This is a genomic window from Streptomyces sp. NPDC023481 (assembly GCF_055560195.1).
In genome coordinates, this window is record NZ_JBVHJE010000003.1 from 169095 (window position 1) to 224030 (window position 54936).

The 54936-nt window shown below is 72.2% G+C and carries 55 protein-coding genes and 2 pseudogenes (2 of these 57 running past the window's edge); 32 read left to right on the forward strand and 25 right to left on the reverse strand.

Features of this window, described 5'->3' with window-relative positions:
- The 10 genes from ACZ3ZD_RS08235 to ACZ3ZD_RS08280 form a co-directional block, all read left to right on the forward strand.
- Positions 1-407, forward strand: partial view of a glycosyltransferase gene (locus tag ACZ3ZD_RS08235; protein ID WP_467394846.1) — the 3' portion only. It extends 826 nt beyond the left edge of the window; the window shows 407 of its 1233 coding nt (coding positions 827-1233); the start codon falls outside the window, past its left edge; the stop codon is at positions 405-407.
- Complete coding sequence (locus ACZ3ZD_RS08240; RefSeq protein WP_467394848.1) at positions 404-1117, forward strand: D-sedoheptulose-7-phosphate isomerase; 714 nt, start codon at positions 404-406, stop codon at positions 1115-1117. The genes ACZ3ZD_RS08235 and ACZ3ZD_RS08240 overlap by 4 nt, the downstream gene beginning before the upstream one ends.
- Positions 1114-2535 (forward strand): PfkB family carbohydrate kinase, encoded by a 1422-nt coding sequence (locus ACZ3ZD_RS08245; RefSeq protein ID WP_467394850.1) that lies wholly within the window; start codon positions 1114-1116, stop codon positions 2533-2535. Before ACZ3ZD_RS08240 ends, ACZ3ZD_RS08245 begins: the two co-directional genes overlap by 4 nt.
- The gene (locus tag ACZ3ZD_RS08250) at positions 2532-3551 is read left to right on the forward strand and encodes a glycosyltransferase family 9 protein (RefSeq protein ID WP_467394852.1); all 1020 of its coding nucleotides are present in this window, start codon (positions 2532-2534) and stop codon (positions 3549-3551) included. Before ACZ3ZD_RS08245 ends, ACZ3ZD_RS08250 begins: the two co-directional genes overlap by 4 nt.
- Before the next feature lie 152 nt (positions 3552-3703).
- The gene (locus ACZ3ZD_RS08255; RefSeq protein ID WP_467394854.1) at positions 3704-4645 is read left to right on the forward strand and encodes a glycosyltransferase family 2 protein; all 942 of its coding nucleotides are present in this window, start codon (positions 3704-3706) and stop codon (positions 4643-4645) included.
- The gene (locus tag ACZ3ZD_RS08260; RefSeq protein ID WP_467394856.1) at positions 4642-5574 is read left to right on the forward strand and encodes a glycosyltransferase family 2 protein; all 933 of its coding nucleotides are present in this window, start codon (positions 4642-4644) and stop codon (positions 5572-5574) included. Before ACZ3ZD_RS08255 ends, ACZ3ZD_RS08260 begins: the two co-directional genes overlap by 4 nt.
- Positions 5575-5701: 127 nt before the next feature.
- Positions 5702-6139 carry an STAS domain-containing protein gene (locus ACZ3ZD_RS08265; RefSeq protein WP_467394858.1) on the forward strand — a complete coding sequence of 146 codons (438 nt, stop codon included), beginning with the start codon at positions 5702-5704 and terminating at the stop codon, positions 6137-6139.
- A 111-nt stretch (positions 6140-6250) separates the two neighbouring features.
- Complete coding sequence (locus ACZ3ZD_RS08270) at positions 6251-7501, forward strand: ANTAR domain-containing protein (protein ID WP_467394859.1); 1251 nt, start codon at positions 6251-6253, stop codon at positions 7499-7501.
- Positions 7502-7589: 88 nt separating this feature from the next.
- On the forward strand, positions 7590-7784 hold the full coding sequence (locus ACZ3ZD_RS08275) for a hypothetical protein (RefSeq protein ID WP_467394861.1): 195 nt from the start codon (positions 7590-7592) through the stop codon (positions 7782-7784).
- A gap of 417 nt (positions 7785-8201) precedes the next feature.
- The gene (locus ACZ3ZD_RS08280) at positions 8202-8657 is read left to right on the forward strand and encodes an RpiB/LacA/LacB family sugar-phosphate isomerase (RefSeq protein WP_467394863.1); all 456 of its coding nucleotides are present in this window, start codon (positions 8202-8204) and stop codon (positions 8655-8657) included.
- 3 nt (positions 8658-8660) lie between these two features.
- Here ACZ3ZD_RS08280 and ACZ3ZD_RS08285 read toward each other — a convergent pair whose 3' ends face one another.
- Entirely contained in the window at positions 8661-9026 is a 366-nt protein-coding gene (locus ACZ3ZD_RS08285) for a DUF6479 family protein (protein WP_467394865.1), read from the reverse strand.
- Between the two features lie 115 nt (positions 9027-9141).
- On the opposite strand from ACZ3ZD_RS08285, the gene ACZ3ZD_RS08290 reads away from it, so the two are divergent.
- The 3 genes from ACZ3ZD_RS08290 to ACZ3ZD_RS08300 all read left to right on the forward strand — a co-directional run bounded on the left by ACZ3ZD_RS08290 (position 9142) and on the right by ACZ3ZD_RS08300 (position 11962).
- A complete protein-coding gene (locus tag ACZ3ZD_RS08290) occupies positions 9142-9516 on the forward strand; it encodes a four-helix bundle copper-binding protein (protein WP_467394867.1) in 375 nt (124 codons plus the stop codon).
- 102 nt (positions 9517-9618) lie between these two features.
- Positions 9619-10797 carry an acyl-CoA dehydrogenase family protein gene (locus tag ACZ3ZD_RS08295; protein ID WP_467394869.1) on the forward strand — a complete coding sequence of 393 codons (1179 nt, stop codon included), beginning with the start codon at positions 9619-9621 and terminating at the stop codon, positions 10795-10797.
- Positions 10798-11431: 634 nt separating this feature from the next.
- The gene (locus tag ACZ3ZD_RS08300) at positions 11432-11962 is read left to right on the forward strand and encodes a TspO/MBR family protein (RefSeq protein ID WP_467394871.1); all 531 of its coding nucleotides are present in this window, start codon (positions 11432-11434) and stop codon (positions 11960-11962) included.
- Positions 11963-12045: 83 nt separating this feature from the next.
- Here the strand turns inward: ACZ3ZD_RS08300 and ACZ3ZD_RS08305 are convergent, their stop codons facing one another.
- Together ACZ3ZD_RS08305 and ACZ3ZD_RS08310 are read right to left on the reverse strand one after the other, a co-directional pair.
- The gene (locus tag ACZ3ZD_RS08305) at positions 12046-12729 is read right to left on the reverse strand and encodes an ABC transporter ATP-binding protein (RefSeq protein ID WP_467394873.1); all 684 of its coding nucleotides are present in this window, start codon (positions 12727-12729) and stop codon (positions 12046-12048) included.
- On the reverse strand, positions 12726-13814 hold the full coding sequence (locus ACZ3ZD_RS08310; protein WP_467394875.1) for an ABC transporter permease: 1089 nt from the start codon (positions 13812-13814) through the stop codon (positions 12726-12728). The genes ACZ3ZD_RS08305 and ACZ3ZD_RS08310 overlap by 4 nt, the downstream gene beginning before the upstream one ends.
- Positions 13815-13992: 178 nt before the next feature.
- Here ACZ3ZD_RS08310 and ACZ3ZD_RS08315 point away from each other — a divergent pair, with 178 nt between their 5' ends.
- Together ACZ3ZD_RS08315 and ACZ3ZD_RS08320 are read left to right on the forward strand one after the other, a co-directional pair.
- Complete coding sequence (locus tag ACZ3ZD_RS08315) at positions 13993-15213, forward strand: sensor histidine kinase (protein ID WP_467394877.1); 1221 nt, start codon at positions 13993-13995, stop codon at positions 15211-15213.
- Entirely contained in the window at positions 15210-15848 is a 639-nt protein-coding gene (locus ACZ3ZD_RS08320; protein WP_356157456.1) for a response regulator transcription factor, read from the forward strand. Before ACZ3ZD_RS08315 ends, ACZ3ZD_RS08320 begins: the two co-directional genes overlap by 4 nt.
- A 163-nt stretch (positions 15849-16011) precedes the next feature.
- On the opposite strand, the gene ACZ3ZD_RS08325 is transcribed toward ACZ3ZD_RS08320, so the two are convergent.
- Both ACZ3ZD_RS08325 and ACZ3ZD_RS08330 read right to left on the reverse strand, forming a co-directional pair.
- Positions 16012-18441 (reverse strand): glycoside hydrolase family 65 protein, encoded by a 2430-nt coding sequence (locus tag ACZ3ZD_RS08325; protein ID WP_467394880.1) that lies wholly within the window; start codon positions 18439-18441, stop codon positions 16012-16014.
- Positions 18442-18498: 57 nt separating this feature from the next.
- Entirely contained in the window at positions 18499-19374 is an 876-nt protein-coding gene (locus tag ACZ3ZD_RS08330) for a universal stress protein (protein ID WP_467394881.1), read from the reverse strand.
- A gap of 190 nt (positions 19375-19564) precedes the next feature.
- Between ACZ3ZD_RS08330 and ACZ3ZD_RS08335 the strand changes: the two genes are divergently transcribed.
- Positions 19565-20245 carry a CBS domain-containing protein gene (locus tag ACZ3ZD_RS08335; protein ID WP_467394883.1) on the forward strand — a complete coding sequence of 227 codons (681 nt, stop codon included), beginning with the start codon at positions 19565-19567 and terminating at the stop codon, positions 20243-20245.
- Positions 20246-20296: 51 nt separating this feature from the next.
- On the opposite strand, the gene ACZ3ZD_RS08340 is transcribed toward ACZ3ZD_RS08335, so the two are convergent.
- Entirely contained in the window at positions 20297-21217 is a 921-nt protein-coding gene (locus tag ACZ3ZD_RS08340) for a DUF1918 domain-containing protein (protein ID WP_467394885.1), read from the reverse strand.
- Between the two features lie 119 nt (positions 21218-21336).
- Between ACZ3ZD_RS08340 and ACZ3ZD_RS08345 the strand changes: the two genes are divergently transcribed.
- Positions 21337-22011, forward strand: coding sequence for a CBS domain-containing protein (locus ACZ3ZD_RS08345; protein WP_467394887.1), 675 nt, complete (start codon positions 21337-21339; stop codon positions 22009-22011).
- 250 nt (positions 22012-22261) lie between these two features.
- On the opposite strand, the gene ACZ3ZD_RS08350 is transcribed toward ACZ3ZD_RS08345, so the two are convergent.
- Positions 22262-23080: a universal stress protein gene (locus ACZ3ZD_RS08350; RefSeq protein WP_467394889.1), complete on the reverse strand. Its 819-nt coding sequence runs from the start codon at positions 23078-23080 to the stop codon at positions 22262-22264.
- A 418-nt stretch (positions 23081-23498) separates the two neighbouring features.
- Here ACZ3ZD_RS08350 and ACZ3ZD_RS08355 point away from each other — a divergent pair, with 418 nt between their 5' ends.
- The 7 genes and pseudogenes from ACZ3ZD_RS08355 to ACZ3ZD_RS08385 all read left to right on the forward strand — a co-directional run bounded on the left by ACZ3ZD_RS08355 (position 23499) and on the right by ACZ3ZD_RS08385 (position 30399).
- Complete coding sequence (locus ACZ3ZD_RS08355; RefSeq protein ID WP_467395321.1) at positions 23499-24974, forward strand: bifunctional aminoglycoside phosphotransferase/ATP-binding protein; 1476 nt, start codon at positions 23499-23501, stop codon at positions 24972-24974.
- Positions 24975-25049: 75 nt separating this feature from the next.
- Positions 25050-26087, forward strand: a complete 1038-nt coding sequence (locus ACZ3ZD_RS08360) for an alcohol dehydrogenase catalytic domain-containing protein (RefSeq protein WP_467394891.1) — start codon at positions 25050-25052, stop codon at positions 26085-26087.
- A gap of 231 nt (positions 26088-26318) precedes the next feature.
- Positions 26319-26624: a hypothetical protein gene (locus ACZ3ZD_RS08365; RefSeq protein ID WP_467394893.1), complete on the forward strand. Its 306-nt coding sequence runs from the start codon at positions 26319-26321 to the stop codon at positions 26622-26624.
- A 159-nt stretch (positions 26625-26783) separates the two neighbouring features.
- Positions 26784-27017, forward strand: a pseudogene (locus ACZ3ZD_RS08370) (DUF202 domain-containing protein); the annotation flags it as partial.
- A gap of 192 nt (positions 27018-27209) precedes the next feature.
- Entirely contained in the window at positions 27210-27893 is a 684-nt protein-coding gene (locus tag ACZ3ZD_RS08375; protein ID WP_467395322.1) for an HdeD family acid-resistance protein, read from the forward strand.
- Between the two features lie 412 nt (positions 27894-28305).
- Positions 28306-29565: a cation:proton antiporter domain-containing protein gene (locus tag ACZ3ZD_RS08380; protein WP_467394895.1), complete on the forward strand. Its 1260-nt coding sequence runs from the start codon at positions 28306-28308 to the stop codon at positions 29563-29565.
- A gap of 474 nt (positions 29566-30039) precedes the next feature.
- Positions 30040-30399 (forward strand): DUF2254 family protein, encoded by a 360-nt coding sequence (locus tag ACZ3ZD_RS08385; protein ID WP_467394897.1) that lies wholly within the window; start codon positions 30040-30042, stop codon positions 30397-30399.
- 174 nt (positions 30400-30573) lie between these two features.
- Here ACZ3ZD_RS08385 and ACZ3ZD_RS08390 read toward each other — a convergent pair whose 3' ends face one another.
- Positions 30574-30750 (reverse strand): hypothetical protein, encoded by a 177-nt coding sequence (locus ACZ3ZD_RS08390; RefSeq protein ID WP_467394899.1) that lies wholly within the window; start codon positions 30748-30750, stop codon positions 30574-30576.
- A 1374-nt stretch (positions 30751-32124) separates the two neighbouring features.
- On the opposite strand from ACZ3ZD_RS08390, the gene ACZ3ZD_RS08395 reads away from it, so the two are divergent.
- The 7 genes from ACZ3ZD_RS08395 to ACZ3ZD_RS08425 all read left to right on the forward strand — a co-directional run bounded on the left by ACZ3ZD_RS08395 (position 32125) and on the right by ACZ3ZD_RS08425 (position 38560).
- On the forward strand, positions 32125-33294 hold the full coding sequence (locus ACZ3ZD_RS08395; RefSeq protein ID WP_467394901.1) for a 4Fe-4S dicluster domain-containing protein: 1170 nt from the start codon (positions 32125-32127) through the stop codon (positions 33292-33294).
- Positions 33291-34109 (forward strand): FAD/NAD(P)-binding protein, encoded by an 819-nt coding sequence (locus tag ACZ3ZD_RS08400; protein WP_467394903.1) that lies wholly within the window; start codon positions 33291-33293, stop codon positions 34107-34109. Before ACZ3ZD_RS08395 ends, ACZ3ZD_RS08400 begins: the two co-directional genes overlap by 4 nt.
- A 1-nt stretch (position 34110) precedes the next feature.
- Complete coding sequence (locus ACZ3ZD_RS08405) at positions 34111-34959, forward strand: NADH-quinone oxidoreductase subunit B family protein (RefSeq protein WP_467394905.1); 849 nt, start codon at positions 34111-34113, stop codon at positions 34957-34959.
- A gap of 24 nt (positions 34960-34983) precedes the next feature.
- Positions 34984-36330 carry a Ni/Fe hydrogenase subunit alpha gene (locus ACZ3ZD_RS08410; protein ID WP_467394907.1) on the forward strand — a complete coding sequence of 449 codons (1347 nt, stop codon included), beginning with the start codon at positions 34984-34986 and terminating at the stop codon, positions 36328-36330.
- Positions 36327-36806, forward strand: coding sequence for a hydrogenase maturation protease (locus tag ACZ3ZD_RS08415; RefSeq protein ID WP_467394909.1), 480 nt, complete (start codon positions 36327-36329; stop codon positions 36804-36806). The genes ACZ3ZD_RS08410 and ACZ3ZD_RS08415 overlap by 4 nt, the downstream gene beginning before the upstream one ends.
- 124 nt (positions 36807-36930) lie before the next feature.
- A complete protein-coding gene (locus tag ACZ3ZD_RS08420; RefSeq protein ID WP_467394911.1) occupies positions 36931-37806 on the forward strand; it encodes a universal stress protein in 876 nt (291 codons plus the stop codon).
- Positions 37807-38116: 310 nt separating this feature from the next.
- On the forward strand, positions 38117-38560 hold the full coding sequence (locus ACZ3ZD_RS08425; RefSeq protein ID WP_467394913.1) for a universal stress protein: 444 nt from the start codon (positions 38117-38119) through the stop codon (positions 38558-38560).
- Positions 38561-38588: 28 nt separating this feature from the next.
- On the opposite strand, the gene ACZ3ZD_RS08430 is transcribed toward ACZ3ZD_RS08425, so the two are convergent.
- From ACZ3ZD_RS08430 to ACZ3ZD_RS08465, 8 genes and pseudogenes are all read right to left on the reverse strand, one after another.
- Complete coding sequence (locus ACZ3ZD_RS08430; RefSeq protein WP_467394915.1) at positions 38589-39245, reverse strand: potassium channel family protein; 657 nt, start codon at positions 39243-39245, stop codon at positions 38589-38591.
- On the reverse strand, positions 39242-39901 hold the full coding sequence (locus ACZ3ZD_RS08435) for a potassium channel family protein (protein WP_467394917.1): 660 nt from the start codon (positions 39899-39901) through the stop codon (positions 39242-39244). The genes ACZ3ZD_RS08430 and ACZ3ZD_RS08435 overlap by 4 nt, the downstream gene beginning before the upstream one ends.
- Complete coding sequence (locus ACZ3ZD_RS08440) at positions 39898-42744, reverse strand: cation-translocating P-type ATPase (RefSeq protein WP_467394919.1); 2847 nt, start codon at positions 42742-42744, stop codon at positions 39898-39900. The genes ACZ3ZD_RS08435 and ACZ3ZD_RS08440 overlap by 4 nt, the downstream gene beginning before the upstream one ends.
- A complete protein-coding gene (locus ACZ3ZD_RS08445; RefSeq protein WP_467394921.1) occupies positions 42734-43192 on the reverse strand; it encodes a CBS domain-containing protein in 459 nt (152 codons plus the stop codon). Before ACZ3ZD_RS08445 ends, ACZ3ZD_RS08440 begins: the two co-directional genes overlap by 11 nt.
- Before the next feature lie 32 nt (positions 43193-43224).
- Entirely contained in the window at positions 43225-44214 is a 990-nt protein-coding gene (locus ACZ3ZD_RS08450) for an Acg family FMN-binding oxidoreductase (protein ID WP_467394923.1), read from the reverse strand.
- Between the two features lie 30 nt (positions 44215-44244).
- A complete protein-coding gene (locus ACZ3ZD_RS08455) occupies positions 44245-45123 on the reverse strand; it encodes a universal stress protein (RefSeq protein ID WP_467394925.1) in 879 nt (292 codons plus the stop codon).
- A 16-nt stretch (positions 45124-45139) separates the two neighbouring features.
- A pseudogene (locus tag ACZ3ZD_RS08460) lies at positions 45140-45364 on the reverse strand (DUF1918 domain-containing protein); the annotation flags it as partial.
- A gap of 155 nt (positions 45365-45519) precedes the next feature.
- Positions 45520-46914, reverse strand: a complete 1395-nt coding sequence (locus ACZ3ZD_RS08465; RefSeq protein WP_467394927.1) for a nicotinate phosphoribosyltransferase — start codon at positions 46912-46914, stop codon at positions 45520-45522.
- 172 nt (positions 46915-47086) lie between these two features.
- On the opposite strand from ACZ3ZD_RS08465, the gene ACZ3ZD_RS08470 reads away from it, so the two are divergent.
- Positions 47087-47509: an Hsp20/alpha crystallin family protein gene (locus ACZ3ZD_RS08470; protein WP_467394929.1), complete on the forward strand. Its 423-nt coding sequence runs from the start codon at positions 47087-47089 to the stop codon at positions 47507-47509.
- Positions 47510-47573: 64 nt separating this feature from the next.
- Here the strand turns inward: ACZ3ZD_RS08470 and ACZ3ZD_RS08475 are convergent, their stop codons facing one another.
- The 9 genes in view from ACZ3ZD_RS08475 to ACZ3ZD_RS08515 are tightly spaced (at most 11 nt apart) and all read right to left on the reverse strand, a layout consistent with a single transcriptional unit that may run on beyond the window.
- Complete coding sequence (locus ACZ3ZD_RS08475) at positions 47574-48194, reverse strand: V-type ATP synthase subunit D (RefSeq protein ID WP_467394931.1); 621 nt, start codon at positions 48192-48194, stop codon at positions 47574-47576.
- Positions 48191-49585: a V-type ATP synthase subunit B gene (locus ACZ3ZD_RS08480; RefSeq protein ID WP_467394933.1), complete on the reverse strand. Its 1395-nt coding sequence runs from the start codon at positions 49583-49585 to the stop codon at positions 48191-48193. Before ACZ3ZD_RS08480 ends, ACZ3ZD_RS08475 begins: the two co-directional genes overlap by 4 nt.
- Positions 49582-51381: a V-type ATP synthase subunit A gene (locus tag ACZ3ZD_RS08485; RefSeq protein ID WP_467394935.1), complete on the reverse strand. Its 1800-nt coding sequence runs from the start codon at positions 51379-51381 to the stop codon at positions 49582-49584. Before ACZ3ZD_RS08485 ends, ACZ3ZD_RS08480 begins: the two co-directional genes overlap by 4 nt.
- Entirely contained in the window at positions 51378-51875 is a 498-nt protein-coding gene (locus ACZ3ZD_RS08490) for a hypothetical protein (RefSeq protein WP_467394937.1), read from the reverse strand. The genes ACZ3ZD_RS08485 and ACZ3ZD_RS08490 overlap by 4 nt, the downstream gene beginning before the upstream one ends.
- Positions 51876-51886: 11 nt before the next feature.
- Entirely contained in the window at positions 51887-52111 is a 225-nt protein-coding gene (locus ACZ3ZD_RS08495) for a V-type ATP synthase subunit F (RefSeq protein ID WP_467394939.1), read from the reverse strand.
- 2 nt (positions 52112-52113) lie between these two features.
- Positions 52114-52527, reverse strand: coding sequence for an ATP synthase subunit C (locus tag ACZ3ZD_RS08500; protein WP_467394941.1), 414 nt, complete (start codon positions 52525-52527; stop codon positions 52114-52116).
- Entirely contained in the window at positions 52512-53954 is a 1443-nt protein-coding gene (locus tag ACZ3ZD_RS08505; protein ID WP_467394943.1) for a V-type ATPase 116kDa subunit family protein, read from the reverse strand. The genes ACZ3ZD_RS08500 and ACZ3ZD_RS08505 overlap by 16 nt, the downstream gene beginning before the upstream one ends.
- A complete protein-coding gene (locus ACZ3ZD_RS08510) occupies positions 53941-54873 on the reverse strand; it encodes a hypothetical protein (protein ID WP_467394944.1) in 933 nt (310 codons plus the stop codon). Before ACZ3ZD_RS08510 ends, ACZ3ZD_RS08505 begins: the two co-directional genes overlap by 14 nt.
- Positions 54870-54936 carry the final stretch of a hypothetical protein gene (locus ACZ3ZD_RS08515; RefSeq protein WP_467394946.1) on the reverse strand. It continues 371 nt past the right edge of the window, so only the last 67 of its 438 coding nucleotides appear in the window; the start codon falls outside the window, past its right edge — the gene reads right to left on this strand; the stop codon is at positions 54870-54872. Before ACZ3ZD_RS08515 ends, ACZ3ZD_RS08510 begins: the two co-directional genes overlap by 4 nt.

Here is a 54936-nt window from a genome sequence, read left to right on the forward strand (position 1 = left end):
GCGTCGCGGACCGGGTCACCCTGCTCGGCGGGGTCGGCCGGGCCCGCATGCCCCGCCTGATGTCCAGCGCCGACCTGGTGCTGTCGCTGCCCCGCTACGAGCCCTTCGGCATCGTCCCGCTGGAGGCCATGGCCTGTGCCACGCCCGTCGTCGCCACCGCCGTCGGCGGCCAGCTCGACACCGTCGTGGACGGCACCACGGGCGTCCTGGTCCCGGCCGACGACGACCACGACCTCGGCGCGGTCGTCCGCGCCCTCCTCGCCGACCCCGACCGGCTCGCCCGGTACGGCGCCGCCGGCCGCGCCCGGGTGCTCGGCCACTACACCTGGGACCGGGTGGCCGACGGCGTGGCCGGGGTGTACGGCGCCGTGTCCTCGATCCGCTCGCTCTCGGGAGTCGTCCGATGAACACCGTCACCGACACCGCGCACTGCGACGACCTCGCCAAGGCCCTGGAGGCGTTCCGCGACCACGCCCCGCTCATCGAGCGCTGGGGCACCGAACTCGCCCGGCGACTGGCCTCCGGCGCCCGGCTGCTCGTCGCCGGCAACGGCGGCAGCGCCGCCCAGGCGCAGCACCTCACCGCCGAACTCGTCGGCCGCTACCGCGACGACCGCCCGCCGTTCTCCGCGGTCGCCCTGCACGCCGACACCTCCTCCACCACCGCGATCGCCAACGACTACGGCGTGCAGGAGGTGTTCGCCCGGCAGACCGCCGCCCACGGCCGCCCCGAAGACGTGCTCCTGCTGCTGTCCACCAGCGGCGCCAGCGCCAACCTGCTCGCCGCCGCCGACCGCGCGCACCGGCTCGGCATGACCGTGTGGGCGCTGACCGGCCGCGCCCCCAACCCGCTGCAACTCGGCGCGGACGAGACGCTGTGCGTCGACGCCCCCGTCAGCGCCACCGTGCAGGAACTCCACCTGGTCGCCGTACACATGCTCTGCGAGGCCTTCGACCAGGCGGTCGAGCGCGGCGAGAGCGGCCAACGGGCCTACGCGTGCACCAAACCGGGCGCCGACGGCAAGCCCGGAGTCGTCGGCCGGCTCGTCGGCCGGGCCCGCACGGTCGGCCGTTCCGCGGCCGGCGCGCCCGTCTCCCCGAGGAAGGGGCACACATGACCGCCGCGCCAACGCCCCTCGTCGTCGTGGGCGACGCCCTGCTCGACCACGACCTGTGCGGCCGGGCCGAACGCCTCGCCCCGGACGCGCCCGTGCCCGTCGTGCACGGCGCCCGGCGCAGCTCCCGCCCCGGCGGCGCCGCCCTCGCCGCCTGCCTCGCGGCCGCCGACGGACGCCCCGTCACCCTGGTCACCGCCCTGGGATCCGACACCGCCAGCGACACCCTGCGGGAGCTGCTGGCCGGCCGGGTCGGTCTGGTCGAGGTGCCGCTGGAGGGCACCCTCAGCAGCAAGACCCGGGTACTGGCCGGCGACCGGCCACTGCTCCGCCTCGACGACGGTGAGGGCCGCGCCCGCGAGGCGACCCGGGCGGCGGTGTCCACGATCGCGGCGGCCGACGGCGTCCTCGTCGCCGACTACGGCCGCGGCACCGCCGACGTCCTGCGGTACGCCCTGGCCCACGCGACCGCGCCCGTGGTCTGGGACCCGCACGTGCGCGGCCGGCCCCCCGTCCCCGGGGTCCGCCTGGCCACCCCCTCCGCCCAGGAGGCCCGCGCCTTCGCCCGGCGGCTGGACCAGGCCGACTCCGGCGAGGCGGCCGGCCTGCGCACCGCCGCCCGGGACGCCCGCACCCTCGTCGGAGCCTGGCAGGCCCAGGCCGTCGCGGTCACCCTCGGCGAACGCGGCGCCCTGCTCTCGCACGGCGAGACCCCGCTGCTCGTGCCCACCCCGGCCGCCGCCACCGGCGACCCCTGCGGCGCCGGCGACCGGTTCGCCGCCGCAGCCGCCGGCCTGCTCGCCGACGGCGCCCTCACCGAGGCCGCCGTCCAGGCCGCCGTACACGCCGCCACCCGGTACGTCGCCGAGGGCGGCGCCCGCGCGGTCGCCGTCCCGGACCGGCCGGAGACCGCCGAGGAACCGCCGGCCGACGGCGACACCACCGCCGACGCCGTGCGCACCGCCGCCCGGGTGCGGGCCGCCGGCGGCACCGTCGTCGCCGCGGGCGGCTGCTTCGACCTGCTGCACGCCGGGCATGTCACCCTGCTCCAGGCCGCCCGCCGGGCCGGCGACTGCCTCGTCGTGTGCGTCAACTCCGACGACTCGGTACGCCGCCGCAAGGGCGAGGGCCGCCCCCTCGTCCCGGCCGCCGACCGGGTACGGGTGCTGCGCGCCCTGGAGTGCGTGGACGCCGTCGCCGTGTTCGACGAGGACACCCCCGAACGCATCCTCGGCGAACTCCGCCCGCACATCTGGGCCAAGGGCGGCGACTACGCCCGCACCCCGCTGCCCGAACAGCCCCTGGTGGAGAGCTGGGGCGGCCAGGTCCTGCTGCTGCCCTACCTGGACGGCCGCTCCACCACCGGCCTCGCCCGGCGGGCGGCCCTGGCCCCCGCTCCGACCCGAGGACGCACCGGATGACCCGTCCCGACCGGCACCGGGACGGCCACGCGGCCACCGGGCACCCCCCGCACGTCCTGGTCCTGCGCGCGCTCGGCCTCGGCGACCTGCTGGCCGGCGTGCCCGCGCTGCGCGGTGTCCGCCGGGCCTTCCCCGGCCACCGGATCGTCCTCGCCCAGCCGCCGGGCCTCGCCGAACCCGCCCTGGCCACCGGTGCGGTGGACGCCGTGTTCCCGGCCGAGGCACCCGGCCGCGCGGTGCCGGACCTCACCCACTGGCCCGGCCCGCCCCCCGACGTGGCGATCGACCTGCACGGCAACGGCCCCGAGAGCCGCGACGCCCTGGCCGCGCTGCGCCCGCGCCGGCTGCTCGCCCATGCCGGACCGGACGGCCCGCCGTGGCAGGGGCACGCCAACGAACGCAACCGCTGGTGCGCCTTCCTGCACGCCTACGGCATCCCCGCCGACCCCCTGGACCTGCGGCTGCCCCCGCCCGCCACGCCGTCGCCGGCCCCCGGCGCGGTCGTCGTGCACCCCGGCGCGGCCTCGGGTTCCCGCCGCTGGCCGGGGGAGCGGTACGCCGCCGTCGTACGGTGCCTGCGCGCCACCGGGCACCGCGTGGTCCTCACCGGCGGCCCCGGAGAGGACGCCCTGGTCCGCTCCGTCGCCGAACGCAGCGGCCAGCGCGGCGGCGACGTCCTGGCCGGCGGCCTGCCGTTCGGGCGGCTGTCCGCGCTGGTCGCCGGGGCGTCCCTGGTGCTGAGCGGCGACACCGGCCTCGCCCACCTCGCGGTGGCCCACGGCACCCGCTCCGTCACCCTGTTCGGGCCGGTCTCCCCGCGCCTGTGGGGGCCGCCGCCCGGCCCCCGCCACCTCGCCCTGTGGAAACCGGGCCCGCCCGGCGACCCGCACGGCCGCACCCCCGACGCCCGCCTGCTCCGCCTCGGCACCGGCGAGGTCGCCGCGGCCTGCCTGATCCTGCTGCGGGATGTCCGCGGCCGGCGGCACACCGGACCGGAGGTGGCGCATGCCCACTGACCGCACCGGAGGCGGGGCATGCGGGGCACGTCCACTGAGCACGCCCCGGGCCGTGTCCGCCGGCCCACGGCACCGGGCGATGTCCCCCGCGCCGGGCGATCCCCGTGTCACCGTGGCCGTCAGTCCGCTGTCCGCGGGACCGGAGGTGGGGCATGTCCACTGAACACGCCCCGGGCCGCGCCCGCCGGCCCACCGCGCCGGGCGATCCCCGTGTCACCGTCGCCGTCATCACCCGGGACCGCAGCGCCAGCCTGCTGCGCACCCTGGACGCGCTGGCCGCCCTGCCCGAGCGGCCGCCGGTCATCGTGGTCGACAACTCCCGCGACGACACCACCTGCCGGGCCGTGGCCGGCCACCCCGCGCTCACCCGGCTGCTGCGGCCCGCCGCAAACACCGGCGCCCTCGGCCGGAACCTGGCCGTCCGGCACGCCCGCACCCCCTACGTCGCGTTCAGCGACGACGACTCCTGGTGGGAGCCCGGCAGCCTCGCCCGGGCCGCGGACCTCCTCGACCGGCACCCCCGGCTCGGCCTGCTCGCCGCCCGCACCCTGGTCGGCGAGCAGGCCGCCGAGGACCCCCTCAACGCCGTACTCGCCACCTCCCCGCTGCGCCCCGAACCCGACCTGCCCGGCCGGCCGGTGCTCGGCTTCCTCGGCTGCGCCTGCGTGGTCCGCCGGGAGGCCTTCCTGAGCGCCGGCGGCTACCACCCGCTGCTCTTCTTCGGCGGCGAGGAGACCCTGCTCGCCTACGACCTCGCCGCCGCCGGCTGGGGCGTCGCCTACGAGCCCTCGCTGCGTGCCTGCCACCACCCCGAGGACCACGGCCGCACCGGCCGTTCCTTCCTCGTGAGGCGCAACCACGTGCTCACCACCTGCCTGCGCCGCCCCTGGCCGGTCGCCCTGCGCGCCTTCGCCGCCCTCGCGCTGGCCGCCGCGGCCGGCCGGCCAGGCGCGCGCCGCGCCCTGAGGGAGACCGTGGCCCGGTTCCCGGCCGCCGTCGCCCGTCGCCGGACCCTGCCCCCGCACGTCGAGGACGCCGCCCGCCTGCTCGACCGGGAGGCGTCCGCGCGCCCGGCGGAAGGCGTCCCCCGATGACCGGGCTCGCCCGCGAGGCCCGCGCCAGGACCGGCCCCGACGACCGGACGACCGTCGTCCTCATCACCCACAACCGCCGCGCCGAACTCCTGCGCACCCTCGCCCTGCTGCGTCGGCTGCCCGAACGCCCGCACGTCATCGTCACCGACAACGCCTCCACCGACGGCACCGCCGAGGCCGTGGCCCGCGACTTCCCCGAGATGACCCTGCTGCGCCCCGGCCGCAACCTCGGCGCGATCGGCCGCAACCTGGCCGTCCAGCGGGTGCGCACGCCCTACGTCGCCTTCTGCGACGACGACACCTGGTGGGAGCCCGGCAGCCTGCGCCGGGCCGCCGACCTGCTGGACGCCCGGCCCCGGCTCGCGGCCGTCACCGCCCGCATCCTCGTGGAACCGCAGGGCACCGAGGACCCGGTCGTGCGCGAACTGCGCGATTCCCCGCTGTCCGGCCCCGACTGGCTCCCCGGTCCCGCCCTCGGCTCCTTCCTCGCCGCCGCCACCGTGCTGCGCACCGAGGCCTTCCGCGCCGCGGGCGGCTTCCACCCCGGCCTGTGGCTCGGCGGCGAGGAGGAACTGCTCGCCTGCGACCTGCAGCGCCAGGGCTGGTGGCTCGCCTACGCCGAGGAGGTCACCGTCCACCACCACGCCTCACGGCTGCGCGACAGCACGGCACGCCGGGTCCTCGGACTGCGCAACACCCTGTGGTTCACCTGGCTGCGCCGCCCGCTGCTGCCGGCGTTGCGCCGCACCGGGCACCTCCTCCGGACCGTGCCCCGGGACGCGGCCTCCGCACGCGCGTTCGCCCGCGCCACCGCCGGACTGCCCTGGGTGCTGCGCCAGCGCGACCCGGTACCGCCGGAGCTGGAGCGCCGGCTCGCCACCCTGGAGCGGGCCCGCAGGAACTCACCCGCACGGCGGTACGTCGGCTGACCGCGAGCGCGCCACGACACGCCCGGGGACGTCGTTGCATCCGGGATCCGGGCGGGGGCACAGTGAGCTCCCGGTCAGGAAGCGGCCGGCCGATTCCGTCCGCCCCGCCCAGGAAGCGCGTGCCCCCATGGAAACCGGTCCGCCGTCCCCTGCCCGCGTCCGCCCCGGCGGCCCCGCCCCGCTGCTCCTGCAGACCGTCCACGAGCACCGCACCGGGCTCGGCGGCATCAGCGTCCTGAAGGCCCGGGGCACCGTCGACACCGCCAACGCCCGGCAGTTCTGCGAAGCCCTCGCCGAGCACGTCGCACACTCCGACCAGGCCGGGGAGCGCCCGCTGCTGGACCTGACCGAGGTGTACCTCGCCGGGGCCGACGCGGTGCGCTCCTTGGGCCGGGCGACCGGGTTCCTCGCCGGCTCCGGCCGCGCGCTGCCCGTCGTACAGCCCAGGCCGCATGTGCGCCAGGCGCTGGCCGCGGCCGGTCTGCCGGGGATCCGGGTGCACGCCTCCCTGGCGGGAGCACTGGACGACCTGACGGCCGGTGGACCGGCCGACGGCCGGGGATAGCCGCCCGCGCGGTCCGCCGCGGTTGAGGGGCGCGGGCCTTGCGTGCAAGGTGGTGCCAAGGTCGGGAAGAGGCCGGTCGACAACTGCGGCACGTCCAGTCTGGGTGATGCGATGAAACCTTCTGCCGGCCGCCCGGCCGCACCGGCTCCCCTCGTCATCGAGTCCTCCGTGGTCGAGGGGCTGCCCGCCGAAGGCGCCCTGCTGCTGCGCATGTCGGGAAGCCTCGACGCGCACGGCGCCGAGGTTTGGTCGCGGGAGCTGCGCGGTCACCTGGCACAGGCCGACCGCGCCGGACTGCGCCCCGTGCTGGACATGGCGCACGTCCAGCTGGGCGGCGCCGCCGTGCTGCGCACGCTCAGCGACGCCACCCGGGCCCGCGCCGGACGCCCCGACCTGATCATCGTCCGCGCCCGGCCCGGCGTCCGCGAGGCGGTGCACCTGGCCCGGCTGGACGGCGTCCGGCTCTACGCCACCCTCGACGAGGCGCTGCGCGAGCTGGCCCGCGCCGCCTCCCGGGTGGAGGAGCTGCCCGCCTGGCACTCCCCGATGGCGGACCCGCTGCGGCCCTCGTACGAGGACCTGCACAAGGAGGTACGCGCGCTGCGGGCGAGGGTGCGCACCGCGCCGGTGATCGGCATGGCGCAGGGCACGCTCATGGTCCGCTACGGCCTGCCGGACTCCGGCAGCGCCTTCCGGGCCCTGCGCGAGGCCTCGCAGCGGTTCAACGTGCCGCTCCGGGTCCTGGTCTCGGCCGTCGTGGTGGCCCGCCCCCCGGACGGCGAGGTGTGGTTCCCCGGCCGCCGCCCCCTGCCGGTGCCCCAGCTGCGGATCCTGGGCCGCGACGGCCGGGACCCCCGCTACCGGCGGCAGATGATCGACGCCGTGCTGCGCGAGGCGCTGGCCATCGGCCAGGCACCGGCCGGGTACGTGCAGTTGGTGGACCCGGCCGTGCACACCCTGATGCTGGAGACCCACCACGGCTGTCCGGAAACACTCCTGGACTCCCTTGTGCGCGGCCGTGGCGACGGCACGGCCGACGCGGCGGCCCGGCTGCGGGGCCGCCAGGTGAGCGTGCCCGACGTCACCGCCGACCCGCAGCTCTCCGACGAGTGCCGGCACGCCCTGCTGGCCGCCGGGGCCCGCGCCGTGCGGAGCGTCCCGGTGCTCTCCTCCGCCGGCTCGTGCACCGGCGTAATCACCCTGCACTGGCCCGACGCCGGCCACCGGCCGACCGCCGCGCAGGCCGAGGCGTTCGCCCTGCTGGCCGCGGACACCTCGGCGTGGCTGAGCTGGTATCACCGCACGGTGCTGCTCGACGCCCTCGAACACCTCCACCGGGCGCTGACCCACCCCGGCGCCTGAGCCGTCCGCGGGCGGTGTGCGTCACCCGCGCGGCCCTGGGAACCCGGACAGCGCACGGAAAGAGGCACGACCGGAGGGAGTCCGGCGCATGACCAATCCGCAGCAGCCCGAACAGCGGCGCGGCACCAAGGGCGGCGCCACCCCGCAGGACGTCGGCGAACTCAAGGCCCGCCAGCGCGCCGCCCGCGAAGCGGCCGGCCACCCGCACGGCACGGACAAGGGCGCCAAGGGCGGCGGAGAGGGCGGCGAAGTCCCCCCGCCCCAGCACCCCGACCACCCATGACCCCGCCCCACCCCCACCCCCGAACGGCCCGCGGCGGGCCGTTCGGCATGTCCGGCACCTGGCGGGTTGGGTCGTCCATGTCCGGCACCTTGCGGCTCGGGCCGGGCGTACGGGGCCGGGCGACGGCGGGCGGGGGCCGGGGGAACGCAAGGAGTTGGGCAGGGTTCGTGAGGCAGGGCAGGGCGTCCGCGGTCGCGCGCTGGGCATGACGTGCGGGTTGAGCGTCCTTGCCGGGCCCGGGCGTGCGTCCATCCGGCCTGGTCGGGCCAGAAAGTCCGGACCGAGCGGGACGCCCGAGGTCATACGGGGCGTCCCAGGCCAAGGCGCGCCCCGGCCCCGGACCGGGTGTCCGAGGTCCGGCGGGATGCCCGGGGCAGGACAGCACGCCCGGCGCCGGCCAGGCGTTACGCTCCGGGTATGCGGATCTCCGTCTCCTCCGACATGGACGAACCCGTGGCCCGACTCCTGGTCGCGGAGTTGCGCCGGCGGGGCCACGACGTGCGGGAGCACGGGGCCCTGCGAGCCGGTGCCGACGCGCAGTGGGCGGTCTGCTCCGAGGCCGCCGCCCGGGAGGTGGCCGAGGGCACGGCCGAGCAGGCGGTGGTGTGCTGCTGGACCGGCACCGGCGCGTCCATCGCGGCCAACAAGGTGCCGGGCGTGCGCGCGGCGCTGTGCACGGACGCCGTCACGGCCGACGGTGCGCGCCGCTGGAACGACGCCAACGTCCTCGCGCTCAGCCTCCGGCTGACCTCCGCACCCGTGCTCGAGGAGATCCTCGACGCCTGGTTCCGGGCCGAGCCCAGCCAGGATCCGGAGGACCGGCAGAACGTGGCCCGCGTCGGCCGCCTGGACGCCGCCCGGGCCACGTCCTAGGGGTCAGTGGGCGCCGAGACCGCCACCGCCGAAGGAACCGCTGGAGCCCTTGCTCCAGCGCGGGCGGTCCTGCGACTCGCTCGGCCTGCTGTCCATGTTGCTCAGCTCGTACGGGGTGAGCGGGCGGTCGCCCTTGGCGATCCGGGGGATCTCCGCCGACTCCCGGTTCTGCCGGATCTCGCGCACCGGACCCTCCGGCGGCAGGTGGGGCTGTTCTTCGGGGCGCGGGCGCGGGGACTCGTTGGACCTGACGCGTGAGGTCATCCAGAAGCCGCCGGCGAGCAACGCGAGCACGCCCACGGCCACGATGAACAGGAAGAGGCTCATCAGACCGCTCGCCGCGGCCAGCTGCATCGATGCGGTGTCCATAGAACAGGGATACCCCTCCTGAATCGGATGAACCGGGACATTAAGGGTTCCGATGGGCTCCGTGTGTGGCCGGTTCGCGGTGTTTGCCGCCGCCCGGCCCGGCTACCCGCACGGCGTGACACCCCCGACTTCGCAGCAGCAGCTCTACCGGTTCCTGGAGGACCGTTTCACCTGCGCCCAGGCGTGCACCGAGTGCGCCCGGGCCTGCGCCGTCCGTGCGAGCCTCGTCGACCCGGACGGCACCGAGCGTCAGGAGCGCGTGCGCCGGCTGGGCGTCATGTGCGCCGAGGTGTGCGACGCGACCTGCCGGGTGCTGTGCGAGGAGGGCCGGCAGGACGAGGAGACCATCCGGGCCAGGCTCGACTGGTGCCGCTCGGTGTGCGTCGAGTGCGCCGGCGCCTTCGACGAGCACCCTGGCGCCGAATCGGCCGCGGCCGCCTGCCGGGCCTGCGCCGCCGCCTGCGCCGACTTCCTGGAGACCCTCAAGTGAGGGACCGTACCCGAATCGGCCCCGGCCCCGGCATTCCCAATTTCTGAAACACGTTCTACGGTGTGCGCCGTCAGGACCGCCCTTGGGGAGCCTGGAGGCGCCGTGCACCTCGACCACACGCCCGAGCAGCAGCGGCTGCGCACCGAGCTGCGCGCCTACTTCGCCGAGCTGGTTCCGGACAACGCCTACGCGCGCTACGCCGACCCCGCCGCGCAGAAGCGGTTCTACCGCGACACCATCCGCCGCCTCGGCACGGACGGCTGGCTCGGCGTCGGCTGGCCCGAGGAGTACGGCGGGCGCGGGATGACGGCGATGGAGCAGTTCATCTTCTTCGACGAGGCCGCGCAGGCCGGCGTACCCCTGCCGCTGATGGCGCTGAACACGGTCGGGCCGACGATCATGCGGTACGGCACCGACGAGCAGAAGGCGTACTTCCTGCCCCGCATCCTCTCCGGCGAGATCGACTTCGCGATCGGCTACAGCGAGCCCGGCGCCGGCACCGACCTCGCCTCGCTCAGGACCCGTGCCGTACGCGACGGCGACACCTACGTCGTCAACGGGCAGAAGATCTGGACCACCAACGGCGACACCGCCGACTGGGTGTGGCTGGCCGTGCGCACCGACCCCGCCGCACCGCCGCACAAGGGCATCACCATGCTGCTGGTGCCGACCTCCGACCCCGGCTACTCCTGCACCCTCATCCGCACCCTCGCCTCCCACGACACCACCGCCAGCTACTACGAGAACGTCCGCGTCCCCGTCTCCCGCCGCGTCGGCGCCGAGAACGAGGGCTGGCGGCTGATCACCAACCAGCTCAACCACGAGCGCGTCACCCTCGCCGCCCACGGCACCATGGCGATCCGTGCCCTGCACGACGTGCAGCGCTGGGCGCGGGAGACCAAGCTCGCCGACGGACGGCGGGTCGCCGACCTGCCCTGGGTGCGCCGGCTGCTGGCCCGCACACACACCCGGCTCGACGCGCTGAAACTCCTCAACCGGCAGATGGTCTCGGCCGTCCAGGACGGCACGCTCACCCCGCAGGACGCCTCCGCGGTCAAGGTCTACGGCTCCGAGGCCCGCCGGGACGCCTACGCCTGGCTCATGGAGATCGTCGCCGCGGCCGGCCCCCTGAAGGAGGGCTCGGCGAGCGCCGTCCTGCACGGCGAACTGGAGCGCGGCTACCGCTCGGCGGTCATCTTCACCTTCGGCGGCGGCAACAACGAGATCCAGCGCGAGATCATCTCCTGGATCGGCCTGGGGATGCCGAGGGTGCGGCGCTAGCCTTCTGCGACTACAGGCTCTAGTTGTCACAAACCGGGGATAGTTGGCAGCAAGATCACCGATGTGTCCTCAGGGTAATACAGCGGATGTTCCTGGGCGCTGCTCCAGGGACGGAAGAGCGCGTGCGGAGGTGATGTCCTGCGGGTGCTCACACGCCAGCGACTGGTTGAGTCAGTGTCCACCGCACATCGTCAGGCACCTGGTCCGCACCCCGGTACTTCAGGACGTGTGTGCGCTTCAGATGTTCAAGGGCGTTGTGGAGCGCATGCCGTAGTCGACCCTGCAGTCGATGTCAACTGGCTGAACCTTTTCACCGCACACTGGGCGGATCTCCCGCAACTCACACGCACGCGTGCGCTCGCCGCGGCTCAGCGCCCAGAGCTGACGTCCATCCCCGCCCTGCGGGACAACCTGGTGAATCGTCTGCTGGAAAGCGAGGAGGCCGAGCCGTGGCACTACGCAACTCAGATGTGGCCGCTGGCCTCCCCGGACCAGCAGAGCAGCCTGCTGGCATACGCCGGCACGCGTTGCCCTGTGCTCGGAGAGTACGCCGCCCATGCTGACGCGGTGTCCTCCGGTCACGCGCCCGCACCGTCCGCGTGGCCGGGCGCGTATCCAGGGCACACGTGAAGACATGAGGTTGACCAGCGGACCTGACGGCCGCACCAGGCGGACCGAATCCTGGCTGCGCTACGGGGCGGCCACGGTTGCCGTGGCGGCTGCGGCCGTGGCCGGTGCCAAGGCCGTCGAACCGCAGAGCACCTGGTACAAAGCCCTGCGCAAGCCGCCGTGGCAACCGCCGTCCTGGGCGTTCGGGGTTGTGTGGACGCCGCTGTACGCCACGATCGCCTACGCCACCGGGCACGCGCTCGGAACGACCACGACCCCTCGGCAGCGGAACCGGCTCATCAGCAGTCTGGCCGTGAATCTGACGCTCAACGCGGGATGGAACTGGCTGTTCTTCGCTCGAAGGAGCCCCACGGCGGCACTGGCCGACGCCGTCCTGCTCGGTCTCAGCAACGCTCAGGTCATCAGCCGGGTCGTCCGCACCGACAGAACCGCGGCGTGTGTCCTGGCCCCCTATGCCGCCTGGTGCGCCTTCGCGGCCGCGCTGAACGCCTCGATCGTCAGGCTGAACCGGGAACAGTTGAACTCCGAGCGCTGATGGTAGGCCCGGCTGTCAGAACCTGCGGAATGGTCGTCGTACGCGGAGCTCGCTTGGCCCTGCGGCTCGTGCAAGCCGATCCCTTACCGGTTTGTGGCCGGGAGGTGCAGGCGTCCGTCGTGGACTTCGGCGATCTGGTCGACGGCGGTGAGGTGAGTGCGGTCGTGCGTGACCAGGATCGTGGCGGTGGCCTGTTGGTGGGTGAGGCGGGCGATGAGGTCGAGGACGGCACCGCCGCGTTCGCGGTCGAGGGCGCTGGTGGGTTCGTCGACCAGAAGGACCGTGGGGTCGTTCATCAGGGCGCGGGCGATGTTGACGCGTTGGCGCTGGCCGCCGGACAGCTGGTGGGGGCGGCGGCCGGCCTGGTCGGCGAGACCGACTGCGTCGAGGAGTCCCATCGCGCGGTCGCGTGCGATGCGGGGTTTGCGGCCGTCGATCTCGGTCATGACCTGGAGTTGTTCGGCGGCGGTGAGGGAGGGCAGCAGGTTGGGCTGCTGGAAGACGATGCCGATCTTGTGCCGGCGTAGTTCGGTGAGTTCGCCGCGGGTGAGACCGGTGGTGCGCTGGCCGTCGATGGTGACGGTGCCGGTGTCGGGGGTGATCAGGGTGGCGGCGACCGCGAGGAGGCTGGACTTGCCGGAGCCGGACGGGCCCACCACGGCGGTCAGGGTGCCCTGGGGGACCTCCAGGCTGACCTGGTCGAGGGCGGTGAGGCGGGTATCGCCGTCGGGGTAGGTGAGGGTGATGTCGGTCAGGGTCAGGCTCATCGAACACTCCCCAGGGCGGTCAGCGGATCGACGGAGGTGATGCGGTGAATGGACAGGGCGGCGCCGAGCGCGCCGAGGAGGATGATCACGACGGCTGGGATCAGGACGGTGGCGGGAGTGAGGAGAAACGGCACGGCACTCCCGGCCACGAGTGCGCCCAGGGCTGCGGCGATGCCGGTGCCGATGAGTGTGCCGCCGACGAGCAGGACGACTGCCTGACCGAGGGCGTCTTTGAGCAGATGGGCAGTGGAGGCGCCCAGGGCCTTGAGGACGGCGACGTCGCCGCTGCGCTGGATGGTCCAGACGGTGAAGAAGGCGCCGATGACGAGGGCGGAGATGACGAAGAGGAAGCCGCGCATCAGCTGCAGGGAGCCGTTCTCGGAGGTGTAGGAGCCGATCGCGGACAGCGAGTCGTCGGTGGAGACCGTCTTGGTGCCGGCCTGATGGTCGGTGGCGGCCGTATCGACGCTGGAGGTGGTGCTCAGGGCGATGACGGTCGCGGTCGGGCCGCCGTCGGTGCTGGTGGGCGGCGCGGTCTTCTGCCAGGTGTCCAGGCTGGTCCAGATCACCGGGGTGTGGCTGTAGCGGGCATCGCCCGCGACGGCGGCCACCTCCAGCTGCCGTCCCGCCAGGGTCAGGACGTCGCCGGCTTCGACGCCGAGGTCGGCGGCGGCTGCGGTGGACAGCACCACCGAGCTGCCGGTGATCTTGTCGCTGTCCGGGGCGAGGCGGGAACCGGGCTTGACGCCGAAGGCCGAGACCCCGGTGCTTCTGTCACCCGCGGTGGCCTTGGTCGTGGTGATCCCCAGCGGTTCGGCGCTTTCGACACCGGGCGCCTTTGACCACTTCTTCCATTGCTGTTCGGTGACGGTGGAGTTGGAGTACGACAGGTCTTGCCCGCCGCTGGGAGCCTGGAAGACGATCTTGTCGGCGGGCAGGGACGTGATCGCGGAGATGTTCTGCTGGCCCAGTCCGGCCGTCAGCCCGGACAGCAGCCCGACCAGCAGGGTGATCAGTACGATGACGGTCCCCATCAGGGCGAAGCGCCCCTTGGCGAATCTCAGGTCTCTCCAGGCGACAAACACGGCCGTGGCCTGTCCTTTCCGTCCGGCGGTTGAAGCAGCTATGACTCCACCCTCGCCGCCGGCCCCCTGCGTGCGCGTCTGGCGCAGGAGGGCACTTGGCGGTCCGAAAGACGGCACGCGGGTTCTAACTTTTGATGGAGGCCCTTCCGGCGCCGGCTTTCGTAACCTGGGACGCACTGTGAACCTTGCCGCCCCTGCCCTGACCCCGACCACCCGGGCCCTGGCCTGGTGTCTGCACCTGCTGGCCATCGGCCTGCTCGCCCTGGCCGCCGGCCGGGCCGTGACCGGCGAGCGGCCCCATGCTGGATGGATCATCGCCACGGCAGCGGCGTGCGGCCTGGCGTATGCGGCCGGCCCTGTGCTGCCTGGCGTACATCGCTCACGGCGGGCCGCCGCGCTGTGGCTGGCCGCCGTAGCGGCCTGCTGGCTGGTGCTGCTGGCTTTCACCCCCGACGCCGTGTGGGTGGCCTTCCCGTTGTACTTCCTCCAGTTGCACCTGCTGCCCCGCCGCGCCGGACTGATCGCGGTGGCCACCACGGCGGCGGCAGCCATCGCGGGCTTCGCCGCCCACCAGCACTCCTTCAGCCCCGCCATGGCCATCGGCCCCGCCCTCGGCGCCGCCGTCGCCGTCGCCGTGGTGTGGGGATATCAGGCCCTGTACCGGGAGAGCGAACACCGCCGACGGCTCATCGAGGAACTCACCGCCACCCGCGCCGACCTGGCCGCCGCCCAGCACACCGCCGGCGTGCTCGCCGAACGCGACCGCCTGGCCCGCGAAATCCACGACACCCTCGCCCAGGGCCTCTCCAGCATCCAGCTGTTGCTGCGCGCCGCCGACCGCGCCCTGCCCCGCGCCCCGGAGAACGCGGCCCGCTACGTCGGCCAGGCACGGCAGGCCGCCGTCGACAACCTCGCCGAAGCCCGCCGCTTCGTCGCCGCCCTCACCCCGCCCACCCTGGACGGCACCACCCTGGCCGGCGCCCTGGAACGCCTGTGCACCACCACCTCCGCCCGGCACCGGATCACCGCACACTTCCAGCTCACCGGCACCCCCACCCAGCTCACCACCGCACACGAGGTCGCGCTGCTGCGCATCGCCCAGTCCGCCCTGGCGAACACCGTCCAGCACGCCGAAGCCACCACCGCCGACGTCACCCTCGGCTACCTCGGCGACCATGTCGCCCTCGACATCGAGGACGACGGTTGCGGCTTCGACGCCGTCCGGCTGCCCGCCCCCGACCCCGAGACCGGCGGCTTCGGGCTGGCCGCCATGCGCGCCCGCGCCCAGGCCCTCGGCGGCACCCTCACCATCAAATCCACCCCCGGCCACGGCACCGCCCTGGCCGCCCGTCTGCCCCTCACTCCGCCAGCCGACACCAAGCCCAAGGCCCATCCGTGACCGACGACACCCCCATCCGCCTGCTCCTGGCCGACGACCACCCCGTCGTGCGGGCCGGGCTGCGCGCCGTGCTGGAAACCGAACCCGGCCTCGTCGTCATGGCCGAAGCCGCCACCGCCGAGGACGCCGTCACCCGTGCCGCCGAAGGCGACATCGACGTCGTCCTGATGGACCTGCAGTTCGGCAAGGGCATGGGCGGCGCAGAGGCCACCGCCCAGATCACCGCCCGCCCGGGAGCCCCCCGCGTGCTGATCGTCACTACCTACGACTCCGACGCCGACACCCTGCCCGCCATCGAAGCCGGCGCCACCGGCTACCTCCTCAAAGACGCCCCGCCCGAGGACCTGGCCGCAGCCGTACGTACCGCAGCCGCCGGCCGCACCACACTCGCACCCACCGTCGCCGACCGGCTGATGAACCGCCTGCGTACCCCCGGCACCGCCCTGACTCGGCGCGAGACCGAAGTCCTCACCCTGGTCGCCGGCGGACTGTCCAACCAGGCCATCGGTGCACGCCTCTACCTCACCGAAGGCACCGTCAAGTCCCACCTGGCCCGCATCTACGCGAAACTCGACGTCGACTCCCGCACCGCCGCCGTCGCCGCAGCCACCGACCTCGGCCTCATCCGGCGTTGAGCCGGGTGCCCACCACACCCGGAGCCGTCCGTGATCACTGGCCCCTGATACGGGTGGAGATTTCGGCGCCGTAGGCCGAGCTGAAGCCCCTGGCTTCGGCGTCCCGGTTGTCGGCCGTGGCCAAACACATCTACCCAGGGTTCATCAGCTCGCGGGCGCGAGGTCAGGCCTGACGTGAGGAGCGGTCCGGGGCGATGTCCGGCACGACGAGGGAGCAGGTTTCCCCGGGCGCGATCGTCACCGCCCGATCGGCCAGCATCACGCGAATCGGCGACTCGTCCGAGTCCGGCACGCTGATCTCCAGCTGCCCGCTCCGGCGGCGTACGCCGACGCCCCAGTGGCCGCGGTAGTGCACCGTGAACCCGTACTCGGAGAGAGCGGGAAGAGGCACCGGGTTCAGCCACAGGGCGTCCTCCCGGGTCTCCAGCCCCGTCAGGCCACGCTGAACCAGGTCCAGCGTCCCGGCCATGGCCCCGAGGTGGATGCCTTCCCCTGTGGTGCCGCCCTGGATGTCGGCGATGTCGGCCTCCAGGGCCTCGTGGACGTACTGCCACGCCTCGGCCCGTCTGGCTCTGGCGAGGACCAGGCCGTGGACGAGTTCGCTGAGCGTGGATCCGTGGCTGGTGCGCTGCAGGTAGTAGTCGACGGTCCTGCGCCAGAGGTCGTCGTCCAGGTCGTACCCGAGACGCCGGAACACAGCCCGCAGTTCCGAGGGCGAGAAGAGGTAGCCGAGCATCAGGACGTCCGCCTGCTTGGACGCCTTGTAGCGGTTCACCGAGTCGCCCTCGGCCTCCAGGATCCGGTCCAGCCGGCGGATGGTCCGGTAGCGCGCACGGTAGGCGTCCCAGTCCAGCTCCGCGAGGTCGTCGTAGCCCTCGAACTGGCTGATGACCCCCTGGTGGAACGGCACTCGCAAGCGGCGGGAGACCTCCTCCCACTTGGGCAGCTCGTCGGTGTTCAGCCGGAGCCGGTCGAACAGTTCCTCGCGGCGCCACGAGGGAAGGCGCCGCACGAGTTCCAGGGTGCGGGTGAGGACCCAGGTGGCGGTGACGTTGGTGTAGGCGTTGTCGTCCAGTCCCGGCAGGGCGGCCCCGGGGTAGCCGTCGTGGTACTCGTCGGGGCCGACGACCCCGCGGATCCGGTAGCGGTCCGTGTCGGGGTCGTGGATGGCGAGGTCCGCCCAGAAGCGGGCGATCTGCAGCAGCATCTCCGCGCCCCTGGTGTGGAGGTACTCGGTGTCGCCGGTTGCCTCGCAGTACTGCCAGACGTTGTAGGCGATCGCCGAGCCCACGTGGTGCTGGAGGTGGGAGTGGTCGGGCAGCCAGCGGCCCGAGGCGGGGTTCAGATGCCATTCCTGGGATTCCTCGCGGCCGTCGCTGCCGCTCTGCCACGGGTACATCGCCCCGGACCCTCCGGTCGCGGACGCGGCTCGGCAGGCCCGCGTGAGGCGCCGACAGCGGTAGTTCAGCAGGGACCGGGAGACTTCCGGGAAGTGCAGGTTGAGGTACGGGAGAACGAACAGCTCGTCCCAGAAGACGTGACCCCGGTACGCCTCCCCGTGCAGGCCCCGGGCGGGAACTCCCACGTCCAGGTCCGCGGTGTGGGGCGACAGCGTCTGCAGTACGTGGAAGAGGTGGAAGCGCAGGATGCGGCCGGCTTCGCCGGGTACCTGGATGTCCGCGCGCCGCCACAGCCGTTCCCACGCGGCACCATGGGAGTCCAGAAGGGCGGGGAAGCCCGCCGCTGTGGTCACCCGGTCGACCGCTTCGCCGAGCGGGTCACTGATCGCCGTGTCCCGCGAGGTGTGGAGCGCCACGGTCTTGTCCACCGTGACGCGTAGACCCGGCGAGACAGGAATCATCAGACGGTGGACCGCGCGTCGGCGGGACGGACGAAGCGCCGACGAGGCCGGAGCCCCGCCGGCGTTGATCCTCGTCCGGGCGGCCAGGGCGACGGAGAGGTCCGACGTGCTGGTCCGGCAGGTCAGCCAGACCGTGTGGGGTTCGTGGGCGCCGGTGCGCACGTGGGTGACATGGTGGCGGTTGAGGGCGCGGTACCGGTGCACGTTGCCGTTGATCACCTCGCCGTCGATCGAGCTTTCGACCTCGATCTCACCTGACCAGTCCTCGGCCGTGATGACCGTGCGCAGGGCTGCCAGGTGCGGATCCTCCATGTGCACCAAGCGGATCTGTTCGACCCTGAGCACGCCCCCGTTGTCCAACCGGTAACGGGAGGCCCGGGTGAGCGTGCCGCGGCGCAGGTCCAGGGTGTGCCTGTGGTCCAGGAGGGTGTGCGTGCCGGGGAAGAGCCACGGGCCCCACGCTCCGGTGGCTCGGCGCAGACGGAATCGGACAAGCAGCCAGTTCGGGAGGTTGACCAGATCCTCGTTCACCACCTGCCGCCCCGCCACGGTGGACTCCAGTCGGTTGTAGCAGCCGGCCACATAGGTCGCCGGGTAGTGCAGCAGTCCGGCGCGGCGCTCGGGCAGCGCGCCCCGGGTGGCGAAGTAGCCGTTTCCGAGCGTGCAGAGCGATTCACGCAGCTGCTCGGCGGTGGGGTCGTAGCCCGTCCATGCCCATGTCCACTCCGACATCCGCCACCCTTCCCTCTCCTCCCGAGGCTCTGGAAGCTCAGGTATGCGCGGCGTGTCTCAGACCGGTTGCGGAACGATGGCGACCGGGCAGTCCGAGTGGTGCAGGAGGGTGTGGGCCACCCTCCCGAGCTGCAGTCCGAAGTGTCCGTGTCGTCGCTGGGCGCCGACGACGATCATGTCGGCCTCGGCCGACGCTGATAGGAGAATCCGGTGGGCGGGGCCTTCGAGCGGCTGACGTCGGACATCGACCCGGGGGCGCTCTCGTGAAGCCTCACGCAGTGCGTCGTCGAGGACGGTGGCAGCCCGCTCCTCGCGCAGCCTGGCAGCGTCGTCGGCGATCAGCATGTGGTCCACGGGTTCCTGCGACGGAGTGCGCCAGGCCCGTACGGCCGTCAGGGCGCAGCCTCGCACCTCGGCCTCGCGGACGGCGAACCGTACCGCCGCCGCGCTGCCGGCCGCGTCACCGACGCCTACGACGATGTGGCCAAGGGCTCCCCGGCGGCTGGGTTCCGCGCCTCGGACCACGACGACCGGGCAGACGGCGCGTGCCGCAACCGCGAGGCTTACGGACCCCAGGAGCATCCCGGCGATCTCGCCTCGCCCGCGTGAGCCCGTGACCAGAGCGAACGCCTCGGGGCCCGCCCGCAGCAGCGCGGACACGGCGTCCTCGGCCAGTGCCTCACCCGAGACCTTCAGCTCGGGGTGGCGGCGGCGGGCCCGTTCCATGCAGGAGGCGACGATGTGCTCGGCCATGACCTCCTCGGCCGGGCGGTGCGTACTGAAGGACGGCTGGGCTCCCTCGTACATCTCCCAGAGGGAGGCATGGACGAGGTGAAGGGGCAGCCCGTGCCGTACCGCCTCGTCCACGGCCCAGTCGACCGCCGTCAGACTGGAGTCCGATCCGTCGACACCCACGACCAGTGGGAGGTCCATCGCCGTCACCGCCTTTGCCGCCCGGTGGCCGAGAGCCCCCTGTGAATACCGTCGCACTGCCTGCTCGGCGCCGCGACACGCCACCAGGCGGACTGGTCGGTCCCCGGCCGGTTTGCGGCGTGTGCGCCGGCCGTGATGCTGGAGGCGTGGCCGAGCCAACCACCTCCGGAACCCTTCGAGGACTCAGGACATGCCTGTCGCCGTACCGCACATCGTGAGCGATGTGATGACCGCGCCCGCTGTCGCCGTCGGGCGCGACGCGCACTTCAAGGAGATCGTGCAGGTCATGGACGAGTGCCACGTGAGTGCCGTGCCGGTCGTCAGTGGCGAGGGGAAGGTCGTCGGCGCCGTGTCCGAGGCCGATCTGCTGCCCAAGGAGGAATTCCGGAACCGCGAGCCGACCCGCTCCGAGCGGATCCGACGCCGGTCCGACCTGACCAAGGCGGAGGGCATGACCGCCGGGGAGGTGATGAGCACGCCCGCCGTCACGGTCCGGCCGGACGACACCCTCGCCCAGGCGGCTCGCCTGATGGCCGTGCACCACGTCAAGCGCCTGCCGGTGGTCGACGACGCGGATCGGCTGTGCGGGGTCGTCAGCCGTGGCGACCTGCTGAAGGTGTTCCTGCGGTCCGACGAGGACATCGAGGAGGAGGTCCGCCGCACGGTGGTGTCCTACCTGTTTCCCCTGCACGCTCACGCCATCCACGTGTCCGTGCGGGACGGGATCGTCACGCTCCGCGGGCCCGTCCACGACACTTCGCTCATCTGGGTCGCCGAGCGCCTCGTCCGCGGGCTGGAGGGCGTGGTGGGTGTCGAGCCGCTACTGGGTGGAGAGGAACCGAGCCCGGTCGGCCCCTGCCCGGCGGAATGACCCCCGTGCGCCGCGGGCACCAGGGGCACTCCGGTTCACCTGGGTGGCTGTCTACTGATCAGCCGGAGTGATTCGACGGCCCGTCAGGCTCGTGGGCCGGATCGACACCCACGTCTCGCGCTCACCGCCGGCCCAGGGGGTGGTGTGCGCGTGCTGGGTGAGCTTGCGCACGGCCTCCGGCTCCGTCACCACGCTCGCGGAGCCGACGGCGAGCACGCTCCAGCCCTGGCTCATGGCGTCGTCCACGTGGTCGACCTCGAAGGCGACCTCCGTCCCCGCCGCCGAGGCCGCCACGGAGTCGGGCGCGGTCCGGAAGACGATGGCGTCGTCGACGATCTCGTAGTTGACCGGGACGACCACTGGGTGGCCGTCGGCTGCCGACATCGCGACGCGCCCCACGCCGTGCGTGGACAGCAGGGTGCGGCACTCCTCCGGGGCCAGGTTCCGCAGCCGGGGGTGGAGCAACGCATGTCCCTGACCGGGTGGAAGATCCATGCCTCCGCCACGCAGTGCGGCGACCGTCGTGCCCAGCGCGTCGGCCAGCCGGATGAGAGTCGCCAGACTCGGGTCGGAGGGCTGCTCCTCCAGGTAGGCGAGGTAGTCGGGCGACATCATGGCACGGCGTGCCGCTTCTACCAGGCTCAGCCCCTGCCGACGGCGTTCGACTCCCACACGCCGCCCGATGTCGCCGGGATTGGCGCCTCGGGCCGACCGCGGAGCGGTGAACACGCTCTCCGTCTCGTGTGTGTCTGGCAGCGGCTCACGCGCGGCCCCTGCGTGTTCATGTTCGAGATGGTGGATGTGGGCATCGGGCCCGGGAAACACGAGCGTCACTTCATCCGTGTCCGACCAGCGCACATCGTAGGGAGGTGTTCCGTCCTCGTGGTGGAGTCCGACGATTTCGCCGTCGCGCCTGGCCGCGCCGGTCGCCGGACTTTCGACGACGAGTTGATCGCCAAGGTGAGCTCGCATGATCGCCGCCCTCTCCTCAGAATGGTGCTGTATCCAACCTGCCACGCGGACCACACCGCCGCACGAGACGGCGGCTGCCGCGTCTCCGCGAGGTGGGCGGCCCGTTTCCGGGAGGCGACATGCACCACCGAACGGTCGAGGAGCTCATGAGCCGGGACGTCGTCCGGGCACGGCGTGACACGCCGTTCAAGGAGCTCGTCAGACTGCTGGAGGAGAACGGCGTCACCGCCGTGCCCGTGGTGGACGAGCTGGACCGTCCTCTGGGCGTGGTGTCCGAGGCCGACCTGCTGCGCAAGAGCGCCGACCAGGCCGACCCCTCGGGCAGGACACCCATCCCGCACCTGGAGGCCTGGGAACGGGCCAAGGCCGAGGGCTCCCGCGCCGAGGAACTGATGTCCGCTCCCGCGGTGTGCGCACGTCCGGAGTGGACCGTGGTCGAGGCCGCCCGCCTCATGGAGACCCATAACGTCAAACGACTGCCCGTGGTGGACGAGACGGACCGGCTCCTCGGCATCGTGAGCCGCGGCGATCTGCTGCGGGTCTTCCTCCGCCGTGACGAGGCCATCCGTGAGGAGATCACCGGCGACCTGTTGCGGCGAACCTTGGGACTCGATCCACGGGACGTGAGTGCGGAGGTGCGCGACGGGCGGGTGACCCTCGCCGGCACCGTCATGTACCGGAGTCTGATCCCCGTCGTCGAGCAGTTGTGCCGTGGCGTCGACGGCGTGGTGTCGGTCTCCGGGAATCTCGCCTACAAGAAGGACGACTCCCGGATGGCGTCCACCGACACCTGAGTCGGGCCGCCGTCAGTCGTGGAGTTCAAGCGGGGCGCTGAGTGCGAGCAGCGGCACTCCAGGCGACCGCAACGGACGGTGAGACGGCTGGCAACCGGGGGTGGGTGGCATCCAGTCGGCAACTGGGCGGTCCCCTGGTCTTTCCACGATCAGACTCCGGCGCGCGTCGGCCACGGGGCCGAAAGTCCCCATCCAACCGGCGACCGTCCCTGGAAGCCGACTGCGTCCCGTTCCCGTCGTGGTGGGGCGTTCACATCTGAGGGACGACGGCGACGGGACACGGTGCGTGATGCAGTAGTGCGTGGTTGGTCAGGCCAAGCTGCAGGCCTGGGTGTCCAAGTCGTCGACGGGCGCCGACGACCACCAGATCCGCCGCCGACGCGGCTTCCAGCAGCGCTGAGCGAGCCGGTTTGTCGATGAGTCTTCGGCTCACCGCCGAGTCCCGATACCGCTCAGCGGGGTGGCGCAGAGCATCGTCGAGGACCTGCGCCGGCGGGCGCCGGTGGGCTTCCAGGAACCACGACGGGGCCTGTGGGATCGTACAAGCACCGGACGGTGCACTCCAGGCGTGCACCGCGACGAGTGGGCAGCCTCGTACGTGCGCCTCGCGCAACGCGAAGTCGACGGCCGTACCGCTGCCTTCTCCGTCCTCGATGCCCACGACCACGTTTCCGAACCGACCAGCTCGATGCTCCGGGGAGCCGCGCACCACGACGACCGGACAGTCGGCACGTGCCGCGACGGCGAGGCTGACCGAACCCAGGAGCATGCCCTCGAGATCTCCGAGTCCCCTGGACCCCAGAACCAGCGCGAAGGCATTGCGGCCCTTCCCGACCAGAGCCGAAGCCGCGTCTTCGTTCGAGACCTCGCTCGACAACCGGACCGCTGGAGCGTACTTCTGGGCGCGCGCGGAGGCGGCGCTGATCACGTGGGACGCTTCCAGCTCTCCGGCCGCCGCGTGCAGCAGATGGAGCGGGACCCCGTGCCGGGCGGCCTCGGCGGCGGCCCAGTCGAGCGCCTCCAGACTCGCCTCGGATCCGTCGACGCCCACCACCAGGGGAATCGTCACCGCGCCCGTCTCCTCTCGTGCCGGATTCCACGTCTCCGGCCGCTCCGCCACGGCCCCCGCATGCGCCACGGTGAAGCACAGGGGATCCTCAAAGGGGGAGATACGCCTCGCGCCCGGTATGCAGGTGACGCGCGGTCCGTGCATCCGGCCGGACTCGTCCGCCGCCCCCTCCAGCTTCTTACGAGACGGAGGCCGTCGCCATGCCACCAGCAGGAGTCACCGCAGGCCTCATGGCACGTCCGCGAACCTGGCCGATGCCCGCTGAGCCGCCACCGCACGGACGAGGACGCCGCGCACCACGGGCGCTCGCCTGTCGCCGTTCCTCATGACCGAGCCCGGCCTCCGCGCTTCTCGGGCCGACGCGTCGGCGCTGCAGTCGGCCGCCAGGCACGACAGCGAGCCGACCCCGCGCGCCGGGGTGTGCGAGACCCACACAGCGACGTTGTTCTTCGTCGGCGATCGGGCCTACAAGGCCAAGAAGCCGGTCGATCTGGGTTTCCTGGACTACACCACGGTCGAGGCACGCCGGGCCGCGTGCGAGCGCGAAGTCACCCTCAACCGCCGGTTCGCTCCCGACGTCTACGTGGGCTTGGGGGGGTTCCGTGCCCCGGATGCGGAGGCGCCTGAACCGGTCGTGGTCATGCGACGCATGCCGGAGGACCGCCGCCTCTCCCATCTCGTACGGGCAGGTGCTGCCGTGGACGACGTCCTTCGGACCGTCGCCCGGCAGCTGGCGGCGTGGCATGCGGCCGCACCCCGAGGCCGCGACGTGGACGAACAGGGCACGCGAGACGCGCTGTCGGCACGATGGCAGGCGAGCTTCTCCCAGCTGCACGCGCTGGCCGCGGAGGGAGCCGTGCCCGAGCACGCGACGGAGATCGAGCGGCTGGTGCACCGCTATCTCGCCGGCCGCAAGCGGCTGTTCGACAGCCGCATCGAGCAGGGGCGGGTGGTCGACGGCCACGGCGACCTCCTCGCCGAGGACGTCTTCTGCCTCGACGACGGCCCCCGCGTCCTGGACTGCCTGGAGTTCGACGACCGCCTCCGCTACGTCGACGGCCTGGACGACGCCGCCTTCCTGGCCATGGACCTCGAACGGCTCGGCTTCCCGGACGCCGCGGCGTACTTCCTCGCCAGGTACGGCGAGTACTCCGCGGATCCCGCGCCCCCCTCCCTGTGGCACCACTACATCGCCTACCGAGCCTTCGTCCGTGCCAAAGTCTCGGTGATCCAAGCCCGCCAGGGAGCGCCCGGCGCGGACGCAGCGTCCCGGAGCCTTGCCGCCATGGCACTGCGCCACCTGCGCACCTCCACCGTCGGCCTCACGCTCGTCGGCGGACTGCCGGGCAGCGGGAAGTCCACACTCGCCGGAGCGCTGGCCGACCGGCTGGGGGTCACCCTGCTCAGCAGCGACCGCATCCGCAAGGAACTGGCGGGCATCCCGGCGGAGCAGTCCGCCGCGGCCGGCTACGGCGAAGGGCTGTACACGCCCGAGTGGACGGCCAGGACGTACGCCTGCCTTCTCGACCGCGCAGCCGTGCTGCTGTCCTCCGGCGAGTCCGTCGTCCTCGACGCCACCTGGTCCGATCCCGTCCAGCGTGAGGCGGCGGTGCAGGTGGCCGAACGCGCGAACGCCGACCTGGTGGCCCTGCACTGCCATGTGCCGACCGACGTGTCCGCAGCCCGCCTGAGCACGCGCGCCCCCGGCGCCTCCGACGCCGACGCCGGGATCGCCGGCGCCATGGCCGCGAAGGAACCGCCGTGGCCTGAAGCCGTCCCGGTCGACACCAGTGGCGCCCTGGAATCCGCCGTCGCCCGGGCTCTGACGGCGGTACGCCCGTGGCGCAACGCTCAGGCCCCGGTCTTCCGTCGCCCGTACATGGAACCGGACTGAGCTGCACGGGCGGCCATGTTGCCCGGGGGCCCCGCGGGGGTGACCGTGGAGGTGGGGGAGCGAGGAGTGACGTCGGTGCGAGCGCTCGTTTACCACGGCCCTGCACAGATCTCCTGGGACACCGTTCCGGACCCTGTGATCGAGGAGGCGACCGACGCGATCGTGCGCGTCGACGCCACCACCGTGTGCGGCACTGATCTGCACATCCGACGGGGAGACTTCCCCGAGGTGAAGCCGGGGACGGTTCTCGGCCACGAAGCCGTCGGCGAGGTCGTGGAGACCGGTGGCCAGGTCCATCACCTGCGTTCCGGTGATCAGGTGATCCTGTCGTCCGTCTCGGCCTGCGGTGACTGCCTGGAGTGTCGCGATGCCAGGTACGGGCAGTGCCGCGGCGGAGGCGGATGGATCCTGGGCCATCTGATCAACGGCACCCAGGCCGAGTTGGTGCGCGTGCCGTTCGCCGACCACTCCACCACCCGGCGACCCTACGACCTCGCGCTGGATGACGCGGTCCTGCTCGCCGAACTCCTGCCCACCGCCTACGAGGTCGGAGTGCGGAACGGACATGTCGGCCCGGGAGACACCGTCGTCGTGGTGGGCGCGGGTCCCGTCGGACTGGCCGCCGTGATTCTGGCGCGCATGTACTCGCCGCGCAGGATCATCGTCGTGGATCTGGCCGACGCTCGCCTCAGGACCGCCGCCCGGGTGGGGGCCGATGCCGCCGAATCGCCGGGGAAGATGATCGGCGACCTGTCCGAGGGGCCGGGCGCAGACGTGGTCATAGAGGCGTCGGGCGATCCGGACGGCTTCGTGCTGTGCACGCGCGCCGTTCGCACAGGAGGGCACATCGCCAACATCGGCACGCACGGCAAGCCGGCAACGCTCCACCTGGAGTCCCTGTGGCGCAAGAACGTGACGATCAGCACCGGCCAGGTGGACACCTCTTCCACCCCGTGGCTGCTGGAGCTGATGAGGTTCGGGCATCTGCCCGTCTCCCGGCTGGTCACCCACACCTTCGGCTTCGACCGCATGCAGGACGCCTACGAGGTGTTCGCGCGTGGCCCCAGCACGGGAGCCCTCAAAGTCGTCCTGCATCGCGAGTGGTCCCCTTGACGAGATCTGTCATGCGAAACCCGGTCGTTGCAGGTGTGGACCCTGTCGACCGGTACCGGGCCCTGATCGAGGCCGGCAGCGCGCAGATGCGGGCCAGGTCCTGCGCGCGGTGGTGCGGTCCTTCCAGCAGGCTCTGGATTCGACGGGCCGCGTGTCTACCCTGAGGCGACTGGCGAACGGGTCGCCTCTTCAGGGCGTGAAGGGGATGGGCGGGATGGTGTGCTGGTTGCCGTGGACGACGTCCGTGTGGCCGCGGTTCGTGACGCACTGGCGCCCTATGCCTGGCAGTCGCTCCGCCCCGAGGCACTCTGCCGCCGCGCGGTGGCGGCCATGGACAGCATGGACGTCCACCGGCCCGGCTTCACCAGTACCGAGGAGCGCAAGGCCGTACTGATGACGTTCCTGGCCGGCCATCGATGGCGGTCCCTCACGCTCGAGGCTCTGAGCAGGCAGCTCGTCAGCGCGGTCCAGACGTGGCGCCAGGAGCAGGCGTGGCTGGACATCCAGCTGGGCCTGCTCCTGGACGACGCCGGCTGAACCACCGCGCCCACCGGTCCATTTGTCAGGCCGGCGAGAAGGGGGCCTGCGGGGCGCGACGGCTGCCTGGCGTCTGCTGTGACGCGCGACGACACAGAAACGACTCTAGACTCGAGGAACGGGTGTTACCACCAGAGCCAAGCCTTCCGGGGAGGCTGGATGCACCCCAACGCACAGGACGCCACCCGACCCAGCACCGGCAGCCTTGCACGCGATCAATTGGCCGATGAACGCACTTGCTTGGCATGGCTGCGTACGGGTGTCAGCGTGGCCGCCCTCGGGATCGCGGGGGCTGAACTCACTGGCCATCGAGGTGTCCATGCGGTCGCCGCCGGCTTCATTCTCCTCTTGGCCGGACTACTGGTCTCCGTTTACGGAACCTGGCGTTACCAGGTCGTCCGACGGCAGTTGGACGTCGGTGACTTCGCTCCCGCGGCTTTTTGGAGCGGTCATCACGGCCAGTGTCGTCACGCTTCTTGCTTTGATCGCAGTCCTGGTCGTGATCCGACGGCCGAGTGGCTTTGTGTATCCAGCGGTGATGCCACGTCAAACTATCTGTGTTGTGATAAAGAGGAGGTGGACGGCATGACATTCCCTTCTGAAGCCCCCGGTGGCAGCACGCCACCCGAAGCCCAGCCTCGGAAAGACCCCTCTGGTGCGGAAGTTCTGAGTGCCGTGGCGAATCTCGGCTGGCAGGCCCTGTTCACCATCGGTCTGGCCTCGATTGCTCTGGGCGCGGTCGTCCTGGCGTGGCCGAGTGAGACGCTGCGGGTCGTCGGCGTCCTCTTCGGCGTCTTTCTGCTGGTCAGCGGTGTCTTCCAGGTAGCCGCGGCTTTCGGCACTCACGTACCAGGGCATCTGCGGGCGCTGCACTTCATCACAGGCGCACTCTGTGTACTGCTCGGGCTTGTCTGCTTCCGGGGCCCCCTGCAATCGATCCTGCTGCTCGCCCTCTGGATCGGTTTCGGCTGGCTGTTGCGCGGCATCACGATGACGGCTGCCGCGGGGTCGTCCCCGGACATGCCGGCACGGGGCTGGCAGCTGTTCCTGGGAATCATCACGATGCTGGCAGGCATCGTGATCATCGTCGCGCCGTTCGGCTCGATCGCCACCCTCACCCTCGTCGCGGGCGTCATGGCGATCGTCCTTGGCACGGTCGAGGTGTTCCACGCCATCCGACTGCGCGTCGAGGCGGGCCGTCTGGTCCAGGGCCCCTCCACCAGGCAGCGGCGGTCTCTGTTCCATGCACATCCCCACTCACAGCACTGACCTCCCGCGTCGAGCCGACGTGCCCGGCGTGGGTGCCCGGGGTCCGTGGTGGAACCCGGCAGGAAGATCTGTGCGGCTGAGCGGAGCCTGGGGCCCGTCGGCACGGCAGCAGCCGTGTTCGTCGCCGGATCAGGAACGGCCGGTAAGCGGCTCTGACGGGTGACGACGCCCGGGCCTTGTCTCCCGCCAGACGTCAAGCGTGCACATTGGCTGGTGCGGAGGTCGACAGACGTCCGCGGCAGAGCCGGTGTCGTCCCAGCGGCACACCTACTGCGGCGATTCCGGCCGGTGAGGAACCGTCATGGCAGGGGAGTCGGCCGTCGCCCGATTTCCCAGCGTAGTGGTGGCACTCCGAAACTCACCGTTGCGCGCCAAGGGGCCATCCTTGGAGAACCTGAGGCGGGGCCGGCAGATGAACGCAGAGACCGTCTTCATCCTCACGATGATGGTGCTGTGCTACTCCATGGTCTCCGCGCGGGTCGCGCGGTCCTGGCTGTCGCCCGCGCTGGTCTTCCTCGGCCTTGGCCTGCTTCTCGGCCAGCACGCCCTGGGCTGGGTACAGGTGCGTATGGACCGTGCGGGGTTCAGGACGGTCGCGGAGCTCGCTCTGACGCTGAGCCTGTTCAACCAGGCATCCCAGCTCGGTCTGCACGCGGTGCTGCGCCGCAGGGCGCTGGGCCGGCGTCTGCTGGGGATCGGGACGCCGCTGACGGTGGCACTCGGCACGGTCGTGGCGTTGCTGATCCTGCCCGCACTGCCGTTCTGGGAGGCCGTGTGCCTTGCGATCATCGTGGCGCCCACCGAGGCGGCGTTGATCGAGGGGGTCCTCATGCATCCACGGGTCCCCGGCCCCGTACGTGAGGGGCTTTCGGTGGAGAGCGGGCTGTGCGACGGGATCGCGCTGGCCGCGCTGCTGACGGCCCTGGCCGTTGCCTACGATCACGTCCAGCCCTCGGCCGGCCAGTGGGTGTGGTTTGCTTTCCGGACCGTGCACGTCTCCATGGCCGTCGGGCTCTGCGTCGGTCTGATCGGCGGCAAAGCCGTGTCCGTCGCGAGGGCGCGGCAGTGGATGACCGATACCTGGGCCCAGTTGGCGAGCCTCGCGCTCCCGGTCTCCTGTTTCGGCGCGGCTGAGCAGTTCCATGGAAGCGGCTTCGTCGCCGCTTTCGCCGGCGGTCTGGCCTACGCCGCGGTGGTGCCGCCGGGTGGGAAAGGGCCGACGGTCACGAACGTGTCCGAAGCGACCGGTGAGCTCCTGGAACTCGTCGTCTTCGCCCTCTTCGGCGCGGTCTCCGTCGTACCGGCCGTGCGGCACGCCGATTGGCGCGTATGGCTGTTCGCGGCCCTGGCCCTGACCGCCGTACGCGTCACTGCCATCGCGGCGGCGATGGCCGGCAGCGGAATGACGGGCAGGATCACCTTGTTCATGGGCTGGTTCGGCCCCCGCGGCATCGCCACCCTCGTGCTCGGCCTGATCGTCCTGCAGGAGAACAAGACCCAGCAGACGACGCTGATGACGCAGGCCGTGGTGGTCACGGTGACCCTGAGCATCGTGTGGCACAGTCTCACAGCCCGGTTGGGGGTCCGGCTCTGCCGGCCGGACGTGTCCGCAGAAACCCTCGCCACCCCGAGCGCGCCCGGCGATCCCGCGGGGGACGGCGGGGTCGCGTGACGGAGAAGGTGACGTATGCCGGTGCGCAGGCTCCGCATCAAGTGGTGGCCGGAGCAGAGGGCCTGGGCAGTGCCGTTGGCGTTCGTGGCCGACGGACTAGGTCTGGCCTTTGCCGTGCCCGCCGTCGACCGGGCCGTGCGGCAGGACCTCGGAATCACCTGGGACCCGGACAGTGTGCGGACCACCTTGTCCCCTCGGCCAGCGGCATGATCGCCTTCACCGGCTTCGTGTTCTCCGCGGGGGTGTTGGCCATCTCCTTCGGTACGACGGCGTTCTCCGCACAGCTGATCAAGAGATCGCGTTCCTGGCCCTGATCGACCGGCTCCCCGGCAGGCTGCGCGTCGCCAGCCTGGTTCGCACAGTCGGTTCGGCCGGGCTCGGAGCGGCGGCCTCGTTTCACCAACAGGCAGCGGCCGGGTTGCGGCCGCCGCTCGCAGCGACCGACGACGTCCAGGTCGTCCGTCACGAGGGCCGGTGCGCGTCGCTCGTGGAGGTGGACCCCGCGTATTCCGTCCGCCCGACATCGCCATCAAGGCGCTGTCGCCCGGCATCAACGGCCCGACCACGGCTGTCCAGGCCACTGGACCAGATCGAGGACTGCTGATACGGCTTGCAGAACTGCCACCGGGTCCCTCGGTGTTCGCCGACGCCGAAGCTGAGCCCCACCTCTTCGTCCCGACTTGGAATGGCCGGACTATGTGCTGCCGGCCACCACCGGGATGGAATTCACCACTACGGCAGGGACTCCGGACTCCGCCCCTTCCCAGCGTGGCGTCAATCGCTCATAGCTCGCAGAGGCGTGCGCTGGGCCGCCGCCCGAGCGACAGACGTTGAGCCCCGATGTGTCCATCTTCATTGCCCTCACCACCGCGATCATCCATCCGTAGCCTCATTCGCAGGGCGTGGACCCTCTATCGCTGGCCGAACCGCCCGGGAAGCCCCGCATCCGGTGGCGGTCATGACCTCCGCGGGGTGGGCGATCCGCTTACGAGGACGCCCACCCCGCTTTCAATGGGCCAGATCAGTGGCCACCATGGCCCCCACCATGGCCGCCGCCGTCACCGTGGCCGCCACCATTGCCCCCGCCATGGCCGTCGCCGTTACCGTGGTCTCCACCGTGGCCGTATCCACCGTGGTCACCGTCGTTGTAGTGTCCACCGTTGTCGTAACCACCGTGATCGCCATGGTTGTCACAACCGTTGTCCCACCAGTCGTCATCGCAGTCGCTGTTGAAGTGGTGGGAGTAGGACGAGACGTGAGCCGGGGTGGCCGCTGTAGCCGTCCCGGCCGCGCCGATCGCAGCGCCGCCCGCCATCAGGATGCCGGCCGCGGAAGCCGCGAAAAGGCGCTTGGTTCTCTGTGCTCGCATGGGTCGTACCTTTCGCTCCAGAGCCTCGCGCATCTGGGAACGCGCACGAGACCGATGGCCGCGCCGAAAAGATGAATCATGTGCGACGCGGTTCGGGCGTGCCGCATGGTCTGAGAAGTACTCCGCATCTCCGGCTGACCAGTGCAGTCCGAATGCTTCGGCGGGCAGGCACTGTCACCACCGCCCACTGTGGGCCGGCTCTGCCGGAGGGGGAGTACCCCGTGCTACGGCACCGCCGCATAGACGAGTCTTGCCCTTGGCCGAGCCGGCAGCAAGGTACGACTGACCCAAGTCGTGGGCCAGTAGTATCCGCTCCCTGGGCCGATCGGCCTAATGACGTGGGGTCCCGCCTCCCTCCGGGCATTTGCCGGCCATGGGCCGCTGCCCTTGCTTGGCGGCGGCGCAACCGGTCTGTCTGGAGCACGATGCTGCGCCGTGTGTGCTCGAGGGCCCGCAGCGAGATGCAGGCGCTGCAGCGGGATGCGGACCGTTGCCCAGTGCGTTGACATGGAGGAAGCGTCGGTAAAAGGACCCTCGCCGTCGGCCAGCCGCAAGATGATCCGGTTCGGACAGCGACGGAGAGCCGGGTGGGCCCGGATCTCCGTCACCAGTTCCGGTGACACCGAACGCAGCACCTCGACCCTGGTTCGCTGAAAGGCCTTTAGCCGCCGGTAGGCGGATTCGACCTCGCCGCGTTCAACAGGGTCGGCCGGCCAGGCCGCGAATTCCAGCCGGTCGGTCAACAGCCTGATGATCTTGCCCTGGTCGATCTGGTAGTCGACCACCCCAGTCGGTTCCGCTGGGCAGGACCTCCATGGGCTTCGCGGCGACGAAGGCGCGAACTGTGATCAGCAAGGGTGCTCAGCATGCGTGTAGGCCTTCCACACAGTGCGACACCGGGGGAAGGCCCGGTCCATGATCACTGTCGTCCCGACGGCAGTGCCGGCCATTTCTGTCGCCGGCGCGAGCTCGCCACCGCTGCCCTTTGAAGAGCGGGGACCGCTCGGACCGGCCCCCGACGTCCGCCCAGGCCACGGCTGTCGGCGCGGCTGGGGCCGAGGAGGCCAAAGGTCCCCGCACGCTTGCCCTCATGGCACTGTCGACGCGCCGCAGTACTGGAAATGCTGCGATCGTGGTGGAAGGACGGTAAGGCCCCCCGCGCTCTCCCCGAGTGCTGAAGGAGGTCGGTCATGAGCGCCGACGCCGATGTGAACACCCCCCGGCCGCCCGCGTCCGACGGGCTCGTCATGGGCAAGGACGGCATGGGCGCGCTCGTGGACGTGCTGGTCCGGCGCGGATTCACCGTGGTCGGACCCACGGTGCGGGACGGCGCGATCGTGCTGGCGGAGCTGCTGTCGGCCGACGAGCTGCCGTACGGATGGGGCGTGGAGCTGGAGGCGGGGCGGTACCGCCTGCGGGAGCGGTCGGACGGCGCGGCCTTCGCGAACGCGGCGGGTCCCCAGTCCTGGAAGTCCTTCCTGCATCCGGCGCGGGTGCGGGAGTGGAGCGCCGAACGGGTGGAGGGGGATCTGGTCCTCACCGCCGACCAGGCCGCGCCCCCGCGGTACGCCTTCCTGGGTGTGCGCCCCTGCGATCTGCGGGCCATCGCCATCCAGGACCGGGTACTGACCGGCGGCGCGTACCGCGATCCCACCTACGAGGGGCGGCGCTCCGAGGCCCTGCTGATCGTGGTCGAGTGCACGGAGCCCGGTGCCACGTGCTTCTGCGTCTCCATGGGCACCGGGCCCGCTGCCGGTCCCGGCTACGACCTGGTGATGACCGAGGTGGTTGACGAGGACGGCCACCGCTTCTGGGTCCGCAGCGGCAGCCCGGAAGGCGCGGAGATCCTGGCTGAACTGCCCGCCCGTCCGGCCGACCCGGAAACCCGGGAGACGGCTCGCGCAGCCGTCACAGCCGCCGCGGACCGCATGGGACGGACCATGCCTGAGGCGGATCTGCGGGAGCTGATGGCCGGCACGCTCGACGCGCCCCGCTGGGACGATGTCGCCGGGCGGTGCCTGACGTGCGGCAACTGCACCATGGTGTGCCCCACCTGCTTCTGCACCACCACCGAGGACGTCACGGACCTCACCGGTGACCACGCCGAGCGGTGGCGGTTGTGGGACTCCTGCTTCGACCTCGACTTCTCCCAGCTGCACGGCGGTCCGGTCCGCGCCTCCTCGCGCAGCCGCTACCGCCAGTGGATGACCCACAAACTCGGTACCTGGTACGACCAGTTCGGCTCGTCGGGCTGCGTGGGCTGCGGGCGCTGCATCGTGTGGTGTCCGGTCGGTATCGACATCACAGAGGAAGCGGCTGCCCTGCACGACTGGACGGCAGCGGAGCCGAAGGGGGGATGACCACCGTGCCGCTCCCGCTGCCCTATCGCGTCGCCGCCACCTGGGCCGAGACCGCCGACACCCGGTCGATCGAGCTGGTACCAACCGGGGAGGCACTCGGGCCCTTCTCGCCGGGGCAGTTCGCGATGGTCTACGCGTTCGGGGTCGGTGAGGTGCCCATCTCGGCCAGTGCCCTGCGCGGCTACCACGGGGGTCTTGTGCACACCGTGCGCGCGGTGGGCGCGGTCTCGAGCGCCCTGTACCGGCTGCGCCCGGGTGACAGCGTCGGACTCAGCGGGCCGTACGGCACCGGCTGGGACCTCGAAGCGGCAGCCGGACACGACGTACTGGTGGTCGCCGGCGGCATCGGGCTGGCTCCGCTGCGGCCGGTCGTGCACACGGTCCTGGACCGGCCGGCGGAGTATGGACGGCTCACCGTCCTGGTGGGCGCCCGCACCTCCGCCGACCTTGTCTTCCAGGACGAGATCGAGAGCTGGCGCGGGCCGGCCCAGGTCGAGGTGACCGTCGACCGCCCCGGTCCGGGCTGGCAGGGCGCGGTTGGCGTGGTCACCACCCTCCTCGACCGACTCGACCTGCGTCCCGAACGGACCTGCGCACTGGTGTGCGGACCCGAGGTGATGATGCGGCACACCGCACGCGATCTCGTGACCCGCGGGCTGGCCCCGCACCGCGTCCAGGTGTCCCTGGAACGGAACATGCACTGCGCCACCGGCCACTGCGGCCACTGCCAGCTCGGCCCGCTCCTGCTCTGCCGGGACGGCCCGGTCGTCGGCTACGACCGCGTGGCAGATCTGCTCCTCGTGAGGGAGTTGTGACATGGTCACCGACCTCGGCCCGGTCATTCGTACACGGCCGACACTCGCGGTGTGGAAGTTCGCCTCGTGCGACGGCTGTCAGCTGACCCTCCTGGACTGTGAGGACGAACTCCTCGGCCTCACCGAACGCGTCCGGATCGACCACTTCGTGGAGATGACACCGGCCGAGGGCGCCGACCGGGAGCGTGCGCGACTGGAGGGCCGTGGGCCCTACGACCTGTCCCTGGTCGAGGGGTCGATCACCACCGCCGAGGACGCCGAGCGGATCCAGCACGTCCGCCGCATCTCGAGGTACCTGGTGACCATCGGAGCCTGCGCCACCGCGGGCGGCGTCCAGGCACTGCGCAACTTCGCCGACGTCGACGACTTCCTCGCCGCCGTCTACGCACAGCCGGAGTACATCGCCACCCTGGAGACCTCGACACCGATCTCGGCCCACGTGCCGGTCGACTTCGAACTGCGCGGGTGCCCCATCGACCGCCGCCAGCTGCTCGAAGTCATCAACGCCTACCTGGCCGGTCGCAAACCCCAGATCTCGAACCACAGCGTCTGCTTCGAGTGCAAGAGGCGCGGCACCACCTGCATCACCGTGGCCCACGGCACCCCCTGTCTCGGCCCGGTCACACACGCCGGCTGCGGTGCCATCTGCCCCGCCTACGGACGAGGCTGCTACGGCTGCTTCGGACCGTCGGGCAAGCCCAATCTGCGCTCCATGATCGCGCAGCTGCGCCACGACGGGATGAGTGAGCGGGACATCCAGCGTGTCTTCCGCGCCTTCAACGCCGCGTCGCCGGAATATGCCCCCGTACCCGACCTCGGGGCCGAGGAGCAGCAGAGCCCTCCGGCCTGACGGACCCCCGCCCGGAAGGCGCGCATGAACGATCGCGGAAACCGCGTCCTGCGGCTGGACGCGCTGGCCAGGGTGGAGGGCGAGGCAGCCCTCCACCTACGCGTCGAGGGTGACACGGTCGCCGAGACGCGGCTGCGCATCTACGAACCGCCGCGTTTCTTCGAGGCCTTCCTGACCGGCCGCGGCCACACCGAGCCTCCCGACATCACCGCCCGGATCTGCGGTATCTGCCCGGTCGCCTACCAGATGAGCGCCTGCCGGGCGATCGAGAACGCCTTCGGGGTCACGGTGGACGGCCCCCTCGCGGAACTCCGGCGCCTGCTGTACTGCGGCGAATGGATCGAGAGCCACACTCTGCACATCTACCTGCTGCATGCCCCGGACTTCCTGGGGCGTGCCGACGTCGTGGAGCTCGCCCGCGACCAGCGAGCCGTCGTCGAACGCGGTCTGAGGCTCAAACAGGCCGGCAACGCGATCGTCGAACAGCTCGGCGGCCGCCCCATCCATCCGGTCAACGTCCGGGTCGGCGGCTTCTACCGGACTCCGGAACGGGAAGAACTGCGTCCGTTGGCCGAACGGCTGCGGCAGGCCCGGGATGACGCGCTGGAAACCGTCCGCTGGGCGGCGGCGTTCGACTTCCCCGAAGCCGTGTGCGACCACGACCTGTTCGCACTGCGCGACCCGGGCCGCTACGCGATCGACTCCGGAGCACCGGCGGTCATGGCCGCTCGAGGCCAAGGCCCGGCGCTGCGCGAGTTCCCCCTGGGCGACTTCGAACAGCACGTCCAGGAAGGGCAGGTACCGCACTCCACGGCTCGCACGGCCGCACTCGACGGCCGCCGCTACCTGACCGGGCCGCTCGCCCGCTACGCCATCAACGGCCGTTGGCTCCACCCCGTGGCCGCCGAGGCGGCGCGCGACGCCGGCCTGGGCGACCCGTTGACCGGCGCCGTCTGCGACAACCCCTTCCGCAGCATCGTCGTACGCGCCGTGGAAGTGGTGCAGGCCATCGAGGAAGCCCTGCGGATCATCGGCGGATACGAACGACCTCCCCGGCCGGCCGTCGAGGTCCCGCCGCGCCAGGCTTCCGGCACCGGGGCCACCGAGGCGCCTCGGGGACTGCTGTACCACCGCTACACCCTCGCCGAGGACGGCACGGTCACCGAGGCCCGCATCATCCCGCCCACGGCCCAGAACCAGACGGCCATCGAGGAGGACGTGCGCAAGGCGGTCCAGGCGCGCCTGGAGACAGCCGGGCCCGCCGCTGACGACGAGGAGCTCACCCATCTGTGCGAACGGGCCATCCGCAACCACGACCCCTGCATCTCCTGCGCCGCCCACTTCCTCGACGTGACCGTAGAGCGCACATGAGCGGCCGGGTCGTGGTGATCGGCGTGGGCAATCCCCTGCGCGGTGACGACGGCGTCGGTCCGGCCGCGGTGGAGGCGTTGCGGGGGCGCGTCCCGGATGGAACCGTCCTCACGGTCAGCGACGGCGAACCCGCACGCATGCTCGATCTGTGGCGCGGCGCGGACACGGTGATCGTCGTGGAAGCCCTCCGCGCACAGCCGGCCCGGCCCGGGGAGCTGCACACCCTCACGGCGGCGGACGCGGCCTCCGGGACAGCGGCTACTGCGAGCACCCATGCGCTCGGCCTCGCAGAGTGCCTCGCCCTGGCGGAGGCACTCGGGCAGCTGCCGCAGAGGCTCGTGGTGCACGCAGTGGAGGTGGCGGACGTCGAACTCGGCGCGCCCCTGAGTGAAGCGGTGCGGTCGGCGCTCCCCGACCTGGTCGACCGTGTCGTCGCATCCGTTCGGCGGGCACACGGCCCGAACCACGAGGATTAGGGGGCCGATGGTCCTCCAGCGCGGGGCCGATGCGCCCTCGCGACCTCCGTCCCGGAGTGCGACGGTGAAGTTCACCCCCCAATGCCGCACGTGTTTGGCGGCCCCATGAAAGGCGGTGGGGACGATGACACTTCCTCTGGTGGTGGGCGTGGACGGATCGGACTCGTGCCTCCTGGCGGTCGACTGGGCTGTGGACGAAGCAGCCCGTCACGGTGTCCCGCTCAGGCTGGTGTACGCGTCCTTGTGGGCGCGCTACGAGGCGGGTGTTCCCTCGGTGGACCCGAGGCGACCCTCCGAGCAGGTGCTGGCCGAGCACATCGTGGCCTCGGCGGCCGATCGGGCCGAACGGCGCAACCCGGATGTGAAGGTCACCACCGACATCGTGCCGGACGACGCTGTGGCCGCTCTCGTGCGCGCGGGCGACGAGGCGTTCGCGCTGGTGACGGGTTCACGCGGCCGTGGTGAGCTCAAGGGCCTGCTGCTCGGATCGGTCGGACTCGGCGTGTCCGCACGAGCACGCTGCCCGGTGGTCGTGGTGCGGGGTGATCGCGTGGGCCTGGAGGGTGCGCACGAGCGGATCCTGCTCGGCCTGGGCGAAACCGACACGAGCGCGGAGGCCGTGCGTTTCGCCTTCCGCGAGGCCGAGGTGCGCGGGTGCGTCCTCGACGTCGTGCGTGCCTGGCGCAGGCCTGCCTACGACGGACACGGTGACCGGTTGCAGCCCGGCGGACAGGCGGACACGTACGAGGAGAACGCCTCCGTCGTGATCGACGCTCTTCTCAAGGCGGCGAGCGCCGAGCATCCGCATGTCCGGACGCGCCCGTCGGTCGTCGAAGGACCGGCCGGCAAGATCCTCGTGGACCGGTCGGCGGCCGCGGATCTCGTGATCGTCGGGGCACACCGTAGGACGGGTCACTTCGGATTCCAGCTCGGCTGCGTGAGCCATGCGCTGCTGCACCATGCTCAGTGTCCGGTCGCGGTCGTGCCCGAACGGCAGTGAGTGCGCTCCTGGGCATGCCTGCCGGTCCACTGTTCTCGGGGTGGCGCCATCTACGCCACGCTCCCATCCGAACAGATCGCGCACCCTGATGGTCTCGACGCGTCCCCATATGCCGTCGGGCAGCAGCATCCGTGGGAACGCGGTGAGCGCCAGCCAGGTCACGCGTCACGGGCGCTGACGGCACGCCGCCCCCGTCGCCCCGTCATGCCGCCGGATGCCCATCGGTGGCGGTGTGGCGACGGGTCCCGCAGCGTGGAGAGCATGGGCGGGTCGGCCCCGTGGGCACAGACACCGAAGGAGAGTGGGACGCATGGACACGGATGTCTCGGAGCCGCGGGTGGTGGTCGGCGTCGACGGGTCGCAGTCCTCGTACGAGGCCCTGCGCTGGGCCGTGCGCTACGCCGGGCTGGTCGGCGGCACCGTGGAAGCGGTCGCCGTGTGGGAGCTGCCGGGCCTGTACGGCTGGTCGGGGCCCGCCGTGGACATGGACGTCGACGAGGAGGAGACCCGGCAGAAGATGAACCAGGAGCTGGCCGACGTGCTCGGCGCGGAGGCCGCGGGCTCGGTGCGGAGCCACGTGGTGCACGGCAACGCCGCCGACGTCCTGCTGCGGGCCGCCGAGGGAGCCGAGGTCCTGGTGGTGGGCAGCCGGGGCAGGGGCGGGTTCGCTCGTGCCCTTCTCGGCTCCGTCAGTCAGCATGTCTCGCAGCATGCGAGCTGCCCGGTCGTGATCGTGCGTTCCCAGAAGCAGTGACCCGGGCCTGGAGCAGTGTGGGGCCACTTCACTGGAACGCCGCGTGAATCTCCTGCTCGGTCGCCTCGTGTGACACGAGCAGGAGCTCGTCGCCCGGGAGCAGCCGCACCTCGGGGCCCGGGACCGTGGGACGGCCTTCGCGTACGACGGTGGCGACCACGGTGCCGGCGGGCAGTTCGATCTCTCCGAGCTTGTGTCCCGCTGCCCGGGACTCCTCGGTGATGGCGGTCTCGATGACCTCGACGCCCGCCTTGCTCAGCCGCAGCAGTGCCACCGTGTCCGTGGCACCGGTGGCCTCCTCGATGAGGGAGATCAGCGGGGTGGCGGCGGGCACGGCCACGTCCACGCCCCACCGCCCGTCGAAGAGCCAGGCGTTCTCCTCCTCGTTGACGCGCGCGGCCACCCGCCCCACTGAGAACTGCCGCTTGCAGAGCAGACTGATGACGAGGTTGTCCTCGTCGCGGCCGGTGGCGGCGATGACCAGGTCGCAGGCGAGGGCTCCCGCGTGCTCCAGGAGCGCCGGCTCGCAGGCGTCCCCGGCTACGACGCGCACGTGCGGAAGGTCTTCGAGTTCGGCCACGCGGTCGTCGTCGTACTCGACGAGGGTGACGTCGTTGCGGGCGGCGGACAGCACCTGGGCGATCTGGGTGCCGAGCCGGCCCGCGCCCGCGATCAGGACCTTCACGTTCCCAGCTCCTTGTCGAGGAAGCCGCTCAGCCGGCCCAGCGCGGTGGCGGCCACACTGAAGGTGACCAGGTCACCGGGCTGGGCCAGGACGCCATGGGCGGGGAGCAGTGAGCGACCGGCACGGGTGATCTCCACGACGCGGATCTCGCCGTCGACGTCGAACTCGGTGATCTGCCGTCCGGAGAGGTAGGACGGCAGCTGGGAGCGGACGAGGAGTGTCTCGCCGTTGCCGAAGGTGACTTCGGGGGTGAGGTGGCGGTGCAGCAGCATCTGGTGGAGGCGGTTGACAGCCCAGCGGACGCTGGAGATCGTCGGGATGCCCAGTTCCCGGTAGATGTCGGCGCTGCGCGGATCGTGGATGCGGGCGAGGACGATCGGGACCCGGTACGTCTCCTTGGCGGTCCGCGCGCTGACGATGTTGCTGTTGTCCCCGGACGTGACCGCGACGAAGGCGTCCGCGTGGGCGATTCCGGCCGTCTCCAGCGCGGAGCGGCTGAAGCCGTTGCCGACGTGGAAGGTGCCGGGGAAGCCCGGTGACAGCCTCTTCTGCGCTTTCGGCTGCCGGTCGACGAGCCGGACGTCGTGGCCCTCGGCGACGAGCTGCGTGGCCAGGGTGGCCCCGACCCGGCCACAACCCGCGATGATCACTCTCATCCACCTTCCTCCCTTCGAGATGTCCTCCCGTGCCGCAGCGCCCATTTCCTGACTTCCTCGGCGGCCAGCAGCAGCGCTCCGAACGCGGCCAGAACCGCCCAGTCGGCGGGGGCCAGCGGCGCGGTGTGGAAGACCGCCTGGAGTGGTGGCGCGTAGCTGATGGCGGCCATCAGCCCGATGCCGAAGCAGCCTGCGACCAGCAGCCAGGGATTGGTCAGCAGGCCCGCCCGGAAGACGCTCTGCCGGTCGGTGCGCACGGCGAGGGCGTTGAAGAACTGGCTGACGACAATGCCGGCCTGGACCATGGTGATCGCCTCGCGGTAGACGGGACTGTCCTTGGTGAAGTCCGCGTAGGGGATGCCGGAGGCGTGGATGTGCCAGAAGAAGACGGCGCACACGCCGAGGGCCTGGATTCCGCCGAGGAAGAGGATGCGGCCCATGACCGCCGCCGAGAAGAGCCGCTCCTGTCGGGGCCTCGGCGGGCTGTTCATGACGTCGGGCTCCATCGGCTCCGCACCGAGCGCGAGGGCGGGCAGCACGTCCGAGCCGAGGTCGATGGCCAGGATCTGTACCGCAGTGATCGGCACCAGCGGGAAGCCGGCGAAGGCGGCGGCCAGGATCGGTACGAGTTCGGCGATGTTGTGGCTGAAGAGGTAGATCAGGAACTTGCGGATGTTGCGGTAGACCGAGCGGCCCAGTCCCACCGCGGTGGTGATCGAGGCGAAGGAGTCGTCGAGCAGCACCATCACCGCCGCTTCACGGGCGACGTCGGTGCCGGAGGCGCCCATGGCGACGCCGATGTCGGCGTGCTTGAGGGCCGGGGCGTCGTTGGCCCCGTCGCCGGTGACGGCGACAACCTCGCCACGCCGCTGCAGTGCCGTGACCACCCGCATCTTGTGCTCGGGGCTGACCCGGCACAGCAGCAGTTCGCCGGAGTTCGCCAGCAGGGCGTCCAGGCCGCTGTCGTCCAGCGCGTCGAGCTGGGTGCCCGTCGCCACGGCCGGAGCCGACTCGCGCACGATGCCGACACGCCGGGCGACGGCCTCCGCGGTGAGGGGATGGTCTCCGGTGACCATGATGATGCGGATCCCGGCCCGCCGGCACGCGTCCACCGCGTCCCGCACCTCCGGCCGGGGCGGGTCGTACATCCCTGCCAGCCCCAGCAGCGTCAGCTCCGACTCGACGTCCCCGAGCGACGGCCGTGGACCGGAGACCGGCCGTCGGGCGACCGCCAGCACGCGCAGGCCCTGTCCGGCCATGCCGTCCGCGGCCGCCGCCACTTGGGTGCGGGCCGCATCGGACAGTGGGGTCTTCGCGCCGCTTCGGTCGATGGCATCGCAGTGGGCGAGCAGTTCGAGCGGGGCGCCTTTGACGTAGGCGAAGAACCCGCCGTCGCTGTCGCGGTGCACGGTGCTCATGAGCTTGCGCCCGGAGTCGAAGGGATGCTCCGCCACCCGGGGTGTACCGGCCTCTTCCCGCGCCGGATCCAGGCCGGCTTTCCGGGCGGCCACCAGCAGGGCTCCCTCGGTGGTGTCTCCGAGCACGCGCCAGGGGTCCCGCCCGGTCGGCGGCACCAGCCGGGCGTTGCTGCACAGAGCAGCCGCTCGAAGCAACTCCCGTACGGGCCCCGCGTCGGTGATCTCGCCGGCCGGTGCGTACCCCACCCCGGACACGGCGTGCGACGCACCGTCCGCCCACAGCTGTACGACGGTCATCTCGGCCTGCGTGAGCGTGCCCGTCTTGTCGGTGCAGATCACGCTTGTCGACCCCAGCGCCTCCACGGCCAGCAGTTGCTTGACGAGCGCGTGCCGGCGGGCCATGCGGCGTACACCGATCGCCAGTGAGACGGAGAGCGTGGCCGGCAGGCCCTCCGGCACCAGCGCGACCATCACACCGAGCGAGAAGACGAACGTGTCGACGAACGGTTGCCCGCCGGGCAGGCGCACAGCGAACAGGGCGGCGCCGGTCGCGAGCGCCACGCCCGCGACCCGGCGGGCCATGACGGCGACCTGCCGTTGCAGCGGGGTCCGCTGCCTCGGGGCGGCGGCGGTGAGGCGGAAGATCCGCCCGAACTCGGTGGCCGTGCCCGTGGCGAACACGACGGCCTTCGCGGTGCCCGCGACCAGGTCGGTGCCCATGAGCACGCAGTTGCGGGCCTGCAGCGGCGGTCCCGGCGGCACGGGTGCCGCGACCCGCGCGACCGGATCGCTCTCGCCGGTGAGCGCAGCGTTGTTGACGGCGGCTTCCTGGGCCTCGACCAGCCGGCAGTCGGCAGGCACCGCGTCCCCGGCCTCAAGGATCACCAGATCGCCGGGCACCAGGTCCCGCGCCGGCAGCTCGCGCCGTTCGCCGTCGCGCAGCACGCGGCAGGTGCGCGGCACCATCGCCTGCAGGGACTCGGCCGTGCGTTCGGCGGAGTACTCCTGCGCGAAACCGATGCCCGCGTTCAGCAGCACCACGCCGAGGATCGCCAGGGCAAGTTGGAGGGTGGACGGATCCCGGGGCTGCCCCAGCCAGTACGCGAGAAACGTGATCGCCGAGGAGACGAGCAGAACCACCGCGAAGAGGTCGGTGAACTGCGCGACCAGCCGACGCCCCACCTGGCGCCGCCGCACGCCGGGCAGCTCGTTGGGGCCATAACGGTCCCGGCGTGCGGCCGCCTCGGCCGACGTGAGACCGCGCGCAGAACTTCCCAGGACGGCGAGGACGTCGGAGACCGGTACCGCGGGGATCGACGGGGCGGAGGTGTTTCGCCGATCCGGTGGCGCCGTCGTCGTGACGCCGGTCGGTGGTCCGCCCTCGCGGAGAGCGGCCGTCGCCTGCCGAGCCGGTTCAGGGCTCATGCGGGGCTCCGGTCTGCGAAGGCGGGCCGGGCGGCTCCTGCATGACGCTCCAGGCAACCGGGCCCAGCAGGTCGGCAAGCCGCCGCAAGACGTCAAGGAAGAGGTCGTCGATCGTCAGCACGCCCACCACCCGGCCTGCGTCGAGAACCGCAAGCCGGCGGACCCCCGTACGGCGGAACGTCCGATAGGCCACCTCCACATCGTCGGTCGCTTCCACCCGGACGACACCCGGCGACATGACCGCGTCCACCCGGGCCTCCGGATCCAGGCCGCCGCCCATGCCGCGTACGGCGAGGTCGCGGTCGGTGACGATGCCGTGCAGCGTTCCGTCGTCGACCACGAGGACCGAACCGACGGCGCATTCGGCCATCCGCCGGGTCACCTCGACCAGGGAGGCGTCCGGTGCGACGCACACCGGAGGAGCGGTCATCACCTCGGAGACCTCCACGTGTCCCCTCCTCGCTGTCCGATGGGTCCGTGTCAGAGGACATCGAGCACATCGGCCACCGGCCGCCGTGGACTCGCCGGGCCTTCGGGGCCGTAGCCCAGCCGGATCACCATCTGGACGTGCGCCATGGACGAGACGGGGTCACGGACGGTCCACCGGAGTTCCGGCCACTCCAGGGGCTGGGAGGTGACCGAGGCGGCGAGCCCGTCCGCGGTGGCCCGGAGCAGGACCCGTTCCAGCGCCTGACCGGCGCGGAGCCAGTCCGCGGGTTCGTCGCGGGCCGTACCCAGCAGGGCGATGTTCGGATGCTCCTCGAAGGGCGCCCAGCCGCGCCCGGCCATCGGACGGCCGACGGCGAAGTCACGCACGGGGACCGAGGTACCGCGTTGCCGAGGACCGAACGCCTCGCCGGGGATGCCGTCGGCCGCCCCGGCGACAGCCGACGGCTCCGTGCGTGTCCACTGTGCCGTTTCCCCGCGCACTCCCGGGTCCACGGCCTCCCTGCCCTCGGCGTCCCGAACCAGGTCCAGGATGGTCTGCACGTGCCAGCCGCCGGGGAACAGCAGCTGGGCGCCTTCGCTACGGGTCGCGTCGTACAGCCTCTGCCGCACGTCGGCGGGGATTTCCTCGTCGCGGAAGGGCAGCCGGCTGGAGTGGCGGCGCCGGATGGCAGGGCCCAGCTGGGCGAGCGCCCCGTCAGGTGGTCCGGTGCCGCACAGATGCACTTCGGCGAGGAATTCCGGGTGCGCCGGGTCGGGCAGCAGGCGGACGAGTGGCGCCAGGCCCGCCGCAGCGGCGGCCACGCGCAGATTCAGCAGCGCGGCGCCGCAACCGATGTGCAGGCCCCGATTGTCCGGGTCCGTTCGGGGCAGGGTGCGTTCCAGGTCGGCGTACAGGCGCAGGACTCCGATGTCCCGCAGGTAGCGGAAGGTCCAGGGCTGCGCGTTGTGCAGCGAGGGCGCCGCGGCGGCGTCCGCCACGAGTGCGGTGACGGCGTTCACGTCGAGAGGTTCTGCGGTCACGGCGGCTCCCCTTCGTGAGGGTCCTGGGACTCACCCAGGTGTCGGGACGGCGATGACAGGGCAGGTGGCGTGGTGCAGCACGCCTTGGCTGACCGACCCCAGCAACATGCCGGCGAAGCCCCCACGACCCCGGGTTCCCACCACGAGGCCCAGCGCATGCGCCGAGGCGTCGGTGAGAACTTTGACGGGATGCCCGAGGACCACTTCGTGCCGCAGATCGACCTCGGGAAAGCGGCCATGGCGGCCTGCCACGATCTCGGAGAGCAGGCGGCGGCACTCCTGCTGCGGCTCGTACTCGTCGAAGATCCGCAGCGGTCCGGGCTCCCAGACCAGCAGGGCCCGTAGCTCGGCGCCGCGCAGGGCCGCCTCCTCGAACGCCACGTCGACCGCGGCGGCGGAGTGTTCGCTGCCGTCGACGCCGACGACGAAGTACGCCGGCTCCTGGGTGATGTGTTCCGGCTCGGGAACGACCACCACGGGACAGCGAGTATGGGCCATGACCGGCAGGGCCACCGAGTGCGAGCCGAACACCTCCTGCCTGCGGCTCAGGTGCCGTGATCCCAGCACGACGGCGGCGGCGCCGCGGCTCTGCTCGCGCAGCACCCACACCGGGTCGCCCTCCGCGAGCAGAACGTCCACCTCGAGCCGCGGTTGCCGGGCCGCGACGAAGACCGACGCCTCCTCCAGCACCCGCCGGCCGGCTTTGTGCAGCGCCTCGTTCCACTCCTCCCACGACGGTGGGACCTCCCGCCCGCGGTAGCCCCTGGTGGGCACGCCCTCGACGTGGACCAGGCGCAACGGCAACCGCCGTCGGGCGGCCTCGTCGGCCGCCCAGGCCAGTGCCATCCGATGGCCGGGCTCAGGATCGAGACCCACCACGATCGGCCGACGGTCAACGGGCCGGGACATGGTCGCCTCCGGTCACCAGATGGCGGATGCAGGAGTCAGGACCCGGGAAGTACAGGGTCACCCGTCCGCTGTCGCCCCAGCGCACGTCGTAGGGCGGGCTGCCGTCCGGGTGATGGAGGCCGACGATCTCGCCGTCGCGTGCGATCACTCCGGCCGTGGTCCCGTGAACGACGATCTCGTCGCCGACGCGGACGCGTGCCGAGGCGCCTGTCGCCGGTACGGCCTGGTCGTTCTTCTCCAGTGGTGGGGGAACGGACATCGTCCTCGCCTCCTCCCTGCGGTGGCGCGCAACGATGCCGCCGCCGATTCCATGGAAGGCTTCGGCACCGTCGGCCTGCCAGGGGCCATTGGTCCCGATGGCGGCCCTGTAAGACCCTTCGCTTGAGCGGGGACCGGTCAGTGTGTGTGCGCCGACAGGGGGGCAGAGCGGGAGATCACCGTGTCCGGGGGCGCGACGTGCGCCTGTGGGCCCAGTCGGGCTTCGATGTCGGCACGCACCGAGGCGGTGAGCCGCGCAAGAGCCTCGGACCATACCGGCGGGACCGTTTCGGTGCCCGTGATCCGGAGTGCCGGGCCGGGCAGAGCGGCGAGGTCCTCACGGAACCGCCTGCGGGCGTCCTGCCAGTGGTCCGGCGAGCAGGTCCGCCGCCCGCCGCGCATGACCGTGCGCAACAGCGGCTGAGCGGAGTCCGGAGGCTCTTCCCCGGCCAGGGCGATCACGTCGGGCCGCCCGGCACGGCGGAAGACCTGCTTGCGGCCCGGGGCCGTGACCTTCGCCGAGGACAGCTTCATCACGGGCCGGCCGTCGTACTCGACGAGCTTGTAGGCGGCGTCCAGGTAGGGGGCGTCCGCTGCCACGCCCACCTTCGTGCCCACCGCGTACACATCGATCGGGGCGCCGGCGCGTACCAGACGGTCCACGCCGTACTCGTCGAGGCCGCCGCTGGCCACGATCCGCACGTCGGCCAGTCCGGCGGCGTCCAGGATGGCGCGTGACCGGCGCGCGAGTGCGTCGAGGTCACCGCTGTCCAGGCGGATCGCGCAGCCGGGCCCGCGTCGCAGCTCGGCCAGGACCCGGGCGGCGACGCGTACGCCCCCCTCGGTGTCGTAGGTGTCGACGAGGAAGGTGACGGGGCCGGGGTGGGCGTGCGCGAACGCGCGGAACGCCTCCTCCTCGCCGGGGAACGCCTCGATGTAGGAATGCGCCATGGTGCCCGAGGCCGGGATGCCGAGGGCCGCTGCCGCGGCCACGTTGCTCGTGCCCGCGAACCCCACCAGGGCGCCCAGACGAGCGGCCTGCAGACCCGCCCACGGGCCGTGCGTGCGGCGCAGGGAGAAGTCCACGACCGGCCGTCCGGCCGCGGCCAGGACACAGCGCGCCGCCTTCGACGCGACCACCGTCTGGTGGCACAGCTGGTTCAGCAGGTACGTCTCGACGAGCTGGGCCTGCGGGAGCGGGGCGGTCACCTCCAGCAGCGGCTCACCGGCGAACACCACATGGCCTTCCGGCACGGCGCGAACCTCGCCCTCGAAGGAGAGTCCGAGGAGCGGTTCCAGGTCCCGGACAGGCCGGTGCAGGGCGTCCGCGAACTCCTCGATGTCGTCCTGCTCCACGCGGTAGCGGGCCAGGAAGTCCAGGGCGGACTCCAGACCCGCGGCAACCAGGAAACCCCGGCCGGGCGGGAGGTCGCGGACGAAGAGGCTGAAGGTGGCCGGGGCCCTCATGTCCTCCCGGAGGTAGGACATGGCCATGGTCACTTCGTAGAGGTCGGTGGTGGTGACGTCGGACATGGTGATCGCCGCCGGGTGTCTCGGTTCCTTGGTTCCCAGTCTGGCGGCGACCGCTCGGGACGAAAGGGACCTCAGGTCCCGGGGGAGGGGCTGTTCGGCCTCAGCGGTACGGGCCCGCGCGCGCTGGACTGGAGGTGTCGGCAGGCCGCACACCAGCCGAGGAGGTACGGCGATGACTATGGCGGCACGTAAGCAGAGGTTCGCGTTCCCGGAGATGTCGGACTGGTTCGAGAACCTTCCGGCCCGGTTCGCGATGCCCACGATGGGTGACCTGTACACGGTCCGGATCGAGGACTACACGGAGGACGGCCGCTATGTGATGCGGGCGGAGCTGCCGGGCATGTCGCCCGAGGACATCGACGTCTTCATCAGCGACGGCATCCTCACGGTCCAGGCCGAACGCACCGAGAAGGACGTCACGAAGAACCATGGCGAGATCCGGTACGGCGCGATGAGCCGCAGCGTCACGTTGCCGCCGGGCGCCGACGAGGACGACGTCAAGGCCGACTACACCGACGGCATGCTGACCGTCAGCGTGGGTCTGGGCGCCGAGAAGGCGGAGGCGAAGCACGTGGAGATCCGGCACGGGAACTGATGCCGAACCGGCGGCGGATGGCGGGCCCAAGGGCCCGCCATCGGCGGTCGGTCGCGCGGAATGCTCAGGTGCCGCCGTGCCCGGCGGCCCAGCGGCGCCGTACCCCTTCTTGGTGCTCCGCCTCCTCCAACGCCAACTCCGCTACGGTTAGTTCGTCCTGCAGCCGAGGGATCCAATGCCGGCGCAGGGCGCGGACCCGCTGCCGGGTCCGCACTGCCTCGGCGGCCAGAAGCTCGGCGGCCGCCTGGTGGGCGGCGAGTTCCGCCGCGGCACGGGCGGCTGCACGACAGGCGGTCTCGGCGTGCGCGAGGGCGGTGTTGGGCGGTGTCTGTTCTCCCAGGGAGCGGACGGGGTCCGTCCAGGTGACCGCCGTCGGGTGGCGCACGCCCATCAGCGCGCCCCATTGGACGTCGACGCGCGCCCGCCCGGCCGGTGCCGCCTCGGCCAGTGCGCTTTCGCCGCCGAGCAGCACTCCGCGCACGAGCCACGATTCCGCCTCGGCCAGCCTCTGTCGCCACACCCGGTCCGCGTCCTCGGCCGCTTGCCGTGCCGTGTTCTCCCGGTCCAGCAGGAGCCGGAGTTTGCGTTCCAGGAGGTCCGCTCCACGAACCGCCGTGGCGAGACTGCGACGCAGTCGCAGGCGCCCGGCGCGTCCCGCCGGGACCCGGCGCGCCCGCGGACTCATCGTGCCTCCTGGTCCTGCGGCGGGGCGTGGGCGTCGAGCAGGTCGGCCGGGAGCATGCCGAGCTGGCTGCGCGGCAGGGTCAGCAGCACCTCCCAGGCCCGGTCCAGGGCGTCGTCCAGCGACCGGTTCTCGTCGGTGCCCTGTGCCAGGAACCGGTGCCGGAAGGCGTCCTCCAGCTCCAGATGGTGCAGATCGGTCGGGCTGAGCGCCGAGCGTCCGATCAGGTCGGCGAGTTCTCGCACCTGCCGGGACCGTGCCAGCGCGGCGATCAACTGCGCCGCGACGGCGGGATGGTCCGCGCGGGTGCGTCCCGCTCCGGTTCCCTTGCGCATCAGTCGCGACAGAGAGGCCAGCGGATCCACGGGCGGATACGTACCTGCCGCCTGCGCCTCGGAGGTGAGCACGATCTGACCTTCCGTGATGTAGCCGGTGAGGTCCGGGACGGGGTGGGTGATGTCGCCTGCGGGCATGGTGAGAACGGGCAGGATGGTCACCGACCCCGGCCGACCCCTGATGCGGCCACAGCGTTCGTAGAGGGACGCGAGGTCGCTGTAGAGGTAACCGGGATAGGCCCGGCGGGCCGGAATCTCGCCACGCGCGGCGGACACCTCGCGCAGCGCCTCCGAGTAGGCCGTCATGTCCGTCATGACCGCCAGGACGTGACGGCCCTCGGTGAACGCCAAGTGCTCGGCGACGGTCAGGGCGAGTCGGGGGGTGAGCAGCCGTTCGATCACCGGGTCGTCGGCGGTGTTGAGGAACAGGACCAGTTCCCCCGCGGCCGAGCGGGCCGCCAGCCCTTCGCGGACGAACGCCGTGTCGGCGTGGGTGAGTCCCATACCGGCGAACACGACGGCGAACGGCTCACCCCCGCACGTCGCCTGGGCGGTGATCTGCACGGCCAGTTCCAGGTGCGGCAGCCCGGCCGCCGAGAACACCGGCAGCTTCTGGCCACGCACCAGTGTGGTGAGCACGTCCACGGCGCCCACGCCGGTGAGTACCGCCTCGCTCGGCGGTTCCCGGCGTACCGGGTTGATCGGTGCGCCGACGACCTCCGCGTACGCCCCGCCCAGCACCGGTGGCCCACCGTCGGCCGGTTCGCCCCGGCCGTTGCACACCCGCCCCAGCCAGCCCGTCCCGACCGGGATCCGCAGTGGTGTGCCGGAGAAGGCGACGCGGGTGCCGGTGCGGTTCATGCCGGCGGTGTCCTGAAGGACCTGCACCACCGCGATGTCCCGGTCCACTTCCAGGACCAGGCCGTGCCGTCGTTCACCGGAGTCGAGGACGATCGTGGCGAACTCGTCCCACCCGACCCCGCTCACCCCCTCGACGAACAGGAGGGGGCCACGCAGATCCCGCACCCCCGTGTACTCGATGCGCACGGCGCCGGTCATGCCGCCCCCTCGAGCCGGGCCAGCACGGTGTCGCGGGCCGCGGCGACCGGAGCGGTCTCGGCGGGGCCCGCCGTCTCGCGCGCCCGCAGCAGCGGGGTGAAGTCGACCGCTTCGACGACGTCCGCGGGGATTCCGGAATCCACCAGTTCCAGGCAGCGGTCGATGACCGTCAGTACGGCCTCCACCAGAGCCGCCGTCTTCTGCGGCGCGCTGTAGGCGTCCGCGGTGGACAGCGCGTTCTGCTGGATCGCGGCTTCGCGCAGCAGCCGTCCGGCGAGCACACTGATCCGTTCCCGGGGTGGCAGAGCCGTGATCCCGACCAGCTCGACGAGGTCGGCCAGTCGGTCCGCCTCCGCGAGCTGCCGCGCGACACGGCCACGCCGTTCGGCCCACCCAGCGTCGCCGGCCCGCGCATGGGCGGTGGCCAGCGTGGCGGCGTCCCGGGAGAAGGACTCCGACCAGGACACCGCGGGATAGTGGCGCGCGTAGGCGAGATCGCGGTCCAGGCTCCAAAGGCAGCGCACGAAGCGCTCGGTGTGTGCGGTGACGGGCTCGGTGCGGTCACCGCCCGGGGGAGACACCGCGCCGATCACCGTGACCGAGCCGGTCGCGCCGCCGAGGGTGCGCACGGCGGCGGCCCGCTCGTAGAACGCGGCCAGTTGCGAGGCGAGCCCCGCCGGGTAGCCCTCCTCGGCGGGGAGTTCGCCCATGCGGGAGGCGAACTCACGCAGCGCTTCCGCCCAGCGGGAGGTCGAGTCGGCGATCAGAACGACGTCGAGGCCCATGTCGCGGAAGTACTCGGCGACCGTCGCGCCCGTGTACACGCCCGCCTCGCGGGCCATCATCGGCATGTTGGAGGTGTTCGCGATCGTCACGGTCCGCTCCGCCAGGCGGCCCCCGGTCCGCGGGTCGGTCAGCTCCGCCAACTCCTCGATGACGTCTGCCATCTCGTTGCCGCGCTCGCCGCAGCCGACGTAGACGATGACGTCGGCGTCGCACCACTTGGCGACCTGCTGCAGCAGCATGGTCTTGCCGGTGCCGAAGCCACCGGGCACGGCGACGGTGCTGCCACGTGCCACCGGGAAGAGCAGGTCGACGGCACGCTGCCCGGTGTTCAGGGGCGCGTCCGCCGGCAACCGCCGCGCGACGGGTCGCGGTCTGCGTACCGGCCAGGACTGCTCCATACGCACTTCCTGACCGTCCACCACGGCGAGCACGATGTCCGAGGGGTGATCGCCGGCCGCCGCGACCCAAGTCACCTCCCCCGACAGATCCGGGGGCACCAGCACCCGCAGCGGCACACCCGCGCCGATCTCACCGAGTACGTCACCGGATGCGACCGTTGCTCCCTCAGCCACCCGTGGTGTGAACGACCAGGTGCGCCGGTCCGGTCCACCGGTCGTCGGTCCGCCTGCCGTGAGAAGGTCGCCGATGCCGGCCAGAGGGCGCAGCAGTCCGTCGAACACGCCGCCGAGCAGATCCGGTGCCAGCCGCACCGACAGGGGGCGCCCCTGGGGCTCCGCGGGGTGCCCGGGTGCGAGTCCGCCGGTGTACTCGTACGCCTCGATGGTGGCCGTGTCGCCGTGGATGGCGACCACCTCGCCCGGCAGCCGGGCAGCACCCAGCACGACCAGGTCGTGCATGGCCACCGTGGGCGGGCAGGTGATCTCCACGAGGGGCCCGGCGACACGGAGGATCCGTGGGCGGTCCGCGCCGTCCGGCGGAGTGCCGGGCGTGATCTGCGGAAGCGCGGGCCCTTCCAACGAGTCCGACGGAGGAGGGCCGACGGTGGTCATGCCGGCTCCCACAACGTCTCGGCCAGGACACCCAGCCGGTCCAGGGCGCGACCGGCCAGGGCGTCCGCCGACAGGTCGACGCGGCGGCCGGGCACCTCGGCCGTCACCCCGCCCCCCGAGGCTGCAGTGACCCTCGCCTGCGGACCCAAGAGCTCTCGTGCCGCCTCCGCACAGCGCGACCGCACAGACGCGTCCTCCGCGAACGCCCTTCGCACGCCCGCGCGGACCGAAGCCCTCAGGGCCGTGTAGACCTCGGCGCGGGCCGTAAGTTCCGCCGCCCAGGCGTCCTGGACCGCCCGCACCCGTTCCCGAGCCGCCTCGGCGGCACCGTCGGCCCTGCCGAGGTCCCGGGCCCGGGCGAGCACTGCCTCGGCGGCGGCGCGGGCTGAGCGCAAGGATTCCTCCGCGTCGGCGCGCGCACGGTCCCTGGCCGCGTCGGCCGAGGCCCGTGCCGCGCGCAGCAACTCGGCGCGGACGGGGCTCAGTGCGTCCACAGGCGCGATCATCAGGGCATCACCACCGTCAGCGGTCGGGACGAGTCAGGCGCCGTCGCCGCGCTGCCCAGCGCTTCGGCGGCCACGGCCGTGAGGATCACCAGACCGACCGTTCCGGGCAGCGTCCGCCAGGCGCTGCGGACGGCGTCCGGATCCTCCGCGACGAGGACGTCGACCCCCGCCAGGGCCAGACCGGACACGCTCGTCCGTGCGCCGATGGCGGCCACCGTGCCCATCGTCAGGCCTTTCCGATCAGCAGGATCGCGACCACCAGCCCGTACACCGCGATGCCCTCCGCCAGACCGACGATCACCATGGCCCGGCCGAACATTTCCGGCCGTTCACTCAGCGCGGCCAGCGCCGCGGCACCCGTGTAGGCGACGGCGATGGCAGCCCCTATCGACGCGCCGGCCACCGCGATGGCCGCCCCGATCAAGGCGGATCCGTTGACCCCACCGGACGCGGCGGCCTGCGCCGAGGCCTGCGCCGGACCTGCCAACGCCGTGGCGAGGACGACGAGAGCGCCGCCCAGCAGGGCGATGTTCGTGGCCAGGAGCCAGCGGAGGGCATGCCTGGTGCGGCGCCGCCGCAGCAGCCGGACGGCGCCGAGCACCGCGACCAGGACCGGCAGGACGATCAACCAGGTGAGCATGGGATCACCTTCGTAGCGGGATCGGCAGGCCCCGCCGGGGGAACATGCCAGGGACGGAACGGTCGGCCCTCCGTCTCGAAGAGCCGGGAGAAGAGTTCGTAGAACTCCAGCCGCAGCGCCTGCACACCGGCCACCAGGGCTTCCAGGCCGAAGGAGACGGCCGTGCCCACGACGAACAGCAGGGCGGCGCCCGCGACCCCGGCGGCGCCACGCCCGGCCAGGCCGGTGGTACCGCGCCACACAAGATCCGCGAGGGCGGCATGGGTCAGGCCGAAGGCGGCCAGCCGGGCGAACGACAGGGTGTTGGTGCCGGTCCGCACGACGACGTCGAACAGCCGCACCACCGTCTCGGCGAGTCCCGCGCCGCCGCCCGCAGTGGCCCGGAACAGGCCGAGCGCCACCAACGCCAGCCCAGTGACGGCGAGAGCGGCTCCGGCGACGGCCGGAGCCTGCCGGTGCAACACCAGGCCCGCAGCGGCCAGAGCGAGGCCCAGGTAGAACAGCAGCCCGGCACAGCCCGTCGCCGCGTACAGCCCCGAGCCCCAGCCACCCTCACGCACCCGGTTGACCGCTCCGGCGGCGTGTGCGAGGGCCAGCAGACCGGCACCGGACACCACGGCGGCGGCCAGCAGACGGGCAGGACTCTCCAGCGGGCTCAGCCACAGCACCGGCAGCAGCCCTGTCGGCCCGAAGAACTCGCCGTAGGCGGCACCCGCCGCCATGGAGGCGACGCCCGCACCCGCGAGGAACGGCGACAACCGGCCCAGCCCGGCGAACCGGCGCGGCCACCCGAGGCGCAACGCGACCGCGCCGAGTAGCAGCAGCGCCCCGTGCCCCACGTCGCCGAACATGATCCCGAACATCGCGACGTAGGCGAGGCCCGCCGGCCACGAGGGATCGACGTCCGCGTAGGCGGGCGTCCCGTACGTCGTCACCAGCGGGGTGAAGGAGGCGGCCCGGCCCGGCCGCAGCAGCGTCGGCGGATCGGTTCCGCGCGGGGACGGCAGCGGCAGCAGCGCGCCTCCCGCAGCGGCCAGGCGTCCCGCGACGCGGGGTACCTCGCCGGCCGGGCACCACCCGGCCAGCGCGGCCACCTCTCCCTGTCGTACCGCACCCTCCGCGCGCTCCTCCAGCTGGGCCTCGCCCGCCAACAGCGCGACGCTTCCACAGCGTTCGAGCAGGTCGAGGTCGGGCGCGGCGGCGGCCAGGACTGCTGTCGCGGCGCTTTCAGGCCCGGTTTTCGCGCCCCGTCCCCGCAACCGCTGCAGTCGCACGGCCGCTGCCCCGGGACCCACTTCCTCGGCGCGGTCCAGTTCCACGCAGCCCTGCTCGGCTATCCGTACCAGAGCGCCCCGCAGGGCCGCCTGCGGGACGACCACCGCCACACGGCGCATCCGGACCGGGGTCACCGCTTCAGACCAGGGCATCGAACACTTCCCTGGGTCGCCCCCCGCGTGCCGCCGACTCCAGGGCCGCCCGCACCCGCCAGGCGTCCACGGACAGCAGCGCCACCGCACCGACGACCACCGGGGGCCCGTACCGGCCCTCACGCAGCAGCGCCGCGCCGTCCGCCTGTACCGTCCGCCACCAGCGGGCCTCCGCCCGCCACAGCTCACCCGGTTCGTCGATGCCCTCCAGGGCCCAACCCGCGGACGAGGGCAGACGCTCGCGGAACTCCTGGTACGTGGAGGCGGCCGTCGCCCGCCTCCCGAGCAGCCGTGCCGCATCGCGCAGTACGGGCTCCGGAAGAGAGCGGTGATGTACGAACAGTTCCCGAGCTGCCAGCAGGACGGCGCGTCCCTGGGCCCAGCGGCGCGCGGGCAGTACGACGATGGCGGTGCGGCGCGCGGCGGCCATCCGCATGCCGGTGACCAGGGCCCACGGCGTGTCGCCGCCCGGGTCGCCCCAGGGCGAGGACGTGAGCGCCGCCCGTGTCTCAGCGGGTGTCCCGGCGCGTTCCAGACTTCGCCAGGCGGTCTCCAGCGCCCCGAGCCGATAGGGCTCCGCGGCCGCCTCCGTGCGGCGACCAGCGGGTGCGGGGAGCCGGGAGGCCACGTTGGCGATCTCGAACCCGGCGGCGAGCGGGATCAGCAGGCGGGCACCGCCACGGGGCAGCCAGCCGGCCAGTACCCGCAGATGCCACAGCAGGGTGGCGGACACCGCCCGCTGGGCCTGGCGCAAGTCCGCCGCCGTCCGCGTGTATCTCACGTAGGGCGTGGTCGCCAGGCGTAGCAGGGCGTCGTCGAGCGTCGGCCCACCCGCGACCTCCCGCGCCCCGTCGGGCCCCGGGCACCGGCCGACGACGGCCTTCGCGCGCACCGCTCCAGCGACCCACCCGGCACTCATGGCTCGTCCCGCTCCCCGCCCGTCAGGCGCAGGGCGTCGGCGACAGCGAGCGCCACCAAGTGG

Coding starts and splice junctions, on each gene's coding strand:
- ACZ3ZD_RS08240 (WP_467394848.1), top strand. CDS start 404: ATGAACACCGTCACCGACACCGCGCACTGCGACGACCTCGCCAAGGCC.
- ACZ3ZD_RS08245 (WP_467394850.1), top strand. CDS start 1,114: ATGACCGCCGCGCCAACGCCCCTCGTCGTCGTGGGCGACGCCCTGCTC.
- ACZ3ZD_RS08250 (WP_467394852.1), top strand. CDS start 2,532: ATGACCCGTCCCGACCGGCACCGGGACGGCCACGCGGCCACCGGGCAC.
- ACZ3ZD_RS08255 (WP_467394854.1), top strand. CDS start 3,704: ATGTCCACTGAACACGCCCCGGGCCGCGCCCGCCGGCCCACCGCGCCG.
- ACZ3ZD_RS08260 (WP_467394856.1), top strand. CDS start 4,642: ATGACCGGGCTCGCCCGCGAGGCCCGCGCCAGGACCGGCCCCGACGAC.
- ACZ3ZD_RS08265 (WP_467394858.1), top strand. CDS start 5,702: ATGGAAACCGGTCCGCCGTCCCCTGCCCGCGTCCGCCCCGGCGGCCCC.
- ACZ3ZD_RS08270 (WP_467394859.1), top strand. CDS start 6,251: ATGAAACCTTCTGCCGGCCGCCCGGCCGCACCGGCTCCCCTCGTCATC.
- ACZ3ZD_RS08275 (WP_467394861.1), top strand. CDS start 7,590: ATGACCAATCCGCAGCAGCCCGAACAGCGGCGCGGCACCAAGGGCGGC.
- ACZ3ZD_RS08280 (WP_467394863.1), top strand. CDS start 8,202: ATGCGGATCTCCGTCTCCTCCGACATGGACGAACCCGTGGCCCGACTC.
- ACZ3ZD_RS08285 (WP_467394865.1), bottom strand. CDS start 9,026: ATGGACACCGCATCGATGCAGCTGGCCGCGGCGAGCGGTCTGATGAGC.
- ACZ3ZD_RS08300 (WP_467394871.1), top strand. CDS start 11,432: ATGAGGTTGACCAGCGGACCTGACGGCCGCACCAGGCGGACCGAATCC.
- ACZ3ZD_RS08305 (WP_467394873.1), bottom strand. CDS start 12,729: ATGAGCCTGACCCTGACCGACATCACCCTCACCTACCCCGACGGCGAT.
- ACZ3ZD_RS08325 (WP_467394880.1), bottom strand. CDS start 18,441: ATGTCGGAGTGGACATGGGCATGGACGGGCTACGACCCCACCGCCGAG.
- ACZ3ZD_RS08330 (WP_467394881.1), bottom strand. CDS start 19,374: ATGGACCTCCCACTGGTCGTGGGTGTCGACGGATCGGACTCCAGTCTG.
- ACZ3ZD_RS08335 (WP_467394883.1), top strand. CDS start 19,565: ATGCCTGTCGCCGTACCGCACATCGTGAGCGATGTGATGACCGCGCCC.
- ACZ3ZD_RS08340 (WP_467394885.1), bottom strand. CDS start 21,217: ATGCGAGCTCACCTTGGCGATCAACTCGTCGTCGAAAGTCCGGCGACC.
- ACZ3ZD_RS08345 (WP_467394887.1), top strand. CDS start 21,337: ATGCACCACCGAACGGTCGAGGAGCTCATGAGCCGGGACGTCGTCCGG.
- ACZ3ZD_RS08375 (WP_467395322.1), top strand. CDS start 27,210: ATGACATTCCCTTCTGAAGCCCCCGGTGGCAGCACGCCACCCGAAGCC.
- ACZ3ZD_RS08380 (WP_467394895.1), top strand. CDS start 28,306: ATGAACGCAGAGACCGTCTTCATCCTCACGATGATGGTGCTGTGCTAC.
- ACZ3ZD_RS08390 (WP_467394899.1), bottom strand. CDS start 30,750: ATGGCGATCACGGTGGTTACGACAACGGTGGACACTACAACGACGGTG.
- ACZ3ZD_RS08395 (WP_467394901.1), top strand. CDS start 32,125: ATGAGCGCCGACGCCGATGTGAACACCCCCCGGCCGCCCGCGTCCGAC.
- ACZ3ZD_RS08400 (WP_467394903.1), top strand. CDS start 33,291: ATGACCACCGTGCCGCTCCCGCTGCCCTATCGCGTCGCCGCCACCTGG.
- ACZ3ZD_RS08405 (WP_467394905.1), top strand. CDS start 34,111: ATGGTCACCGACCTCGGCCCGGTCATTCGTACACGGCCGACACTCGCG.
- ACZ3ZD_RS08410 (WP_467394907.1), top strand. CDS start 34,984: ATGAACGATCGCGGAAACCGCGTCCTGCGGCTGGACGCGCTGGCCAGG.
- ACZ3ZD_RS08415 (WP_467394909.1), top strand. CDS start 36,327: ATGAGCGGCCGGGTCGTGGTGATCGGCGTGGGCAATCCCCTGCGCGGT.
- ACZ3ZD_RS08420 (WP_467394911.1), top strand. CDS start 36,931: ATGACACTTCCTCTGGTGGTGGGCGTGGACGGATCGGACTCGTGCCTC.
- ACZ3ZD_RS08425 (WP_467394913.1), top strand. CDS start 38,117: ATGGACACGGATGTCTCGGAGCCGCGGGTGGTGGTCGGCGTCGACGGG.
- ACZ3ZD_RS08435 (WP_467394917.1), bottom strand. CDS start 39,901: ATGAGAGTGATCATCGCGGGTTGTGGCCGGGTCGGGGCCACCCTGGCC.
- ACZ3ZD_RS08440 (WP_467394919.1), bottom strand. CDS start 42,744: ATGAGCCCTGAACCGGCTCGGCAGGCGACGGCCGCTCTCCGCGAGGGC.
- ACZ3ZD_RS08455 (WP_467394925.1), bottom strand. CDS start 45,123: ATGTCCCGGCCCGTTGACCGTCGGCCGATCGTGGTGGGTCTCGATCCT.
- ACZ3ZD_RS08465 (WP_467394927.1), bottom strand. CDS start 46,914: ATGTCCGACGTCACCACCACCGACCTCTACGAAGTGACCATGGCCATG.
- ACZ3ZD_RS08470 (WP_467394929.1), top strand. CDS start 47,087: ATGACTATGGCGGCACGTAAGCAGAGGTTCGCGTTCCCGGAGATGTCG.
- ACZ3ZD_RS08475 (WP_467394931.1), bottom strand. CDS start 48,194: ATGAGTCCGCGGGCGCGCCGGGTCCCGGCGGGACGCGCCGGGCGCCTG.
- ACZ3ZD_RS08480 (WP_467394933.1), bottom strand. CDS start 49,585: ATGACCGGCGCCGTGCGCATCGAGTACACGGGGGTGCGGGATCTGCGT.
- ACZ3ZD_RS08485 (WP_467394935.1), bottom strand. CDS start 51,381: ATGACCACCGTCGGCCCTCCTCCGTCGGACTCGTTGGAAGGGCCCGCG.
- ACZ3ZD_RS08495 (WP_467394939.1), bottom strand. CDS start 52,111: ATGGGCACGGTGGCCGCCATCGGCGCACGGACGAGCGTGTCCGGTCTG.
- ACZ3ZD_RS08500 (WP_467394941.1), bottom strand. CDS start 52,527: ATGCTCACCTGGTTGATCGTCCTGCCGGTCCTGGTCGCGGTGCTCGGC.
- ACZ3ZD_RS08505 (WP_467394943.1), bottom strand. CDS start 53,954: ATGCCCTGGTCTGAAGCGGTGACCCCGGTCCGGATGCGCCGTGTGGCG.
- ACZ3ZD_RS08510 (WP_467394944.1), bottom strand. CDS start 54,873: ATGAGTGCCGGGTGGGTCGCTGGAGCGGTGCGCGCGAAGGCCGTCGTC.